Below are 54,771 nucleotides of genomic sequence, written 5' to 3'. Positions count from 1 at the left end.
ATCCGGGTCACTGAGGGCCCACAGTGGGCCCAGGCCATGAAAACACCCCTGACCTGCGCCGTATGCGCAGGTCAGGGGCATGATCACAAACCCTACTTCTTCTTGCCCTGGTTCTTGACCGCCTCGATCGCGGCCGCGGCCGCCTCCGGGTCGAGGTACGTGCCGCCGGGGTTGAGCGGCTTGAAGTCGGCGTCGAGCTCGTAGGCGAGCGGGATGCCGGTCGGGATGTTCAGGCCCGCGATGTCGGCGTCGGAGATGCCGTCGAGGTGCTTGACGAGGGCGCGCAGCGAGTTGCCGTGGGCAGCGACCAGGACCGTGCGGCCGGCGAGGAGGTCGGGGACGATGCCGTCGTACCAGTACGGCAGCATGCGGAAGACGACGTCCTTCAGGCACTCCGTGCGGGGGCGCAGCTCCGGCGGGATCGACGCGTAGCGCGGGTCGTTCGCCTGCGAGAACTCGCTGTCGTCGGCGAGGGGCGGCGGCGGGGTGTCGTACGAACGGCGCCACAGCATGAACTGCTCCTCACCGAACTCGGCGAGGGTCTGGGCCTTGTCCTTGCCCTGGAGCGCGCCGTAGTGCCGCTCGTTCAGGCGCCAGGAGCGGTGGACGGGGATCCAGTGGCGGTCCGCGGCCTCCAGCGCGAGCTGGGCGGTGCGGATCGCGCGCTTCTGGAGCGAGGTGTGCACGACGTCGGGCAGCAGGCCGGCGTCCTCCAGCAGCTCACCGCCGCGGACTGCCTCCTTCTCGCCCTTCTCGTTGAGATTGACGTCCACCCATCCGGTGAACAGGTTCTTCGCGTTCCATTCGCTCTCGCCGTGGCGGAGGAGGATCAGCTTGTACGGTGCGTCGGCCATACGTCCGAGCGTAATGGAAGCCTTCGTCCCCTCGCGCCCCTGCCCGGAAGCCGGACAGTTGACGGCATCTGTTAATTGAGTGGCTCCCGGAGACCTCCCGCTCGTAAGTTGCCATCAGGACATGAGCCGCTTACATCCGTGGGGGACGACCGATGCCACTCGCCGTCATGCGACGCGCCGCACGAGAGACCGTCTCGGGGCTCCCCCGCGAGTTCTGGTGGCTGTGGACCAGCACCCTGGTCAACCGACTTGGCGCTTTTGTCGCCACTTTCATGGCTTTGTACCTGACGCTCGACCGCGGCTACTCCGCCTCGTACGCGGGTCTCGTGGCGTCCCTGCACGGCCTCGGCGGTGTCGTGTCCTCACTCGGCGCGGGCGTGATGACCGACAGGCTCGGACGCCGGCCCACGCTCCTCGTCGCGCAGACCTCGACGGCCGCGTCCGTCGCGCTGCTCGGCTTCATGCACGACCCGGTGAGCATCGCCGCGGTCGCCTTCCTGGTCGGGATGGCCAGCAACGCCTCCAGGCCCGCCGTCCAGGCGATGATGGCCGACATCGTGCGGCCCGAGGACCGCGTCCGGGCGTTCTCCCTCAACTACTGGGCGATCAACCTCGGCTTCGCGGTCTCCTCCATGGCCGCCGGTTTCATCGCCGAGTTCAGCTACCTCGCGGGCTTCCTCATCGAGGCCGGCATGACCCTGGCCTGCGCGCTCCTCGTCTTCGCGAAGCTGCCGGAGTCCCGGCCGGTCCAGTCGGCCAAGGAGGCCACGGACGACGTCGGCCTCGGGACCGTGCTGCGCGACCGGCGCTTCATGAGCGTCGTCGGACTGTCCTTCCTCGTCGCCCTGGTCTTCCAGCAGGGCTCCGTGGGACTCCCCGTCGCGATGGGCGAAGCGGGCTTCACCCCGGCCGACTACGGCATGGCGATCGCCGTCAACGGAGTCCTCATCGTCGCGCTGCAGATCCCGGTCACCCGTTTCATCCAGCACCGGGATCCGCGCCGCCTGCTCGTGATCTCCTCGGTCCTCGCCGGGTACGGCTTCGGGCTCACCGCCTTCGCCGGGTCGGTCGGCGTCTTCGCGCTCACCGTGTGCGTGTGGACCCTGGCCGAGATCGTCAACGCGCCCACCCAGACGGGCCTGGTCGTCCAGCTCTCCCCGACCCACGGCCGGGGCCGCTACCAGGGCATGTACACCCTCTCCTGGTCACTCGCCGCGCTGATCGCTCCCCTGATGTCCGGCGTGGTCATCGACCGGTTCGGGGCCGAGTGGCTGTGGGGGCTGTGCGCGCTGGTGGGCACGGTGGCCGGGCTCGGGTACGGCCTGCTGATGCGGCGGCTGCCCACGGAGGAACCGGCGGTGGAGGCCGGCCCGGCAGTCGCCAAGCCCGAGGTCAGCGCGGCCTGACGCCGCCGGGTACGGGGCGAAGACCGTCCCGGCACGCCGAGTACGGCCCACGACCTCGCCGTCGCCCGACCTCACGGATGCATCCGCGCCCCCTTCACCACCTTGTCCACCGCGTTCCGAGGCCCGTACACAGCCAGCCCCACCACATCCAGCCCAGCCGTGGCGACAGCCCGCACCGCCGCCCGGTTGTCCCGGTCGTTGCCGGTGCCGAAGAGATCCGACGTGAAGACGGCCCGGGGCAGCGCACGGCTGAGCGCCCTGCCATGTGCCGCCACAAGGACCTCCTTCGTCCCCTCGAAGACCAGCACAGGCTGGCGGAACATCGGCAGATACGGCACCCCGTCCGCGTCCTCGTACGGCTCCCCGATCACCTCCGGGACCTGCGTACCCAGGCCGCTGACCAGGAAGGACGTGACGTTCAGACGCTGCCAGGGCTCAAGGTCGTCCCGCAGCAGGACGACGATCTTCGTGTCGAAGCGGATCGGTTCGCTGTTCATACGTCGAGACTGCCGACCGCCGTACGACGCCGTCTTGTACGTTCTTTGCATGGCCGCTCAGCCGGAGGTCTCCGCCTGGCGCCCGCGCGTTCCGGGTGTCACGGAGGTCTTCCACGCCCACTTCACCGAGTACGCCTATCCGATGCACGTGCACGAGGCCTGGACGCTGCTCATCGTCGACGACGGGGCCGTACGGTACGACCTCGACCGGCATGAGCACGGCACCCCGCACGACACGGTGTCCCTGCTGCCGCCGCACGTCCCGCACAACGGCTCCCCGGTCACCGCGCACGGCTTCCGCAAGCGCGTCGTCTATCTCGACGGCACGCATCTGGGCGAGGACCTCATCGGGTCCGCGGTGGACGGGCCCGACCTGCGTGACCCCGTGCTGCGGCTGCGCGTCGGGCAGTTGCACACCGCGCTCGCTCACCCCGGTGACGAACTGGAGGCCGAGAGCAGACTGACGCTCATCGCCGAGCGGCTGCGCACGCATCTGCGGCCCAGCACTCCCGCCGCCGCCCCGCGCAACTCCCCCACCGTCGCCCGCACCCTGCGCGAACTCCTCGACGGACACCTCACCCAGGGCATCGGCCTCGACGAGGCCGCCCGGCTCGTGCACGCCCATCCCGCCCATCTGGTACGGGCGTTCAGCGGCGCCTACGGCATCGCACCCCATCAGTACCTGATGTCCCGCCGTGTCGACCGGGCCCGCCGTCTCCTCCTCGACGGCCGCCCGCCGGGCGAGGTGGCGTCGGCGACCGGCTTCTACGACCAGTCCCATCTCACCCGGCACTTCAAGAAGTTGGTCGGGGTGACTCCGGGGCGCTACGCGCTCTCGGGGCCGGCGTGACCCCCGTGGGTACGCTCCGCACATGGACTGGCATACGTGGCACGACGCGTACGACACTCCCGACTCCTACCTCGGCCGGCGACTGGCCCTCGTCCAGGAACGCATCCGGCTCGCCCTCGACGAGGCTCCGCCGGGACCCCTCACGGCCGTCAGCGTCTGCGCCGGGCAGGGACGCGACCTGATCGGCGTGCTCGCCGAGCACCCCCGCCGGGGCGATGTCCGCGCGCGGCTCGTCGAGTTGGACGCGCGGAACGCGGAAGTGGCGGCGCGTGCCGCCGGGGCCGCGGGGCTGTCGGGGGTCGAGGTCGTCGTCGGGGACGCCGCGTCGACCGATCACTACCAGGACCTAGCCCCGGCCGGCCTCGTCCTGCTCTGTGGTGTCCTCGGCAATCTCACCGACGAGGACGTCGAGCGCACCGCCGGCTTCTGCGCACAGCTGTGCGGGCCGGGCGGCACGCTCGTGTGGACCCGGCACCGCAAGGCACCGGACCTCGTCCCGCGCGTCTGCGGCTGGCTGGAGGAGCGCGGGTTCGAGCGGCTGTGGGTCTCGGACCCCGCGCTCGGATTCGGCGTCGGGGCCCACCGGTACGCCGGTGAGCCCCGGCCGCTGCCGTCCGGGGAGCGGATGTTCACCTTCGTCGGGTACGACACGCTCGGCTGAATCAGAGGTCCCGCTGGGCCTCGTACAGATTGCGTGGGCGCACGACGTCCGTGGTCCCGTACAGCTCCAGACGGGAGTGCAGGTCGCCGGTGAAGTCGGGGACGTCGATCTGGTCGAACTCGGTCACCTCGTTGAGGCCGACGGTGGCGGAGTAGGGCGCCAGACCGTCGATCTTCATCAACCCCGCGCGGCCGTTCGTGACCCGTACGTTCCAGTGGGTGAAGCGGGCGCCGAAGAGCGGACCGGCGCTCGCGTCGCCGCCGTGGCGGCCGTTGTTGTCGACGGTGATGTCGGTGCGGACGTTGGCGAAGGGCAGGCCCCGGTGGGAGTCGAAGGTGCCCATCTGGAGGTCGCCGCGCGACCAGACGTTGTAGGAGGAGAGGCCTTCCACGTTGATGCCGTGGAGCTGGGTGTTCGGCGGGGCCGGGACCGTGCGCTGTTCGATAATGAAGTCCTCGACGAGGTTGTCGTGCGAGCCCTCGCGGCAGAAGTACGGGTGGTGCGAGCCGCGGCCCGCCACACGGGTGCGGCGCAGGGTGCAGGCGGAGGCCGCGACCAGGCCGAAGCCGTTGTCGACGTGGCGGACCGTCACGTCGTCGACCCAGCAGTCGTACGCGCACTGGAGGACGACCCCGTTGTAGCCCTTGTCGAGGAGATGCGGGGACTGGGGCGTCTCGACGGCCTCCAGGGTGAGGCCTTCGACGCCCGAGCCGGTCAGCGGCTCGACATGGGTGGTCAGACGCGGGTCCCACTCGGGGCGTACGTCGAGGGGCAGCGGGCGCTCCAGGGTGACCTTTCTGCCCCGCACACGCGCGATGCGTACGGGCCACTCGTAGGGGACGTAACTCGTGAGCTTGGTCTTGTCGTCCCAGTAGTACGCCTCGGGACCGGGGCCGCCGCCCGCCATGTGCTCCAGGAGGGTGTGACCGGTGTCGTCGGCGAGCCGCAGGAGGACGAGCCGGCCCGGCTTCAGGGGGCGGGGGTCGGCGACCGTCACCGACCAGGAGCCGCGGGGGGCGGGGGCGACGGTCGTCAGGGTCCCCCACTCGTCGCGCTTGTTGCCGGTCCAGCCCTCGAACGGCCAGGCCTTGTCCTTGATGGCGGCGACGAGGGAGTCCCAACGGGCCGTGGGAGCGAGCCAGATGAGGCCGCCCGCCCAGGACCAGGACGACTTGTCGCCGCCGTAGCGGGAGCCGTAGACGCCGATCAGCTCGGTGAGGTTCTTGGTCGCGTACAGCTTCGTACGGTCGCTGCCGGCGCCGCGCAGCACGACGTTCGAGTGGCCGATGCGAATCAGGCCGTCGATACGGAAGGTGCCGGGCGGGATGAGCACCGTGCCACCGCCGGCCCTTCCGGCAGCGGCGATGGCACGGTTGATCGCGGGCGCGCAGTCCGTGGTGCCGTCGTCCGCGACGGCGCCGTAGGCGCGGACGTCGGCCACGACGGGGCGGCGGGGGAAGCGCGCCGACCCGCCCCGGTAGCCGGCCCTGCCGACGTACGGGATCTGCGGGTGGGTGAAGGGGGTGCGGGTGAACTCCCGCCAGAGGGCGGGAACTTGGCCCGGGTCATGGGGGCGCGCGACGGCGGTCGCGGCCGTCGCCGGTCCGCCGGTCACCGTGGCGGCCGCCACGGCTACGGCACTGCCGAGCAGGCCCCGTCTGGTGATGCTCACGTGCTCCTTGTTCATACCCGCCCGCCTTCCATCGCATTCCATTGGATTCCATGGATGTGAATGACGTTCAGATCTGCGTCGGCGGTGAGCATGCCACTGAGACCCTCGGCCCGGAAGGGGTCATGCACTACTTAGTTGGACTGGACCTGGAATTCAGCCCACAGGACGCTGGGTCAGGTGGGTGAACGCATCCAGATTGCGGGTCGATTCGCCGCGGGACACCCGCCAGGCGTACTCCTTGCGGATCGCGGAGGCGAAACCGAGCTCAAGGAGAGTGTTGAAAGCGCCGTCGGCGGCCTCCAGGACCGAGCCGAGCAGCCGGTCGACCTCTTCCGGCGTGACCGCGACGAGCGGCAGTTTGCCGACCAGATACACGTCCCCCAGGGGGTCGACCGCGTAACTCACGCCATAGAGCTTGAGATTGCGCTCCAGGAGCCAGCGGTGGACGCCTTCCCGGTTCTCGTCGGGGTGGCGGATCACGAAGGCGTTCAGCGACAGGGAGTGCTTGCCGACGATCAGCGAGACGGTCGTCGAGAGCTTGCGGATGCCGGGCAGTTTCACGACGTACGAGCCCGCCTTGGGGCTCTCCCACTCCAGCTCGGCCTCGGTGAGGACCTGCTCGATGATCGACGCTGCGTCAGCCATGGAGGGAGCGTACGTCAGGCGTCCGGCGGACCGAACCTCGGGCGGTGCGCGCGTCAGCCCTGGTGGGCGCGCACCTTGCGGCGGTGGGCCTGTACGGCCGCCGTGTACACGTCCGCCGTGGCGGCGGCCGCGGTGTCCCAGCCGAAGCGCTGCGCGTGCCGGGCGGCGGCCTCGCCCATCCGGGCCGACAGCGCCTGGTCGTCGGCGAAATCGCGCAGCACGCGCGCGTAGGCGACGGGATCGTGCCCCGGGATCAGGAATCCGGTCTCCTGGTGGCGCACGGCGACGGGCAGCCCGCCGACCTCGGCCGCCAGCACCGGCGTGCCGGCCGCCTGCGCCTCGATGGCGACCAGCCCGAAGGACTCGCTGTAGGAGGGCATGACCAGCACCGACGCGGCCCGGAACCAGTCCGCGAGCTGCTCCTGGTCGACGGGCGGCCTGAAGCGCACGACATCGGCGATCCCGAGCCGGGCGGCGAGCTTCTGCAGCCCCTCGGGCTTGGCGAGACCGGTACCGCTGGGGCCGCCCACCACGGGCACGACGATGTTGCCACGCAGCTCGGGGCGCTCGTCCAGGAGGACGGCGACCGCGCGCAGCAGCACGTCGGGGGCCTTCAGTGGCTGTATGCGGCCCGCGAAGAGCGGGATCAACGCGTCCTGCGGGAGCCCTAGGCGGGCGCGAGCGGCGGCGCGGCCGTCGGCCGGGCGGAAGCGGTCGAGGTTGACGCCCGGGTGGACGACGGCGACCTTGCCCGGCTCCGCCTCGTAGTGACGGACGAGCTCGTCGGCCTCTTCGGAGGTGTTGGCGATGAGACGGTCGGCGGCGCGCACGATCTGGGTCTCGCCGATGACGCGGGCGGCGGGCTCAGGGGTGTCGCCCTCGGCGAGCGCGGCGTTCTTGACCTTGGCCATGGTGTGCATCGCGTGCACCAGGGGCGCGCCCCAGCGTTCGGCGGCGAGCCAGCCGACGTGGCCGGAGAGCCAGTAGTGCGAGTGCACGAGGTCGTAGTACCCGGGTCGGTGCCCGGCCCAGGCCTGCATGACGCCGTGCGTGAAGGCACAGAGCTGGGCGGGCAGGTCCTCCTTGGCGAGACCCTCGTACGGGCCCGCGTCGACGTGCCGGACGAGGACGCCGGGGGCCAGTTCGACGGCAGGCCGGAGGGCGGCCGTGGTGGCCCGGGTGAAGATCTCGACCTCGATGTTGATCGCGGCGAGGCGCTGGGCGAGCTCCACGATGTAGACGTTCATGCCGCCGGCGTCGCCGGTGCCGGGCTGGTGCAGCGGCGAGGTGTGGACGGAGAGCATCGCGACGCGACGGGGCCTGCGGTGCAGCCTGAGCCGTGAGGGCGCCGCCGGAGAGCGTCGCCCGAGCCTGCTGACGTACTGGCTCACGTGGCGTTCCTCCTTGCTGCGGGCATGCCGGTCGGAGGACGCACGGCACCCTCCAAAGAGGGGCAACGCCGGAGCGGTCCGCTCCATTTCCCTCCCGCACCCCTTTGCCGAATCATTACCGAGAGTCGCTCAACCGTTCGAGGGCGAGCTGCGTGTGCGGCTCTCTTCCCTTCTTTTCCACAGGTCGACGGAGGGCTGCCGGAGGTTATCCACAGGCCCGCACGGGCTTCCTCCCGGCCGCCTACTCTCGTACGCATGACAACCCGCGCCGCGTCCCGCCCCGTGGGTACGGTGACGCGCGGGACCACCAACCCCAACCGACTGCGCCGCATGGACCGCTGGATCGCGGCCATCCACGGCGCCGAGCTGCACAGAAGCCCCGACCCGGTGGCGGTCGACCTCGGATACGGGGCGGCTCCCTGGACCGCGGTCGAGCTGCTGACCCGCCTGCGCAGGGCCGCCCCCCGCACCCGCGTGGTGGGCGTGGAGATCGAACCGGCGAGGGTCGCGGCGGCCCGGCCGTACGAGCGCGAGGGACTCGTCTTCCGGCACGGCGGCTTCGAGGTTCCGGTACCGGGCAGCCCCTCGCTCATCCGCGCGGCGAACGTGCTGCGCCAGTACGACGAGGAGCAGGTCGCAGAGGTCTGGCAGCGCCTGTGCGGGCGCCTCGCACCGGCGGGCCCCGGCTCCCGGGGCGGGCTGCTCGTCGAGGGCACCTGCGACGAGATCGGCCGTCGGCACGTCTGGGTCGCCCTGGGTCCCGAGGGCCCGCGCACGGTCACCTTCGCCACCCGCCTGGGCTCCCTGGACCGCCCGTCCGACCTCGCCGAGCGCCTGCCCAAGGCCCTGATCCACCGCAACATCCCGGGCGAGCCCGTGCACGCGTTCCTTCGCGACTTCGACCGCGCCTGGGCCGCCGCCGCGCCCTACGCCTCGTACGGCGCGCGGCAGCGCTGGATACGCACGGTCCGCGACCTGACGGCGGACTGGCCGGTGACGGACGGAATACCCCGCTGGCGCCAGGGCGAAGTCACGGTGCGCTGGGAGGCATTGGCACCCCGCGGGCCCTTCGCGTAGACGCGGGGCGCGGGGGCGGGGGACAGGTGTGCGACGTCCGGATGACGCACGGGCGTCAAGCACCACACTTGCATCGGACACCCGGGCGAGGCACCGGCGTTGAAGGCTGGGGTGCGACGAACCGGGACACACGGGCGTGCGAGGCCGGAGTGTCGCGCGGGCGGTTGACGCCGGGGGTCGCGCGGGCGTGCTTCGTCGGTGGAGGGGCGGCCGCCGCACGTCCGTGAGCTGCACGGAACGAACTCCGTGACTGGCTCGTCACACAGGCGGGGAGATCGTTTCACGGAGGCGGGCCGGGGGGAGGGGAGTTCTTGCCCACCTCTGTCGCATTGCGCGCCGACATGGCACGATCCCCCAGGCGTCCGTAAGTTACTGACGGTAAATCAGTTTGGGGGCGGAGCAATGGGATCCGGCAAGCGGAGCCTGACCACGGCGGCCATGGTTGTGGCCTGCGCCTGCGCGGTGCTGTCAGCACCGGGTGCGGCGTACGCGAGCCCGGCACCAGCGCCGACGCGAACACCGACTCCGACACCGACTCCGACAACCTCTCCGGCCGGCAAGGACCTTGAGGCGATCCGGAAGAAACTGGACGATCTCTACCACGACGCGGCGGTCGCCACGGACGCGTACAACGCCGCCGAGGAGAAGGCCAAGCAGCAGTCGGCCGAGATCGTCGACCTGGCCCGCGAGATCGTCAAGGGTCAGGAGAAGCTGGACGAGTTGAAGGACCGCGCGGGTGCCGCGGCCCGCGCGCAGTACCGGGGAGGCGGCCTGCCGCCCGAGATGCGGCTGTGGCTGAGCGACAACCCCCAGCAGTACCTGGACGGCGCCGGGCGGGTGCTCCAGGGCGAGCACGCGACCAAGGGGCTGCTCGCCGAGATGGCCCGTACGCAGCAGGACTTGGAGCAGTACGCGAACGACGCCTCCGCGCAGTGGCAGAAGCTGGAGGCCAACCGCCAGGCCAAGGCCACGGCACAGAAGGAGATCAAGAAGCAGATCGCCGCCGCCGAGAAGCTGGAGTCCCAGCTCGAGAAGAAGGAGAAGGAGCGGCTGGCGAAGCTCGAGGAGGAGGCCGCGTACAAGGCGCAGACGGCCTGGCTGAGTTCCGGCGTCCTCGCCGAGATCAGCGGCAAGGCGTCCGAGCAGGGCAAGAAGGCGGTGAAGTTCGCCACCGACCAGATCGGCAAACCGTACGAGTGGGGCGCCGAGGGCCCGGGCTCGTACGACTGCTCGGGGCTGACCTCACAGGCCTGGGCCGCCGCCGGCCACGGCATTCCGCGCACCTCGCAGGAGCAGTGGAAGCAGCTCCCCCACGTCGACGTCAAGGACATGCGCCCCGGCGACCTGATCATCTACTTCGACGACGCCAGCCATGTCGCGATGTACATCGGCGACGGCGCGATCGTGCACGCACCCCGGCCGGGCCGGACGGTGACGATCGCGGGGGCCGGGTCCATGCCGATACTGGGGGTCGTACGGCCGGACGCGTGACCGGGCGGGGCGTACGGAGCCGGGGCGGATCGGGCCGACCGATCGACCTGGGCGGCCAAATCACCATCAACCCTGGAAAAGCGCCCTGCCCGTCGTGATGCACCGCACGTGACCCAGCCCACGGTTGTACATCGCCGCAACCTCGCGGACGTGACGTTCGTCATCCCGGGCACAACCGCATCCTGTCCAAGTGCGGTACAGGATGCGGCATATGACAGTGGCCGCCTGCCGGACACTGCGACGCACACCATTCCGTTGCGGCGTCCGCTACCGCTATGGTCCCCGTCGGTGGGTCGAGGACCTTCGCCCCACCACGCCCTCGGGGGGAGGGAAGGAACCCACACGATGCCCGTACCCATACCGCGGCAGAGAGCGATCCCGGCCGCGGAGAGCGGTCAGGCTCAAGGCGCGTTCTCACCCGGCGGCCCATCCGGAGAAGCGACCGGCGGCCCGGCCGGGGCAGTACCGGCGCCCCATGCCGCCACGACCCCGGTCGACAGCACCACCAACCTGACCCTGCTGGTCATCGAGGACGACCCGGCGGGTTCGCTCAGCGTGCCCGAGATGCTCGACGCGGCCGGCAAGCCGATCCGTATCCGTACCGCCCGCAACCTCACCGAGGCCGAGCGGCTGCTCACCGACGACGTCCACTGCATCCTGCTCGACCTCGCGCTGCCCGCCCCCGGCCGGGCGGCCGCCGAGAGCGACGGCGAGCTGACGACGCTCAAGCACGTGCTGCGGCTCGCGCCCCGGCACGCCGTCCTCGCGCTCACCGCCTCCGGTGACGCCGAGCGGGGCGCGGAGGCGGTGCGTGTCGGCGCCCAGGACTATCTGTTCCGCGACGAGCTGGACGGCCGGCTGCTGAGCCGCGCGATCCGGTACGCGGTGGAGCGGAAACGTTCCGACAAGGCCGAACGGCGACTCACCGAGTCCAGGCTGCGTGCCCAGGAGAACGCCCGCCTGGAGCGCGGCCTGCTGCCGACCCCTCTCCTGGAGGGCTCCTCGCTCCGTTTCGCCGCGCGCTACCGGCCAGGGCGCTCCCGCGCCCTGCTCGGCGGCGACTTCTACGACACCGTCCGTACGCCCGACGGCACGGTGCACGCCATGATCGGCGACGTCTGCGGGCACGGGCCCGACGAGGCCGCGCTCGGCGTGGAGCTGCGCATCGCCTGGCGGGCGCTGACGTTCGCGGGACTGTGCGGCGACGAACTCCTGTCCACCCTCCAGCAGGTCCTGGAGCACGAGCGCGAGAACGACGAGATCTTCGCGACGCTGTGCACGGTGGACATCGCACCGGACGGGCGCCGCGCCGGGCTCTGCCTGGCGGGCCACCCGTCCCCGCTGGTCTCCCGCCCCGGCCGGCCCGCCGAGCTGCTGCCGTACGAGAACGGCGGCCCGGCGCTCGGCCTGCTCCCCGGTGCCCGCTGGCCGCGCCAGCAGGTGGAGCTGGGCGGCGAATGGAGTCTGATGCTCTACACCGACGGCCTGATCGAGGGTCACATCGGCGAGGGCAAGGAGCGGCTGGGCCAGGACGGCATGGTGGACCTGGTCCGCCGCCGGCTCGCCCAGGGCCTGGCGGGCGAGGAACTGCTGCGGGCGACGGTGAACGAGGTCAGGGACCTCAACGGCGGAGAGCTGACGGACGACGTGGCGGTACTCCTGCTGGACCGGACGCCGTAACCGCCGTACGACCGCGTGGCGGTCGGGCCCGCCCGGCGGCCCGGCCTGCGTAACCGTCGGACCCGCAGGACTGATCGCCGGTGGCCGACTGTCCTGTCCGCCGGAGGGTCGGTCCTGCGGCCTCCGGTGGTCAGCGGCCGCCGTTGTAGGGGCCGTACGGGCCGTCGCTGCTGCTTCCGCCGCGGCCCCGGCCACCGCCGGAGACCTGACGGAGCGCGGGGCGTACGTCCACGAAGAAGACGATCGTGGCGACCAGCCCCGCGATCTGCAGGAAGATGATCGGGACCAGCAGGTTCACGGCCACCGTGATGCCCAGGATGATCAGCCAGAACATCTTGTTCTGCTTGTCGGCCGCGCGGTACGCGTCTTCGCGGGCCACCGCGGCCATCACCAGTGCCACCACGGCGAGCACCAGCATGGCAAGGAAGATCAGCGACAAGAAGCCGCCGAATGCCGTCAACAGCACTATGCCCACCGCCCGAGTCGATTCATCTCTACGGCCACCGTACCCGCAGAACGGGCCGGGAACTCTGAGAGTGCCCGGCCCGTCGTCCTACCCTTCGGCCCGACCGTTCGGCCCGACCGTTCGGCCTGATCGTTCGGCCTGATCCGTAGTCCTGAGACGAAGAGTCTCGTCGTCTCCTACTTCACGGGCGGCTACTGCACGGGCGGCGTCGGCTTCTTGGCGGTGACCTTGCGCGCCGGGGCCTTCTTCGCCACGGGCTTCTTGGCCGGAGCGGGCACGGAGGCTGCCGCGGCCGGCTTCTCCTCGGACTTGACCTCGACCGGCTCGGCCTTCGGCTCGACGGCGATGGCCAGTTCCTCGATCTCCTCGGCGGCCTCGCCACGCCAGGTCTTCACGGTCTGCTCGCCGTGCTCGGCGACCTTCTCGTACGTCTCCTTCGCCTTCACGGCGTACTCGGCGGCGACGCCGACACCGCGCAGGGCGAAGTCCTGAGCGGACTCACCGAGCTTCTTCAGGTCGGTGTCGAGGGTGCTGATGAACTCCGTCACCTTGGCCTGGATGGTCTCCTGCGCTTCCTTCGCGCGGGTGGCGGCCTTCTCCTGGACGGTGTTCGCGTCGATGTTCTTCACGGTCTCGATCCGCGCCGGGGCCTCGGTGCGGATCTGCTCCACGAGGCCGGGGACCTTCTTCGCCTGCTGGACGGCCAGGTCGGCGGTGCCGGCCAGGAAGTACAGCGGGGTGGGGTCCGTGGCGGCCTTGCGGATGTCGTCGGTGATGGCCATGGTGATGGTCCTCCGGTCGCTTTCAGCTGAGGGTTTTGGTGTTCCGCGGCGAGACCGGCAGGCCCGCGTGGGGGCCGACGGTGTTGCCCGTCGTTCTCGTCAACTGGCGGTCTGCTGCGGATCGGCATCGCTGCCGTCGGCCGCGCGGGGGCCCCGGACGGCGGTGTCCGGGGCTTGCTGGGTGCCCGATATGTTCTCTGCCATGCCCTGTGCCTCGTCCTGCGCCCTCTCCTGGGTCACGCTCTGGGCCATGCCCTGGGCCAGGTCCGGCGTGATCTCGAATCCGTTCTCCTTGCGGAAGGACTCGTAGATCTGGAGCAGCACCTGCTTCTGCCGCTCGTTCAGCGTGGGATCGGCGAGGATGACGGCACGTGTCTCCACCTCGTCCCGGTCCCGCTCGGCGTCGAGGATGCCGGCTCGCACGTACAGCGTCTCCGCGGAGATCCGCAGCGCCTTCGCGACCTGCTGCAACACCTCCGCGCTCGGCTTGCGCAGCCCGCGCTCGATCTGGCTCAGATACGGGTTGGACACCCCGGCGGCGTCGGCGAGCTGCCGCAGCGACAGCTGCGCGTTGCGCCGCTGCTCGCGCAGATACTCACCGAGATTGCCGACGTTGAGTGATGCCATGCCTCCACCTTGCCGCACTTCCGCTAACAATTGCAAGCACCTGCTTGCAAAAGTGCGCTGCGCCACGAAGGGGATGCCTGCGGGCCGCCCCACGGAGGTGTCCGTTCCCGGTCTATCTGCGGTTTCCCGCCGGGTCTGCAGTGTGAAGTGAACGGGTCCCGGACGACCTGCGCAGCGAGCTGCCCTATCGGCCCGCGAGGAGGATCGGACCGGATTTTGGCGGGTAGCGGGCCGAGGGCCGCGTTCGGTACAGGCGTCCGTGCGTTCGTCCAGCGGTGGTTTTGCCGGTTTGCCGGAAGGGACCGCGGCGGTGCCGTACTGTCCCGTGAAGCCGTGGCGAGCGGTTGGTGCTGGTGCTCTCACGCTTGGCGGTCAGGATGGCTGGACTTGGTCGAAGACGGCGAGGGCTTCGGCGGGGTCCGGGCTCACGAGGCGTTCCAGACCGGCCGTCGTGATCTTCGCCCACCTGCCGGCCCGTGCCCACATCTGTTTCTCGAAGGCGCGGACGGTCTCGTCCAGGTCTCCAGGGGCGGTGACGATGGACTCGGCGAGTTCGGCGCCTTCCAGCATCGCGAGGTTCGCGCCCGCCCCCAATGGGGGCATCAGATGGGCGGCGTCGCCCAGTAGCGTCACCCCGGGGACGTGAGTCCAGGTGTGGGACACGGGCAGGACGTAGAGGGGGCGGTGGACGAAAGCGGCGCCGTGGCGGAGGAGGTCGAGGACGGGAGCGGCCCAGCCGTCGAACAGGGCCAGCAGGCTCGATCGCACGGCCTCGACGTCGGCCAGGTCCAGGTCCCTGTGCCAGTCCAGCGGCGCGCGGAACCGGGCGTACACCTTGACGTGGCCGCCGCTGTTGCGCTGGGCGACGAGAGCTCGGTTCACGCCGTACACGGCCACGGAGCCGTCGCCGATCAACCGGGCGAGGTCGGGGTGGCGGGTGTCGACGTCGTCGAGGGAGGTCTCGAAGGAGGTGACGCCGGTGTAGTGCGGCGTCACAGGTGAGACCGCCGGGCGGGTCCGGGACCAGGCGCCGTCCGCGCCGACCACGAGGTCGAAGGTCTCCTGCCGCCCGTCCGCGAAACGAACCAGGACGCCGTCCCGGTCCTTCCCCGGCACCACCTGCGTCACGTCCCGGCCCCACTGGACGTCGAGAGGGCCGAGCAGCAGGTCACGCAGTTGCCCGCGGTCGATCTCGGGATTGGCCCGGTCGTCCGGTCGCGGTGGCCAGTCGCGCAGGACCGTCCCGTCCGTGTCCAGGATGCGCATGGCCTGTCCCTCGGGGCGAGACAGCGCCTGGAACTCCGTCAGCAGCCCCGCCTTGTCCAGCGCGAGCTGGCCCAGCCCTTCGTGGAGGTCCAGCGTGCCGCCCGGGGGGCGGGCGTCGGGGGCGGGATCGCGCTCGAGGACGGCGACGGGGTAGCCGTGGCGGTGCAGCACACGGGCGAAGGTGAGGCCGGCGGGGCCGCTCCCGACGACAGCGATATGATGTCTCATGTCGATACACTGTATTCCTTCAATGCGATGCATCGCAGCAGAACGGTGATGACCATGACTGTCTGGGACCGGCCGGAGCCGCCAGCTCGCCCCGTGCCGCTCGACCGGGAGCGGATCGTCGCCGCCGCCGTCGCGCTGGCCGACGAGGGCGGGCTTGAGGCGGTGTCGTTGCGCAAGGTCGCCGCCCACCTGAACGCCGGCCCGATGCGGCTGTACGGATACATCGCCACCAAGCAGGAGCTGTTCGACCTCATGGTGGACGAGGTCCACGCCGAGATCCTCCCCGAGGAGCAGCCCGGTGACTGGCGGGAGGGGCTGCGCGTCCTCGCCCACCGCACCAGGCAGGCCGCCCTCCGCCACGAATGGCTGGCCGACCTGCTCGGCGGCCGCCCGACCCTGGGCCCGAACGGCCTCGCCGTGACCGAGGCCAAGCTGGCCGCCCTCGACGGCCTCGCCGACATCGACACCGTCATGCGCGCCGTGGAGACCGTCAGCGCCTATTTCACCGGCGCGATCAGGCGCGAGATCGCGAACCTGCGGGCCGAGCGCGCCACAGGCCTGTCCAAGCGCGACTGGCAGCGAGCCTCCGGCCCGCATGTGACGAGAATGTTGGCCACGGGCCGCTTCCCAGCGCTGACCAAGGTCGTGCACGACGGCACGGACGTGGACGCCGAGACATCCTTCGCGACCGGCCTGGACTGGGTCCTCGACGCCGTGGCCGCCAAACTGACCCGGCCGCCGGCGTGACGCTGGGCTCTTGCCGAATGTGAGCGAGGTCGGGGTCGGTGTCCACGGGCCGTACGGGGCTTGCGCCGCCACCACTTCATGACACGGCCCAGCGACGGGGGATCGCGCCGGACTGTGCAATCACCCGGACGACCAGGGCGAACAGGCTGGGTGAGCGGGCACCCAGGGACACGGGCAGTGGTGAGGGTTGGGGATCGGGTGCGCATGGATGACCGGCTGCTCACGGTCGTGGGCCTGGCCGTGACACCAGGCTCGCCGACCCCGTTTCGTCGAGGAGCCGCACTGTCGTCCCCTACCCAGAATTCGTCACGCTGCTCGGCATGGTGGCCGATCCCGCTTGGCGAGCACGTCACCGATGCTCGTAATGACGCCGGAGGACCACGACGCCCTACGGGATGGGTCCCAGCAGAACTGGCAAAGCGCAGCTCAGAGATACCTCACCAGTTCAGATCTTCTGGGAACGGACACCCACGAAGGGGCCCCCTCGCGCTCAGCCGACGGCAGCGCCGAACCACTTGGGCAGCCGGCCGACCAGATCCTGCTGGTCTTCACCGACCCACGCCACATGGCCGTCCGGCCGCAGCAGCACCGCGGGCGCGTCCAGTTCCTCGCTGACGTCGACGACGTGGTCGACCCGGTCCGCCCAGCCCGCCACCGAGAGCCGGCCGGTCTGGTCGAGCAGCAGCCCGCGGCCACCGTGCATCAGCTCGTAGAGACGCCCCCGTTTCAGCCCCACGTCCCGCAGCCGTCGGCCGAGCAGTTCATGGCCCTCGCCGAAGTCGTAGCGAACCCCGACCGCGGTGATCATCCCGGTCACGTACCGGTTCACCTCCTCGAAGTCCATCAGCTTCGACAGCAGCTCCCGCAGCGCGGTCGCACCCGGATCGGTCCCCAGCAGCGTGATCTGCGCGCGGGTGTTGTCCAGCACACGGGCGCCCACCGGGTGCCGTTCGGCGTGGTAGCTGTCCAGCAGCCCCTCCGGTGCCCAGCCGTTGACCGCGGCGGCCAGCTTCCAGCCGAGGTTGAACGCGTCCTGCACACCGAGGTTGAGCCCCTGCCCGCCGGTCGGCGGGTGGATGTGCGCCGCGTCGCCGGCCAGCAGCACCCGGCCGACCCGGTAGCGCTCGGCCTGCCGGGTGGCATCGCCGAACCGGGACAGCCAGCGCGGCGAGTGCACGCCGAAGTCGGTGCCCGCGAGGGCCCGCAGCCGCTGCTTGAACTCCTCGAGCGTCGGCGCGGTCGTACGGTCCTCGGCCACGCCGTCGGCGGGCACGATGACGCGGTACGTCCCGTCCCCGTTGGGGATGGTTCCGAACCGCAGTTGGGTCTTGCGGACCTCCTCGACGACGGCGGCGACCGTCGCCTGATCCTCGGTCATCTCCATGTCGCCCAGCAGCGTCTCGACCTTGGCGGGCTCGCCGGGGAAACCGACGCCGAGCTCCTTGCGCACCACACTGCGGCCGCCGTCACAGCCGACGAGGTAGCGCGAGCGCAGGTGCGTGCCGTCCGCCAGCTCGACGGTCACCCCGGCCGCGGCCCCGTCATCGGACTGGCTCAGCCCGACCACTTCGCAGCCGCGCCGGATCTCGGCACCGAGTTCGAGGGCACGCTCGTTGAGCAGCCGCTCGGTGGCCGGCTGCAGGGTGGAGAGGCCGTACGGGTGAGCCGTGTCCAACCTGTCCGGCCACGGCTTGAGGATGCCGCCGAAGAAACCGCCGACCTGGAACTTCTCGCTGACCGCGAGGAACCGGTCGAGCAGACCGCGCTGATCCATCATCTCGACGCTGCGCGTGTGCAGGCCACGCCCGCGCGACTCCTTGGTCGGCTCGGTCAATTTCTCCAGCACGACCACGTGTACGCCGTGCAGCCGCAACTCGCCGGCCAGCATCAAGCCGGTCGGTCCGCCGCCGACCACGATCACGTCAATCATCAAACGCCCATTCAATGAGATTGGATTTCGGCCGGCCGCACCGCGGGTCCCACCGACGGTGCGGCATTCCCGCGCAACCCGTACGCCGACACCGACACACGCACTTCGCGAATCTGCCATTTCCGCAGGTACTGGCCTTGGCCGGCCATTCTGCGGCACCACCGGGGCCTTGCCGCAAGCCCCCCGGTGCGCTATACGTTGAGAGTGGAAAGGAGTGGGTAGCCCCCCTTTCCGTCATCGCCGGCGAACGCGGCCGGGCTTTCAGCAGCTCCCCCTCGATCAACCCACCCGCTCCGCGAGGAACCGCTCCCACGTGCGCTTGCCGGTGTCGGCGTCGGAGAGGTTGTCGCCGGCCCGGTAGGCGCGGCCGGCCTTTCCGGGCATCCGCAGCGGGAGCAGCGGGCGGCGCCTGCCGTGGGCATCGAGGTAGCCGCGAACGAGGTCGCCGAGGCCGTACACCGTCGGGCCGGCCAGGTCGGCGATGGCCCCGCGCGGCCGGCTTTCCGTGGTGCTCGTCTTCACGATCACGGACGGTCTGATCACCGAAATCGACGTGATCGCGGAACCGGACTGGGCCGACTCGAAATCGCCGTTCTCGACAACTGACAGCAAGGAAATCCGCCGAGGCAATCCCGTATTTCACTCGATACGGGATTGCCTCGACGCGTGTACGGCATTAACGTTGCGCCCATGACTGCCGGGTCGGCCTTGTGCCGTGAGCGAGTTGGTTGCCCGGCCTCCGAGTGAGGCCGAGGCGGGGTAGAGCCCCGCCCACCCCGACCACCCCCTCTTGACGTCACCTCTTGACGTCACCTCTTCACCTCACCGCGCGTCCGCTTCTTCCGGAATTCCGCGCGCTCTCCCGCATTCCCCTACCGCGCTGCTCCCCAAAACGCCACGCGGCAATTCACCCTGCCCGAAAACAAAAGAAAGTGACGCATGCCCAACCCCTTCAATCAGCAAATCATCGACGAGTTCCGCGCCCGCCACGGGAAAGTCGGCGGATATTTCGAGGGAGCCCGGCTCCTTCTGCTCACCACCACCGGCGCCCGCACCGGAACCCCGCACACCACCCCCGTCGGCTACTACCCCGACGGCGGCGACCGCGTCGTCGTGATCGCCTCCGCCGGGGGCGCGCACCGGCACCCGGACTGGTACCGCAACCTCGTCGCCCACCCGCGCGTGCGGATCGAGAGCGGCGTCTTCACCTACGACGCCGAGGCCGTCGTCCTCGAGGGCGCCGAGCGCGACCGGCTCTTCGCCCGCGCGGTGGAGGCCGATCAGGGATGGGCGCAGTACCAGGCGAAGACGGACCGGGTGATCCCCGTCGTCGCGCTCCGCGAGATCCCGCGGGACGGTCCGCCGCACGTCAACGCGGGCTCGACGGGCGAGGCACTGAGGATCATCCACGACGCCTTCCGGCGCGAACTGGCGCTCATCCGCGAGGAGTTCGCCGCCTCGGGCAGTTCCCTCGGCGCCCAGCTCCGGGTCAACTGCCTCTCCCTCTGCCAGGGCCTGCACCGGCACCACGCCGGCGAGGACCTCGGTCTCTTCCGTGTCCTCGCCGACCGCCGCCCCGGCCTCACCCCGGTCCTGGACCGGCTGCGCGTCGAACACGAACGGATCGCGGTGCTGGTCGAGGAGTTGCGCCGGGTGGTCGGCGAGCGATCCGCGGACCCGGCCCACGTACTCCCCCAGGTGGTGCGCCTGACGGAGGAGCTGGAAGCCCATCTCGCCTACGAGGAGGAGCAGTTGATCCCGCTCCTGGAGGCGGCGGCCGCCCCCTGACCCGTTCCTGAGGCCGGCCGGCGGCCCCCGCCGTGGTGGCCGCCGGGTCACACGGCCGGTCCTTGCCCCGGTGGCCGCCGGGTCACCAGGGCAGGGGCCGCGCGTGCACGACCTCCAGCCGTGACACGGCCCGGGTGAGCACCACGTACAGCCGGTGCAGGCCGCGCGCCTCCGCCTCGGCGACGGCCGCCGGTTCGACGGCCACCACATGGTCGTACTCGAGCCCCTTGGCGAGCGTGGCCGGCACCACCGCGACACGTGCGCCCAGTTCCTCGGGCCCCGCGGCCTCGATACCGGCGGCGCGCAGCGCCTCGCGCACCCCCCCGACGTCCGGGTCGGCCGCGATGACGCCGATGGACCCCTCGTGCGCGAGGGCGCCGCGCACCGCGTCGACGGTCGCGGGCAGTAGGTCCCCTGCGTCGGGAACCGCGCGGACCGTCAGCTCCCCGTCCCGGCGCAGTGACCGAGCCGGCGGTACGCGCACGTCGAGCCGAGCCAGCAGCCGGTTGGCGAGCCCGACAACGGCTTCCGGCACCCGGAACCCGATCGTCAGGGGCACCACGGCCGCATCCGGCTTTCCGAGATGCCCGAGCAGCTCACTCCACTCCCGGGTCGCCCACGGTGTCGTGCCCTGCGCGAGATCCCCGAGCACCGTGAGCGATCCGAACGGAGCCCGGCGCGCGATCGCCCGGCACTCCATCGGCGACAGGTCCTGCGCCTCGTCGACGACCACGTGGCCGTAGCCTTCCGGGTGTTCGACGAGCCCGCCGACCTCGTCGAGAAGGACGAGGTCGGCGGCCGACCACGGGGCCGACTTGTACGAGCGGGGCGGCTTGGCCCACAGGATCGCCTTCTGCTCGTCGGCGTCCAGCAGCCCGTCCGCGGCGCCGGCCAGCGCCTCGGCGTCGGTGAGGAGCCGGGCGAGGACCTCCTCGGGCCGCATCCGGGGCCAGACCGCGTCGACGTACGTGCCGACCGGCCGGGACCCGGAGACCTTCCGCGCCCAGGCGTTCGTCTGGGGTCCGGCGCGCCATTCGGCCTGTTCCCGCAGACGGCGCACGGCCCGCGTCCGTACCCGCTCGCGCCCGATGCCGTACGGGGGTTCTTCCGCCCGTACGCCGTCCACGATGCGGTTCAGTTCCTCGGCAGGCACCCGCCACCGGTACGAACCGTCGGGTACGACGAGGGCGTCGGCGTACGTGCCGATGTTCCCGTACAGGGCCCGGCGCAGGACCTCCGCCATCCGTACGTCGTGTTTGACGGCGGCGGCGCGCTCGTCGTCGCGCGTCGTGACGGGGTGGCGGGCGATCTCGTCCCCGAGCGTCGACTGCCGTACGCCGCTCTCGCCGAGGGCGGGCAGCACCTCGGCGATGTACGCGAGGAAGGTGGGGTTGGGGCCGAGGATCAGCAGTCCACCGCGGCGGATGCGCTGGGGGTGGGTGTAGAGGAGGTACGCGGCCCGGTGCAGGCCGACGGCCGTCTTGCCGGTGCCGGGGGCGCCCTGTACGCACACGGACGTGGCGAGGTTTCCGCGGACGAGGTGGTCCTGCTCGGGTTGGATGGTCGCGGCGATGTCCCGCATGGGGCCGACACGGGGGCGCTCGATCTCGCCCGTGAGAATGCGGCTCTCCGGAACCGCGGGGCCTTCATGGTCCCGATCCCGGCGGCCGTCCCCGTCCCGGCGGCCGTCCCCGTCCCGGCGGCCGTCCCCGTCCCGGTGGCCGTCCCGCTCCGGTCGGCCCCCTCCGATGTGTTCGTCCTCCAGACCGGTGAGGTCCGCCGAGTCCCCCTTGCTCCCCGGCGCCCAGCCGAAGCGCCGGCGCACGGCCACACCCTGCGGATCGCGGGCGCTCGCCTGGTAGAAGGCGCGTGAGACGGGGGCGCGCCAGTCGACGACGAGGGGTGGGGCGGTGGGGTGTTCGGTGATGCGCAGGCGGCCGATGTGGTAGCTCTGCCCGGCGTGTTCACCGCCCCCGGGGGCGAAGTCCAGCTTGCCGAAGAACAGCGGGCCTTCGGGGAGTTCGCGCAGATCCCTGGCCTGGCCGCGCAGCTGCCGGCCGAGGACTTCGGCGTCGGCACCGGAGGCGGAGACGTCCTCGCCGGTGACGACCTGCTCCTCGGCGCCGTCGACCATCGCGGCGAGGCCGGCACGGCAGGCGTCGTGGTGGGCGCGTTCATGGGTGAGGGAGCGGGCGAGGGCGGGGTCGGTAGACGTCACTCGACCAAGGATACCGAATAGCGTTACCGAGTAACATTCTTTACTCAGTAGCCCTCTCTGCCGGTCGCTCAACCCCAGGGGTTACGCATAGCGCGGAAGACCCACCCCCAGCTGTGCGAACGCCTCCTCGGCCGCGGCGACCGCGTCGGGGCGCACCTGCTCGACGGCCTCACCGTCGGCGATCCGCCGCCAGTTCTCCAGGGCGAGAACGCGCTGTACGGCGATGATCTGAGCGGCGGCGAGCCGGGCGCCGAGGTCGCCGCCGAGGGCCCCGGCGAGCGCGGCTTCGGACCGCTCCAGGTATCTGAACATCCCGGCGGCCAGGGAGGGCGTCCCGTAGAGGAGGCGGTGATAGGCCAGGACCTGCGGGGCGTCGTTGAGGCCGGTGACGGGATCGCGGCGCTCCAGCCCGTCGAGGAAGTGACGGCGCAGCGCCGTCAACGGGGACGGCCCGCGTGCGGCCACGCGCGCGGATTCGTCCTCGTGATCGGCGAACCGGTGCAGGACCAGATCCTCCTTGGTCGGGAAGTACCGGAAGAGGGTCGGCTTGGAGATCTCGGCGGCGGCGGCCACCTCCGCGACGGACACGGCGTCGAACCCCTTCTCCAGGAAGAGTCCGATCGCGATGTCGGAGACAGCCTGGTACATCCGCTGCTTCTTGCGCTCGCGCAGTCCGATCTCACCCATGCCCCGAGCCTACGCACGCCCCGGCACCTCCTTCGACCCTCCTTGACCCTCCTTGACCTCAACCAGGCTTCAGGTCGAAGACTGTCCGGCGTTCGGCCATACCTCTTTCCGACTTTGAGGAGCGTTCCGATGCGTGCAGTGCAGGTGAAGGAGTTCGGCGGCCCCGAGGTCCTGGTTCCCGTGGAGGTTCCCGATCCGGTTCCGGGGCCGGGGGAGGTCGTGATCGACGTGGCGTACGTGGACACGATCTTCATGGAGACGCAGGTGCGGACGGGGTGGGGCCGGGAATGGTTCCGGGTGACTCCGCCGTACGTCCCCGGGGGTGGCGTGTCCGGTGTTGTCGGCGCCCTGGGGGCCGGCGTTCCCGGTGAGTGGCTGGGGCGCCGGGTCACGTCCTATGTCACGGGCAGCTATGCGGAGCGGGCCGTGGCGGCGGTGGCGGCGCTGACGGTGGTGCCCGACGCCCTGGACCTGCGCAGCGCGGCGGCCCTGGTCCACGACGGCGTCACCGCCACCGGCCTGCTCGAACTGACCGCCGTGGGCCCCACCGACCGCGTACTGGTCCTCGGCGCCTCCGGCGGCATGGGCACGCTGCTGGTCCAACTGGCCCATGAGCGCCAGGCGCGGGTGATCGGTGTGGCCCGCGGAGACGCCAAACTCGACCTGGTACGGGACCTGGGGGCGGACGACGTGGTGGACGCCACCCGGGACGACTGGGTGTCCGCCGCCCGCAAGATGCTCGGCGGGGCCGTGGAGGGGGCGGACATCGTCCTGGACGGTGTGGGCGGCGACCTGGGGGCCGCCGCCCTGCCCTTGACGGCCGACGGCGGCCGGTTCTCCGCCCACGGGGCGGCGTCGGGCGGCTTCTCTTCCCTCGACACGGAGGAGGCCGCCCGCCGGGGGATCCAGCTCTTCGGCATCGCTGACGTCCAGTTCAGCCCCGCCGACCTGCGGCGCTTCACGTCCGACGTCTTTGCCGCGGCCGCGGCGGGGCGGCTGCGGCCGGTGATCGGTGAGGTGTTCCCCCTGGGACGGGCGGCGCAGGCGCACGCGGCTATTGAGGGGCGGGGGTTGGTGGGGAAGGTGGTGCTGGAGGTGTGAGGGGCGGCTCGGAGCGCCATCCCTCAGGCAGCGTCTCGCGGCGCCGTTCCTGTCCTTTCAGACACTCCCCAGGCCTCAGACACGGCTTTGCGTCCCCCTTCATGTCCTTCAGGCCGCCCTCCGCTGCCGCCAGTACGGCCGCGCCGCCAGATTCCACAGATCGTCGAGATGTTTGTTCCATGTGGCGACGACGGTCTTGGAGTCCTCGCTTCCCTCCCGGGACCAGACGTTGAGGTCGGTGCGGTAACCCTTGGGGTCGTAGAACTCCGGGTCCGAACTGCGCTGCACGGTCCGGGCGGCCACGTCGTAGAGGCCGTGCAGTACCTGTTCCCGGTTGAAGATGCAGATCTTGTCCCTCGGTATGCCGGGGTAGAGGCGGTACTCGCACTCCGCCGTGACCCGTCCCGCCGTAGTGAGGCGCTCCGCGATACCCGACAGGGTCTGGTCGTACTCTTGGCACTTCAGTTCGAGGCGCTTTCGGTAGTCCGGATCGTCCACCGGCGTCACACCGTCCTCCGCGACTCTCGAGGGGACGATCATCGGCTGCCCGAAATCCGGGATCAGCACCCTCACGGAAACGTGCCTGGTCGGTCCGGGATCGTCGAGGAGTTCCTCCAAGCGGTGATAGAGCTCGTTGTAGAGCGTCTCTCCGGTGTAGCCCAGAAACCTGATCTCCACCGTTCGGGCGCGGAACGCCTCGCTGACGAAGCTTCCCAACTCACGCGAGGCGACCTGCGCGCGCGCAGGAAGCCGAAGGGACGCGGCCAAGTCCTTCACCGTGTCGTACAGCACGTACCCCACCAGGCTGAGCAGCGCGCCACCGAGATACGCCTTGTCCTGCAGGGCGTCTCCGACCGGCTTCACGAACTGGGCGGTCACTTCGGTGACGAAGATGGTCATCAGCAAGATACGTGTGAACATCGGCTCGTACCGCGTCTGAAAACGCTTCAGCCGCTCGCCCATGCCGTTTTCGGGCGCCCTGCTCGACCCACCGGACATCCGCAGTCCCCTCCCCCATGCCGAAGCCCGGCGGCAGGTCAGAAATCCGCGGAGACCCCAGCTGTCCGTTGGCCTCCATGGTCTCCGTGCGGCAGCGCACGGGCAAGATAAGGGTTCGCCGTCATTTTGCCCGGAAGTCCCAGCGCCGCCGTGGCTTCGGCCAGGGTCATGGCATAGGTGTCCACGGCGCGACGGACGTTGGGGGCGTCCAGACTGTCGCCGGTCACGAGGCGGTCGAGGTCCACGTAGGCCGAGCGGACGACTTCCATCCACCGGTAGACACGCCAGTCCTCACGCCAGCCCTTCGTGCAGTCCTCGGGCAACAGACGGGCCCAGCGGGAGAAGAGGCGCTCACGGATCTCTGGACGCGTGGGCGTGAGATGCATGTGACGGACCAGGTCGTACAGCGGGTCACCGACGATCGCCATCTCCCAGTCGATGAGGACCAGACCGCCCTCCTCCCGACGCACGAGGTTCCACGGGTTCAGATCGCCGTGCAGAAGCACGGGCCGGCGCGGGACCAGGGTGTGACGGTCGAGGATCTCGCCGAGACGGTAGCCGATGGGTAGGCCGAGTTCTCGTGTCAGGTCTCTGGTCGACTTGGGAAGACCGTTCACCATGCGGACCAGCTCGTCGCGGAGTTCCCGGTAGAAATTCAAGCCCTTCATCTCGGGATCCAGCACTTCGCAGTCGACGTAGGTCAGCTCCCGAAGCTGATCCACGAGATCGTCTGCCTCGTACGGGCGGAGGCCGTCCGCGGGGTGATCCGGTGGCCTGTACCCGTCCGCCGGTCCTTCGTAGGAGTGGATGGTGAACTGCTCCTTCAGGCCGCTGATACCCAGGGCCAACACCCGCGGAGCACGTACGGAAACGTTTGACCGCTCGATGGCTGCCAGCACGGCGTGCTCATTGAGGAAGCGGCGCTCCCGGGTATTCGCCGAGCCGACCTTTCTGCGAACCATGACGGGAAACGGCACTTCCGGTACGCGTACCGCCGTATTGAGATGGGCCGTTCCCTTGAACACGCGGTCGGCGGAGGCAGTCCCTTCCTCGAACAGCGCCCTGCTCACCGCTGTCGAGGGGAACTGCGGATGTGGGGGGACCCGAAGGTCACGTGTCCATAGGACATCGGAGACCGGCCTGCCCCCTTTGTGTCGACCCCCGTGGGACTCGTGCCACCGGAAGAGGATGCGCTCGATCTCGGCTTCGTCCGGCACGCTCATCAGCCGCAAAGGCTCTTCGGCAGCCACCAGGGCCCGGCGTACCGCCCGGGTCGCGGCCTGCAGCTCCTGCTGGTCGGTGGAATCACCGAGCGACGTGGCGGCCCTTATCACATCGGGGTAGACCGATTGGGCACGCTCGAAGGCGACGTAGCGCTTGAGGTCGCGGTCGAGACCCTGCACGGCCTTGGGCCGCCGTCGCCCCATGACCTCGCGCCAAGACTCGATCACCTCGGGCCACTGGCGCGCGGGGTACTGCATCCGCACCAGGTGCGTGGCGAGGTCGTGCAGCGGATCGCCGTAGGTCGCCAGTTCCCAGTCGACACAGATCAGGGGCGGGTCGCCGTCGTAGGAGACGATCACGTTGTCCCGGTGCAGATCGGTGTGGAGCAGGCTGAAGGGGCGGCTGATGAGCGCCGGAACCCGTTCCGCGAACCGCACCATCGCGTCTTCGGGGATGCCCAGCATCGCGAACAGTCCGCCGAAATCCGCCCAGTTGCGTCGGCGGATCTGTTCCTCCGCCGCCCATGCCAACGCCTGCAGAAAGGCCCTGCTGTCCCGGCTGGAGTGCGGCCAGGACGCCGGCAGCGGAGGAAGGTGCTGCCGGCGCACATGCGTCAGATTGGCGAGGAGATCCGCAAGGGCGACGATCAGCCCGGAGTCCACCGGCTTGCCGTTGGGGCAGACGCGCGACAGCGGGACGCCCTCGACGTAGCTGAGGATGGTCACGTCACCACGCTTGACCAGGCACCGTGGAACGTGCGGCAGCACGTCCCAGATCGTGTTGAGGATTTCGGCCTCGTCCTGCCAGGTCCTGATGACCACGGGCAGCGCCGAGGGAATCCGTTCCCGCACCGTCACCGCTGCCCCGTCGTCGCACCCGACCAACCGGGTGTCGTCCCCCGCAAGCGGCCTCACCATGTAATTCAGGTTGTGGTGCCCACGGCCGAACTCTCCGAACGCCTTGGCATAACGGACGAAGCCTCGGTACGCCGTGTCCGCCGCCTCCTCCAAGGCCGGCCGGCCGGGCGGGCGGGGCATCGGCGGACCGCCCATGCCGGGCATCGATGAAACGCCCACGGGTCACTCCTGAATAACTGTGCGTCGTCGCCGATTTTCATGCATCGCGACTGGGTCAGCACACCTTAGTGCCCACCCGTTGGCACGGCTGAGCCGTCTGCGAAATCGGCGCCTACTTGAGAAAGAGTTGTACCTCTCAGGAACGTCACGCCGTTGGAAACTCGGTCGACTCCGCGTCGCCTCAGTCCTCCACCGCGAGGAATTCCCAGCAGGAGTCGAACCAGCCCTGCATGCTCTCCATGAACACAGACCCGGAGGAGTCCGGATCGCCCTCGTCGTTGACGTGACGGGTCAGGGTCGATCCCAGACCGAGCACGTCAAGGGCATCGACCTCGGTCTCGTCCTCCAAGAGGATCGAGCGCTCGATCACCTCGTACGGCCCGAACAGTGCCTCCGCCTCGGGGCGCAAGTACAGCTTGAACGCCGGAGCCAGCGGCACATGGCGGACCTCCATGCGCACGAAGGGCACCAGCCCCTCCGTCTTGAGGTCCCGCAGCGCCGAGCGCAACGAGATGGTGTGCCGTCGGGCAATGGCGCGCAGTCGCTCTTGCAGCTGCTCGTTCAACCAGGCCAGTTGCCCTGGCTCCCTCTCTTCCTCACTCGCGCGGGTCTTCGCTCGGGGATACGGCAGTTCGAGTGATGCATCGGGCAGCAGCATCCGCAGCTCGATGCGCTCAGGGCTGAGCTCCCTGAGGCGGATGCGCTCCGACTGCAGTCGGATGTGGGCGTCCAGGGACTCTGACGTGAGGGTGAACACGTCCAGCCGTACGGTCGGCTGGGCGAAGGCCCGTGCGATGAAGGTACCCAGAGTCGCGCGCACCCGGGGCGCTTCCTGCTTCGGGTTCTCCAGATGGGTTGGACTCTTCACCACCCGCGATCCGCTGCCCTGACGGGACTTGATCCAGCCTTCGTTGTTCAGCTCCCGCAGTACACGCTGCACGGTGTCGCGGGAGACCCCGAGCTCCTCGGCGAGCTCACGCTGCGCGGGCAGGTGGGACTCGATCGCGTACGTGCCGTCGGCGATACGGGTTCGCAACGTCTCCAGGATGCGCTGGAACTCCGTGCCGCCTCCCTCGCCGCGTTCTCCGCTCACATCGCGACCGTACCTCGCCCGCCCCGTGGGCAAACCCGCTTCCCCTCACCCGAGTGACCGGATTGGAAGGTTGGCAGGGCTGGAAGTTGACTGGCCGTTAAGGGATCAACCAGACCGGGCACATCCAATTCGAGACAACCAGTCCAATTGGACGACTAGTTGACGGATTTATTGAAGTGGACGGGGTGGGACACGTGATCTTCTTTCAGCTGGTGTGCATGGGAGTCGAGCTCGGGGTGACACAGCTGGTGCGGATGGAGATCGGGCTCGTGGGTGTGGTTCTGCTGGCCCTCCTTCTGGTGGGCGTCCGAGCAGGGCACCCGCGCCTGGCCTGGTGGTCAGCAGCCCTCTTCTTCCTGCTGACCCTTCAGATCCAGGCCTGACGCCTCCAGGCCCGCCGGCGCTTCAGGCCTACCCCCGAAGCACCCTCAGCACCGGTTCCAGTGAGCTCACCACGTCCTCGGCGCCCGCTTCGCGCAGGAGCTTCTCCTTGTAGGCGGTGCGGGCGTAGCCGAGGAAGGGGACGCCGGCCTGGCGGGCGGCCTCGTAGTCCGAGGGGGCGTCACCGATCATCAGGGCAGCGGCGGGGGCGGCGCCCAGGGCGTTCAGGGCGCGGTTGAGGCAGTGCGGGTCCGGTTTGAGGTGGTGCAGATCCTGGCCCCGGCCGTAGATGTTGGGGGCGAAGCAGCTGGTGAGATCCCGGCTCGCGAGGTAACTCGTGGCCGTGCGGGCCGAGTTGTTGGTCGCTATGGCCAGCCGTGCGCCGACCGCGCTCCAGGTCCGGATCAGCGGGTCCGCGTACGCGGTGGGCCAGGCGGACGGCACCGCCTTGAGTTCCTGCTGGGTGAGGCGTTCCTCCAGCTCGCTCACCAGATCGCTGTGCGGATGGCGGCGGTGGACGGCGTAGAGGACGACCATCGGGTCCGGGTGGACCTGTTCCTCCTCGGTGAGCAGTCCCCGCAGCCCCTGTCGCTCCAGCCACTCCACCAGGTCCTTCGCCACGTCCTCCGCGGAGTGCCCCGCGAACAGCCGACAGATCGGCCCGTCGAAGTCGAAGAGCACAAAGCGAGCGCGTTCGATCACTTCCCGCAAGTTATCGGTCTCTGCTGCCACAGGTTCAGTCTGCGCCGTATCAGAAGTCACTAGGAGAGTGTCAGGTCCGTGGTGATGGTTTCCCAGAGGGCGTCGAACCACTTCTGGGATTGGTCCACGAACGCGGCGTCCCGCTGACCGGTCCGCTTCTCGAAGGAGAAGAGGAGGGACTCCGAGCCCACGGCGTCGTACATGTCCAGCATTCCGTCGGCCACCTCCTCCTCGCGCCGCATGACCATGTAGTAGGCGATTAAGGCCTCGACGCCGTTGAGCAGGTACAGCTTCACGGGCGGGGTGAAGGGCAGGGCCCTGAACGCCACGCGTACGTCGATGCCGTGCGAGGAGCGCAGGGCGCGCAGGTTGTGCTGGAGGACGTGGACCTGGGCGTTGCGCTGGGCGAGCCAGCGCTCGTGGACCGGGTCGTCGTCACCGCGGCCGTCGACGGGGACCGGGAAGGCGAGATTGATGTCCCGGGACGGCAGCAGGATACGGACGTCGATCGACTCCGGGAGGATGCGGCCCTCGTGGATCTGGCGGACGGGTTCGCCGAGCGCCAGCATCAGAGTCTCGGCGGTCAGGCAGGCGGCGTCGACCCGGACGTGCGGCGCGGAGAACGCGTCCGCCAGCCGGGGAGCCAGTCCGACCATCGTCGTCTGCGGCTCGTTCCGGGCCGAGGCCGGCGGCTCCGCGATCCGTGGGGGGCTGCCCTTGCTGACGTTGCTCAGCAGTCCGTCGTCCTGGAGCGCGCGCAGGGCCTGGCGGACGGTGCCCCGCTCGACACCGAACTCCTCTGCCAACTCGGCCTGAGTTGGCAGACGGTCGCCCGCCTTGAGCTCACCGGCCCGGATCCGATCCCGCAGGGCGTCGGCGATCTCCTGGGGCGAGAGCCTTCTGCTGCCGTTCACTGCAACGTTCTCCTGGGTCACGACCAAACGCTACAACTCTCGCCCATCTACGGGGAGTTGTTTGAAAGTTGTTTATGGCTAGCAGCCAAGTGGGGACAACTTAATCAGAGTTGGTCACCAACTTGGCCAAGTTGGCGGAAGTTTTGCCTCCCCCACCCGAGTCCGTCACCGACTCACCCGGCCTCACCATCGCACACCCCAGAGGAACCACCACGCCACAGTAGAAGCAGGAGAACCGCCCATGCCCGCCATCGCCCTTCTCTCCGCCCTCTTCGTCGTCGGCTTCGACCAGTTCGTGCAGTGGCAGTACGGCACGACAGGCGTCATCGGCCTGCTGCTCCTCACCGTCGGCATCAAGGCGAAGAGCCCCACCTGCAGCTCCATCGGCGCGGTCGTCCTCGCCCTGATGGTCGCGGGTCCTGCCCTGTGACGTGCAGGGGAGAGTCGGTCAGCTCGAGAGCAGCAGCTTCGAGCTGATGGTCTCCCACAGCGCGTTGAACCAGAGGTGGGACTGCTCCACGAACGTGGTGTCCCGCAGCCCGGTCCCCTGCGCGAAGGGGAACAGCATGGACTGGGTGCCCTGGACGTCGTACATCTCCAGGTACTCGTGGTCCACTTCCTCCTCGCGCCTGGTCAGCGTGTAGTACGCGAAGAGTGCCTCGACCCCGTTGAGCAGGTACAACTTCACCGGCGGGGTGAAGGGGAGCGCGCGGAAGGTGACGTTGACGTCGATGCCGTGCGTGGCGCGCAGGGCGAGCAGGTTGTGGCGCAGCACCTGGCCCTGGGCGTTTCGGTTGGTCAGCCAGCTGCGCTGGAGCCGGCCGGCCGCCGAGGCGTCCACCGGCGCGGGAAAGGCGAGGTCGATGTCACTGCTGGGAAGCAGCACGCGGACGTCCACCCTGGCCGGTTTTATTCGGCCCGCGTGAATTTGCCGGAGGGGTTCGCCCATGGCAAGGGTGAGCGATATCGACGTCAGGCACAGCGCGTCGATCTCCACGTGCGGGGCTTCGAAGGCGGCCGTGATCCGGCCACCGAGTGCCACCGTGGTGGGCTGCGGCGAGGCTTCCGGGCCGGTCAGAGCCCGTTCCAGGGTGTCGGCGACAGTCGCCGGGCTCCCTTTGGACACATTGACGAGCAGATGTTCCGACTGCAGGATGCGCAGCGCCTGCCGGACCGCCCCGCGCTCGACACCGAACTCGTCGGCCAGCTTGGCCTGCGTGGGCATGCGCTGCCCCGGCCGCAGACGGCCGGACCTGATCCGGCTGCGCAGCTCGTCGGCCACCTCGCGGTGTGACCTCTGTGGCCGTGGTGACCTGTTCCGTCCATTGACGGAGGCGTGTTCCGGTTCCACGACCAAACACTACAACTTCGCGCCATCTTTGGGCAGTTGCGGGATAGGTGGTTATGAGTCGACCCAACGCGGAGATAACTACCAGTGAGTTGGTTGCCAACTTACACAACATGGTCACACTTCCCGAGGGTTGGCCGCCACAGTCGTCCTCCCCAGGACCCCAAGGAGGGAACGTCATGCCGCTCATCGCCCTCGCCGTCGCCGCCCTCGCCATCGGATTCGAGCAACTCATCCAGTGGAAGTACGGGCCGCTGGGCATCATCGCGTTCGTCGCGCTGTCCGTCGGCCTCAAGGCCAAGAACACCACCATCAGCGGCATCGGAGCCGTCCTGCTCGTGATGCTGCTCGCCCAGTCCGGCTGATCGGACGCCGTCCGGCAGTCCGGCTGACCGGGCTCCCCTCCGGAGGGGAGCCGGGAGCTCGGTCAGTCCGTACCGCACCACCGCACCACCGCACGGCTACGGATGCAGTGCACCACCACGCACCGACGGAACCGGAAGGAGCACCCGCAGCACACCGCGCACCACCACACCAGCCGTACAGGCCACACCATTCGGAAATCGGAATCGGAATCAGAAGATGTCCGGGCACCACGGTCGCCTGGACGTGCGGAGCAGGGCGTCGGCGAAGACGGCGGCGCCCTCTCGTTCTTCCCGCACCCGCCCGAGCGCTGCGAGCCGCACCGCCGACTCGTCGCCCAACCACAGGGCCGCCAACTCACCCACGTTCAGGGTGAGATCGGCGGTCGTCGTGGTCGGTGCGCAGGTCGCCCCGTCGGGCCCGGCCTCCAGGCGGTAGCGCCCGGCGGAGAGTCCGTCCCCGTCGGTGACGTCCAGGACCAAGGTCCCGGCCCCCGCGTACGTACGCGCCTCCAGAGCCCGTACGACGTCCAGGATCCGCACCCACAGCCAGTCCGCCTGGGTCGTGATACGGGCGGCGCGCGGATCGGGGAGGAAGTGCGGGAGCAGGTCGTCGGGAGCACGCCAGCCTGTCTTGACGTGGGCGATCCAGTCGATCGAGCAGAGGTACTGCCACAGGGCGCGTTCGGCCGCCGGGGTCACCGTGATCAGCCAGTTCACTTCCGCCGTGTTCAGCGGTTGCTTGACGTCGCCCCAGTTGTCGTCCGACTCGTACGAGACCAGGCCTTCGACCTCGCCGGTCGCCGAGCGGTACACGGCGTAGAAGGGTTCCTTCCAGGAGTCGTCGCTCAGGCTCAGTACGCCGGTGTTGATCTGCCACCAGCGCTCGTCGCGGTCGACCGTGCCCGGCTGGGTGCGACGGAGGCGGTCGTGCAGGTCCGGGCCGAGCCTGCGTACGTCCTCGCCGTCCACCAGGTGGATTCGGGCGCCGTCGGGCGGGCCCGACCAGCGGGGGTCCAGGCCCGACCTGGAGACGTCGATGGTCCACTCGGTGGCGGTGGTGGCCTGGCCGAAGCCGTACCGCCCGTAGATCGGGTACTCCGCGGCGATGAGGGTGGCGACCACGTCGCCGCGGTCCTTCGCCGCGGTGAGGTCGGTGGCCATCATGCGAGTGAGGAGGCCTCGGCGGCGGTGGGTGGGGGTGACGGAGACGTTGGTGATGGCGTCGGCGGGGACGGGGGTGCCGCCGACGGTGGTGAGCTGCTGCGGGAACGATCGGAAGGTGGCGACGATGGGGGTCCCCCCGCTCGAGCGAAGTCGAGAGTGGGGGAGGTTGGTGTCGAATGCGCCGAGGGTTCGCTGCGGGAGGATGATCGAACCGCGGTTGGTGATCTCCTGGTCCGATACGACCGGGGAGCGTAGGAACCCCGTGTTCAGCGCACGGATCCAGGCCGGGATCTCGGTCTCTGTGATCGTTCGTACGTCGATTTCTTCGCGACGGCTCATGGGTTCACGCTAGGGCGCCGCGCACGCCCCCGTCGCACCGTTTTCGCCCCCGCCGCCCCTACCCGTCCCATCCCCGGGGCTCCGCCCCGGACCCCGTAAGCCGTCCTTTCGACTGCGGGTGAGTGGGGCTGATCGCGTCGACTGCGGGTGAGTGGGGCTGATCGCGCAGTTCCCCGCGCCCCTAAGGGGCGCTGCGCGCATCTTCAGCCCGTCCGGCGTTTGAGGACGAGCCCTTCGGGCGATGCGGGGTCCGGGGCGCAGCGATGCGGGGCCAGGGGGCGGCAGCCCCCGGTGGGGTGCAGGGGCAAAGCCCCGCGGGGGGCGGGGGCGAAGCCCCCGGCTGGGTCGAAGGGGCGAAGCCCCTGGGATGGGTCGGGTAGGGGCGGCGGGGGCGAGGAACGTTTGGGGGCCGGGCCTAGAACACCGCTCGGATCTCGCCCACCTCAACGCCTCCGCCCGTCAGGGGAGCGTGGCCGATTTTGGAGAGGATCGGGGATTGCGTGCCCAGGAGGGACAGGGCGCGGGCGAGGACGGGGCCGAGCGCTCGGGTGGCACCGTCGTCGATCTTGAAGGCGAGGGCCCTGCCGTCGGGGAGGGCCACCGCCTGGACGGCCTCCGCGCCCATCTTGGAGAGGGCACCGGGTATCTCGCGCATGAGCCAGGTGTCGGGACGGCGCGTCCCGGCGACGTACTCGGGGTGGGCACGCATGGCGTCGGCGACACGACGTTCGGCGGAGCCGGGGACGGCGAGGACGAAGGAACGGAAGGCTCGGGCAAGGCCTGTGAGGCTGATCGCCATCAGCGGCGCACCGCAGCCGTCCGTACCGACCGCCGCCACCGACTCCCCCGCCGCCTCCTCGACCACCGTGTGGATGAGCTGCTGGAGTGGATGCCCGGGGTCCAGGTAGGAGTCCAGGGGCCAGCCTCGCAGCGCGCACACCGCGAGCATCGCCGCGTGCTTGCCGGAGCAGTTCATGGTGACCCGATCACGGACCGCGCCTCCGGCGAGATACGTCTCCGCCTCCGCCGGGTCCAGCGGCAGATCCGGCGGGCACTGCAACTGCCCGGCGTCCAGCCCGTGCTCGGTCAGCATCTTCTGGACGAGATCACGGTGGAAGGCCTCCCCGGAGTGGCTGGCGGCGGCGAGAGCCAGCCGTTCGCCGGCCAGATCCAGCCCCGCCCGCAGCACACCCGCCGCCTGCATCGGCTTGTTCGACGAGCGCGGGAAGACCGGCGCGGTCACCTCGCCCAACGCCAGCTCGACCGACCCGTCCGCGCCCAGCAGCACCAGGCTGCCCCGATGACGCCCCTCGACGAATCCCGAACGGACGACCTCGGCGAGAACAGGCGGTATGAAGGGGTCTGCGGGGACGGCAGGAGCGGCGGCGGACATCGGCGGTGGCCTTCCATGACAGGGACCCGCCCGGTGATCGAACCGAGGCGCCGTACGGGAGGTCCCCCGATGGCGTATCCCCGGCCGAGCCCCACGACCGCGGCCCGGGCCGTTCCCGGGCGCGGCCGCCGCGACCGCGGAACCGGGCGGAGCCGTGGGGCCCGGCCCCGGATGTCCCGGACCGCCGGCGCCGCCGCAGCCGTCGCACGTGCCCCCGGGATCGCCGGGGGCCACCGCGTCACATGAGCAGGTCGTCTACTTGTGCTTCCCCATCACGGTACCTGCGGGCGATCTCGGCGCTGCAATCGTCGGCGGTCCGCTGCAGATGCTGACGCCGCCGGGAGACCTGCTGCTCGTAGCGCACGAGCCGTCCCATCCCCGCGCCGAGCTCGTCGTCCGTACGTGCTTCCAGGTCCGACAGCTGCACCTCGGCGAGCATGTCCGCGGCCAGCCGCCGGTACTCCTCGCCGTACGGTGTGCCCACTGTCACATGGCGGGCCGACGAACGGTGCCGGGCGGGCGCGTCCGTCAGGATCTCCGCGAGCCGGTCGACGACCGACGCCCCGCCGGAACCGGAACCCGCCCCCCTCCCTACGGCCGGGCGCAGACCCGGACTCGTTCCCAGGCCCGAGACCAGCGGCGAGCCCGACGTCGCGGAGGGCGCCCGCAGTCCCCCGCGGCGCGCCAGCTCGGCCCGCAGGATGTCGATGCGTCCCTGGAGCAGCCGCCGCACATAGCTGAGGTCGGCCTCGTCGCGCTGCGCGTCGCGCCGCAGGGTCCGCAGTTCGGGCAGCCGCAGCAGGGGCAGTTCGGGCGCGGGCGGGTCCGGGTGCAGCGGACTGTCGGTGCGCTGCACGGGAGGACGATGAACCCCCGTACGACCGCCCCCCGCCCGCGGACTCGTACGGGTCAACGACACAGTCCCGGGCGGCTGCTGCCCGGTACTCGGTGTGCTCATGTGCCTCTACCGTCCCCTCGACCGGCGCGGTCCACCCCACGGTTGCACCGCAACACACGCATCGTGCCACCCCAAGTGGCCGCTATGTGACCGAGTGCCCCCGATCGGCCCCAGATGGGGGGGTAAGGAGCAAAAAGAAACCCCCAAAGGACCCCTCGAAAGAGGTCCGGGGATCACGCGCGAAGGCATTCAGCCCCGTGAGGGGGGGCTCCTCCCCGCACGGCATGATGGTTCCCATGCGTGCGGTGGTGCAGAGGGTGGACGGCGCGAGCGTCGTCGTGAACGGGGAACACGGTCCGGAGACGGTCGGAGCGATCGACGGCGAAGGGCTGTGCGTCCTCGTCGGTGTCACGCACGACGACACCAAGGAGAAGGCGGCCCAACTCGCCCGCAAACTCTGGTCCATCCGGATGCTGGCGGACGAGAAGTCGTGCTCCGACATCGATGCGCCGCTGCTCGTCATCAGCCAGTTCACCCTGTACGGCGACGCCCGCAAGGGCCGCCGCCCCACCTGGAACGCGGCCGCCCCCGGCGATGTCGCCGAACCCCTCGTCGACGAGGTCGTGGCCCAGCTCCGCGCGCTGGGCGCCACGGTGGCGACGGGCCGGTTCGGCGCGCACATGCGCGTCTCGCTGACGAACGACGGCCCGTTCACCGTGCTCCTGGAGATGTGACCGGTCAAAGGCCCTACGGCTCGACCACGACCTCCTGCGCCGCCGCCGTCGTGTCCGCCAGCAGCCGCGCGTCCAGCGGCACGTTCCGCTTCACCAGGCCGAGCGCGATCGGGCCGAGCTCGTGGTGGCGTACGGAGGTGGTGATGAAGCCGATCTTCCGGCCGTCGGGGCCGTCGTCCGCGAGGCGGAGCTCGGCGCCGTGCGGCGGCAGATGGACCTCGCTGCCGTCCAGGTGCAGGAAGACGAGCCGGCGCGGGGGCTTGCCCAGGTTCTGTACGCGGGCGACGGTCTCCTGGCCCCGGTAGCAGCCCTTCTGGAGGTGCACCGCGGTGCCGATCCAGCCCAGCTCGTGCGGGATCGTGCGGTGGTCGGTCTCGAAACCGAGCCGCGGGCGGTGGTGTTCGACGCGCAGCGCCTCGTAGGCCAGCAGCCCGGCCGGCGGACCGGCCTTCTCGGCGTAGGACTCCAGGTCCGTACGCGGCAGGAAGAGATCACGCCCGTACGGCGTCTCGCGTACGACCGCGCCCTCGGGGACCTCGGCGATCGAACCGGCCGGCAGGTACACGACCGCGAAGTCGTCCGTGCGGTCGGCGGTCTCGACGCGGTAGAAGAACTTCATCGACTCCAGGTACGCCAGCAGCGCGTCCTGGGTGCCGGGTTCCACGTGGGCCCAGGTGGTGGTGCCGTCGTCGACGAGGTACAGCGCGTGCTCGATGTGGCCGTGCGCGGAGAGGATCAGCGCCTCGGTGGCGCGGCCCGCCGGGAGGTCCGTGACGTGCTGGGTGAGCAGCAGGTGCAGCCAGCTCAGCCGGTCCTCACCGGTGACGGCGACGACACCGCGGTGCGAGAGGTCCACGAAGCCGGTGCCGTCGGCGAGGGCGCGCTGCTCGCGGAACAGGTCACCGTAATGGGCTGCGACCTGTTCATCCACGCCTTCGGCGGGGACGGCGCCGGGCAGGGACAGGAGAGGGCTCTTCATACACCCAGCCTACGACTTGGTAGTTGAACTCTTGAGAGAACAGTCCTTGCACCGGCCGAAGATCGCGAAGTGCTTCATGTCCGTCTCGAAGCCGAACGTGTCCCGGAGCTTCGCGGTGAACTCCGCGGCGACCGAGACATCGGCCTCGATGACGTTCGTGCAGTCCCGGCAGACCAGATGGATGTGGTGATGCCGGTCGGCGAGATGGTAGGTCGGCGCGCCGTGCCCGAGGTGCGCGTGGCTGACCAGACCGAGCTCCTCCAGGAGCTCCAGGGTTCGGTACACGGTGGAAATGTTGACCCCCGACGCGGTCTTCCTCACCTCGATGAGGATGTCGTCGGGGGTCGCGTGCTCCAGGGTGTCCACGGCTTCGAGGACAAGCTGGCGCTGCGGCGTCAGCCGGTAGCCGCGCTGCCTCAGGTCGCTCTTCCAGTCGGTGCTCACCACACAGGAAGTCTAGGACCATTCCGGGATTTGCCGACCTGAGGAGAGCCGCCGAACCGGCCGGACCACTTCCGAACTGCTTCCTGACTACTTGAAGAACGCGATTCCGTCGTCCGGCATGTCGTCCGGGAGGGCCTTGGCCCAGCGCTCGACGTCCTCCGGAGTGACGACCTTCTTCAGGTGCGCGGACATGTAGGGGCGCAGCTCGACCTCGGGGGTCTGCTTCTCACCGACCCACATGAGGTCGCTCTTCACATAGCCGTAGAGGCGCTTGCCGCCGGTGTAGGGACCCGAGGCCGCCGTCCGTGCCACGGCGTCGGTGACCAGGTCGATCTGCGGGGTCTTGGCGGCCAGGTCGCCGTACCAGATCTCGACGATGCCGTCGTCGCGGGTCATGACGACCTCGACCTTGCGGTCGGGGTGGACCCGCCAGAAGCCGGACTCGGTCTCCAGCGGCCGGACCTTGTTCCCGTCGGCGTCGAGCACCCAGGTGTGCGAGTGGTACTCCAGGAAGTCGCGCCCGTCGTGGGTGAAAGTGACCTCCTGCCCGAAGTTGCACTTCTCGGAGCCGGGGAAGTCGTGAACGCCCGCACCGGCCCAGTTGCCAAGCAGGAAGGCAACGGGAAGCAGGTCCTTGTGCAGGTCGGACGGGATCTCGATCATGAGCTCGGCAGTTCCTCGATGGGGGGTCAGCGCTGGCCCTGGTACAGCTTCTTCACGGTCAGCCCGGCGAAGGCGATCACGCCGACGCAGACCAGGACCAGCAGGGTTTCGAAGAAGATCTCCACGGGGTGCTCCTCGGATGAGCGGGGTGGGCGGTACAAGAGCCGAGCCCCAGCTTAGTGGGCCGGGGCTCGGGGATCTCTGCGAGGTACTCCTGGGCGGTTCTCCGCGCGGTACGCCCAGGCGTGGTCAGCCGAGCAGCTGGCTCTGGAGGACCACCGTCTGCTGGAACGGGACCGCCTTCGCGGCGCCCTTGCGGGACTGCACGATCAGGGCGAGGGTGTCCCCGGCCGAGAGGTACGCCTGGCGGACCTGCTCGGCGCCGTACGGCTTGATCTCGTCGTACGCGTGACGGACCACGTCGTCGACCGCGGCACGGTCCGGGAACCGGTTGTCGGCCATCGTCCGCTCGGCGCCGCGCACCGCGTAGTTCGGCATGTTGTAGCTGGTCAGCCCTGGCGAGTTCACCTCGTCCGCGACGACGGCCGAGTCGAACTGCAACAGGTAGATCCGGGTGTGCGTGCCGTCCGGCGTCGTCCAGCCGCGGGCCGCGATGTGCCGCAGACCGTTGTCGGTCAGCTGCTGCCCGACCGTCTCCCGGTCGTCCCGCGTGGCGTACTCCGACAGGAACGTCTTCGTCGCCAGCCAGCCGTCCGTCCCGCGCAGCGCCGTGTCGACGTGTGCGCCCTTCGGGGCGGGCAGCACGAGCCTGCGCAGGTCGGCGTAGTGGGTGCCGGTCTTGTTCGACTCGGCGAGCGGGCGCGGGCTGCCGGAGGGCAGCGGCGGCCGGGTGATGGTCGGGTAGTCCCAGCGCCCGTCCGACTCCGTCGCCAGACCGGGTACGTCGGTGCGGTCCATGCGGGTGATGCCGTACGCGACCGACGTGCCGACCGCAGCGAAGACCACGGTGGCGGCGGTCCAGCGCAGCACGGCCCGCAGCACCCGACGGTCCTTGCGCACCCGGGCCGGGGGCACCTCGGCCGCGACGGGCGTGGACGGCACCTCCGGGTCGACGACCGCGGCCGGCGCCTCGGGCGCGGATGGCAGCGCGGCCTGCGCCTCGACCGGCGCCGTGGTCCCCTTCTCGACGGGCGTCGCCGCCGCGTCCTCGACGGAGCTCGTCTGCTCGGTCATACCGCCTCCCCCGGCTCGGCGATGCGGTCGAGCTGCTCGCGCAGCAGCATCGCGACACCCTTGGTGTCCAACGGCTTGGCCCCGGAGGCGGTCGCGCTGACCAGCACGTCGCCCTGGTAGGCGGAGCAGACCATCATGTCGAGCTTCTCGTCCTTGTCCTTGGGCGGCAGGAAGCACTTCGCGTTCTTGTGGCCCTTGATCTCCGGACCCTTACGGAAGATCTTGAGGGCGTCGAAAAACTCGTTCTGGAACGTCGACATGCCCTTCACCGCCGCCTTGTCCTCGATCTGGGCCAGCTCGACGCTCATGGTGAAGGCGCTGTCGGCGTACAGCGTGGAGGCATACCCGTTGGACGCGCTGAGGTAGCTGCGCATCGCGATGCCCTTGGTGTGCTGCTTGTCGATCCGCTTCTCCAGCTCCCGCCGCTGGGAACGCGGCAGATCCCGCAGCGCCTCCTTGCGCAGAGCGGTGGCCTCGGGCCCGCTGAGCGAGGCGTCGGAGCCGAACTCCCCGATGTCCGGGCCCCGGCTCCAGCCCTCGGTGCCGTACGGCACGAGCATCGCGGCGAGTCCCGCGGGGGCCTTCGCCGACGTGGCGTCGTCGTGGGCGGCGTTCGGGAAGGTCCAGGAGGGCGCGCCCGGGTCCCGGTCGGCGTCCTGGACGGTCACGACGGTGTAGCCGGCACCGCCGACGACGGCCGCGACGAGGAGCACCGAACCGGCGACGGCGGCGATGCGACCCCGGCGGAGGGGTTTCTTGACGGGGGCGATGGATTCGGGCGCGGCGGGCTCGGGCGCGGACTCCGCGGCGGGCTCGGTCGCGGACCCCTGGACAAGCTCCTCCACGCGCTCCTGAACGGGCTGCTCGCTCATCGGTTGCTCGTCGGTCACAGCCGCTCCATCTGCCGCTCGGCCAGGTCCATGATCTTGGCCTTGGAAATCGGCTTGGTGTCGTAGATCCAGACCTCCATGGCGATGTCACCGCGCCAGGCGTGTGCCTGTGCGCTGTACACCGGTAGGTAGCCGGGCTTGGTGTCGGGCTTGGTCGTCACATACGCCATGCCGTCGCCCGTGCCGGGGACGGGCCAGCTGCGGGTGCCGTCCACGTTCCAGTTGCCGGCCTGTTCGGAGGCGGAGAGGTTCTCCTCCTGGCGGTACTGCACGAGCCTGATCCCGACGCTGTACGTGCTGCCGACCCGCCAGTCGACGCCGGCCGCACGCCGGAACTCCGCGCCGACCAGCTGCCCGAACGCCTGGTCCGGGTCCTTGAGCTGGTCCGCGTACTCGGCCATGGTCAGCCAGCCGTCGCGGCCCGGTGCGTACTCGGTGTCCTGGGCCCCCTTCGGCCGCTTGATCAGCAGCTTGCGCAGGTCGCCGTCGGTTTTCACGCGGCGGTCCTGCGCGGCGGACAGCGGTTCGGGACCGGCTCCCTTGGCCTGGGCCACCACGGGCTGCGAGAGCGACGGCAGCCTGGTCGGCTCCCGGTCGGCCTGGATCAGATAGCCGGCGCAGGTGCCCCCGACGAGCCCCAGCACGGCGGCCGTGGCGATCAGCAGGGCCGTACGCCCCCGCCGGCGTACGCGAGGCGCCTCCTCAGATGTCTCCTTGCCCGTCGCCTCAGGACCTGGCACGGGTACTTCCTCGACTTCCACGACATCCCCCCACGGAACGCGACGCACGGATTCCATATCCGCGCGCACAGGAGACCCATGGGAATCTCATGGAGTTGTAAGGGGCATGATCACGATTCGGATTCTCCCCGACTCCCCCGGACTACCATGCGGCCATGGCGAAGAAGCTCGTGATCAAGGTGACGGCGGGGGCCGATGCCCCCGAGCGCTGTTCGCAGGCGTTCACGGTCGCGGCGGTGGCCGTGGCCAGCGGGGTCGAGGTCTCCCTGTGGTTGACCGGCGAGTCCTCGTGGTTCGCACTGCCGGGCCGGGCCGCCGAGTTCGAGCTGCCGCACGCGGCGCCGCTGCCCGATCTGATCGACTCGGTCCTGGCCGCGGGCCGGCTCACCCTGTGCACCCAGTGCGCGGCGCGCCGGGACATCACGGAGAAGGACGTCATCGACGGCGTACGCATCGCGGGCGCCCAGGTGTTCGTCCAGGAGGCGATGGCGGACGATACGCAGGCGCTCGTCTACTGAAGGTGCCGCGCGTATGAAGGTGCCGCGCGTACTGAAGATGCCGCGCGTACTGAAGATGCTGCGCGTACTGAAGATGCTGCGCGCGCCCTCCTACGGGCGGCGCTTCTTGCCGTCGAGCTCGTCCCACCACTCGTCGGACTTCTGATCCCCGGACGGGTCGTCCCACCAGCGGTCCTCGGGCCCCCGCCGGTTGGCGACCATCGCGGCGAACGGCGGAATCACCATCGCCACCACACACATCCCCACGGCCACGGGAATCGACCAGATCCTTACGACTCCCCAGGCCAGGACGAAAAGACCGATGCACGTCCCCATCATGGCGAAGTAGACGTGTCGCCGTCGTGCGTACATACCTCAAGCCTAGGCCCGTACATACCGAAGGGCCGCACCCCGAGCGTCCAACCCTGGGGTGCGGCCCTTCGGCCACTCAGAGGTGCCGTCAGACGGCGATCGCGACCTCGGCGAGGCCGCCCGTCTGGGCGACGACCGTGCGGTCCGCGGTGCCACCGGGGACCAGGGCGCGTACGGTCCAGGTGCCCTCGGCCGCGTAGAAGCGGAACTGGCCCGTCGCGGAGGTGGGGACCTCCGCCGTGAACTCGCCGGTCGAGTCCAGCAGGCGCACGTAACCGGTGACGGGCTCGCCGTCGCGGGTCACCTGGCCCTGGATGGTGGTCTCACCGGGCTTGATCGTCGAGGCGTCGGGGCCGCCGGCCTTCGCTCCACACATATTTCGATTCCGTCCTTCAGGCCTTGAGGGTTACTTGTTGGCGCCGAGCTCGATCGGGACGCCGACCAGGGAGCCGTACTCGGTCCAGGAGCCGTCGTAGTTCTTGACGTTCTCCACGCCGAGCAGCTCGTGCAGCACGAACCAGGTCAGCGCGGAACGCTCACCGATACGGCAGTACGCGATGGTGTCCTTGGCGAGGTCGACCTGCTCCTCGGCGTAGAGCTCCTTGAGCTCGTCGTCCGACTTGAAGGTGCCGTCGTCGTTGGCGTTCTTCGACCACGGGATGTTGCGGGCGCTCGGGACGTGGCCCGGACGCTGCGACTGCTCCTGCGGCAGGTGGGCCGGGGCGAGCAGCTTGCCGCTGAACTCGTCGGGCGAGCGGACGTCGACCAGGTTCTGCGAACCGATGGCCGCCACGACGTCGTCGCGGAAGGCGCGGATCGCGGTGTTCTGGACCTTGGCCTTGTAGTCGGTCGCGGCACGGTTCGGGACCTCGACGACCAGGTCGCGGGAGTCGAGCTCCCACTTCTTGCGGCCGCCGTCGAGGAGCTTGACGTTCTCGTGGCCGTACAGCTTGAAGTACCAGTAGGCGTAGGACGCGAACCAGTTGTTGTTGCCGCCGTAGAGGACCACCAGCGTGTCGTTGGCGATGCCCTTCTCCGACAGGAGCTTCTCGAAGCCCTCCTGGTCGATGAAGTCACGGCGGACCGGGTCCTGGAGGTCCTTGGTCCAGTCGATCCGGATCGCGTTCTTGATGTGGTTCTTCTCGTACGCGGACGTGTCCTCGTCGACCTCGACGATGGCCACGCTCGGGTCGTCCAGGTGGTCCTGGACCCAGTCGGCGTCGACCAGGACGTCGCTGCGGCTCATGCTGTTTCTCCTCCGGGGCAGTTGCGGCGGGGCGGTGCGTTAGACAGAGGGTGCGCGGTCATGCCTGTCGAGGCTGCGCGGCGCGCACGGGGACCCTGGCGAAGAGGGGCCAGGGGAGGGCGGACGGACGAATGTCCCGCTCAGAAGGTGCGACAGAGCATGGCGGCGACGCGGCACAGGTCTACTGCCCGCCGCTTCGTGAGATCCGCCTGTCGCTTCATGGGTCCGATCGTAGGGACGGACAGGCGGGCATGTCACCGGTGTGTCGGATGCTGAGATGCGATCGTCCGCGATGTGGGACGCCTTCACCGCCGGTGCGGCCCCCGCAGGGATTCCGGGCGCCGGCATCCGTCATCACACCGACCGCACATCTGCGGTACGGACGGGCCCGTCTCGCCCTTCGGACAGCTCTCCGGCCGCGGTCTCCCCGGCCTCCGGCCTCTGGCCTGCGACCTGCGGCCGCTGACCCTTCTACCCGACCAGCTTGACGTTCGAACCCTTCACGGAGACGTCCACGCCGTTCGCGGCCGCCTGGACCGTGTCGAGCTGGATGCCGCCCGGCAGCTGGCCGATCTTCTGCTCGAAGTCGGTGATCGCGCGCACCCGGTTCTCGGCGAGGTCGACGGCCAGCTTGGGGAGGGAGTCCGCGTGCACCTTGACCGTGTTGCCGCCGACGACCGTGACCGAGCTGAGCACGGAGACCGGCTGGGGCACCTTCGTGCCGCCGATGCTGACCTCGACCGCCACCTTGATCTTGCCGTTGCCGCCGTCGGAGAGGCCGACGACCCGGGCGGTGACCCCGGGGCCGACCTGAGTGGGCTGGGACTTGGCGGTCTTGAGCAGCTCGGCGTACCCGATGGACGCGGAGCCGGTGGCGCTGTTGGCGGTGGCGGAGCTGTAGTCGCCGTTGAAGCTGACGCCGTGCATCTCGGCGTTCAGGTCGTCGATACGGATGGTGCCGGTGCCGCCGGCACTGCCCGCGCCGCTCGTCGACGCCTCGTAGTCCTTGATGCCGATCTTCACGTCGTCGAGTTCGCCGCCGACGACCTGGGTGAGGAAGGGGAAGCCCTCGATGGACACGTCCGGCGTGCCGGCCAGGCCCTCGGTGGTCTTGATCCGGTCCGCCGCCTTGTTCTCCGCGAAGCCGACCGCCACCCGGTCCGCGATCACGAACAGGCCGCCCAGGATGACGGTGACGATCAGGATTATTCGCAGTGCACGCATGCGCGGTGTTCCCCCACCTCGAACGGATCCGGGCGACCGAGTGGTCCTCCCTCGCGAAGCTAACCCCGAAGGGCCCCGCGACGGGGACCCTCCGAAGTAGTTGTAGATCACCTGTGACGAACATCCACTGGACCAGGCCCCAGGACCTGTCCGGTGGATCACGCCGGACAGGCCCTAACCGAGGGCGCGGCCCAGCAGGTAGACCGCCGGGGCCGCGGCGGCCAGCGGCAGGGCCACGCCCGCGGTGAAGTGGACGAAGCGGGACGGGTAGTCGTAGCTGGCGACCCGGTGGCCGATCAGCGCGCAGACCCCGGCGCCGAGGCCGAGGAAGGCCCCCTTGCTGCCCAGGTCCGTGGTGCCGCCGACCGCGATACCGGCACCCGCGGCGGCCAGCAGCGCCACCACCACGGAGGCCGCGGTGGGCAGCGGCAGGGCGCGGGCGAGGATCGCGACGGCGACCGCGGCGGCGCCCACCGTGACGGCGTCCGGCTCGGCCGCGAGGTGCCCGGTGGCGATGATGGCGAGCGCCGCCGAGGCGACGGTCGCCATCAGGCCGTACATCCGGGTGTCCGGGTCGGCATGACTGCGCAGCTGCAGGACGAGGGTGAGCAGGACCCACACGCCGAGGGTGCCGAGGATCGCGGCGGGCGCGTTCTCCCGGCCCGCCGCGAGGAGCGCGACGTCCGCGGTGACCGCGCCGAGGAACGCCAGCGCGATGCCCTGGCGGGCCGGCCACATCCCGTTCAGCCGGAACCAGCCCGCCGCGGTGACGGCCTGGAGGAGGACGAGGGGGACGACGAGGGCGTACTGCCCGATCGCCGCCGTCCCGGAGAGCAGCAGCCCGAGCACCGCGGTGAGCACGGCGGGCTGGATGCCGGGTTCGATGATCGGGGAGCGGCCCTCGGCACGGGCGCGCTGGGCGTCGGTGACGCGGGCGTTGCCGGTGACGGTCGGGGGGCCGTAGCCGGAGACGGTCTCCGGGGTGACCGCACTGCCGGTGCCGGTGCCGGGCACCTGCTGGGCGGGGGGCTGGTACGCGGTCGTCCACTCCGGTGCCGGAGTCGGTGCCTCCTGCGGCAGCGGCTGCCCGACCGTGCCGTACGTCTGCGGCTCGGGGTACGCCTGGTAGCCCCGCGGCGGCAGGTACGTCGTGTCCGCCGCCGGCATCGGGGGCTGCGCCTGGGTCTCCCAGGTCTGCCCCTCCCACTGCTGCGTGTGCTGCCGCCACTCGGGCTGCTGCGGCGGCTGTTGCTGCTGCTGAGGCCGTTGCTGCGGCTGTTGCTGCTGAGGCCGTTGCTGCGGCTGTTGCTGCTGAGGCTGCGGATACGGGTCGTACCCCTCGTACTGACCCTCGTACCGGCCCTCGTACGGCTGGTCGCTCATCGTCTCGCTCACCCTCCTGCGAACGGCGGGAGCACCTCGACCGTGCCGCCCTCGGCCAGCCGTACCGTCTCATGTTCGCGAGTGCCCACGGGGTCACCGTCGATGAGGAAGGAGCAGCGCCGCAGGACGCGGACGAGTTCGCCGGGATGTCGCGCGCGGGCCGCGTCGAGCGCCTCGGCGAGCGTGCCCGCGTCGTACGGCTCCTCCGCGACACCCGCCGCGGCCTTGGCGGCGGCCCAGTAACGCACCGTGCCCTGTGCCATCTCGTTCCTCAATCGGTGTTTTCCGTGAACACGGATCAGTCATCAGTGGTTTCTGTGAACACGGTCAGGCTAGCCCGCCGCCGCGACGGCCCATGCCCCGATACGGCCGAGCAGCCCGTCGTCCGCCGCGTGCTCGGCGTGGCCCATGCCGTGCTCGATCCACAGTTCGGCGTGGCCGCCGGAGGCGGCGGCGAGCATCCGCGGGTGGTCGACCGGGAAGTAGCCGTCCTGGTCGCCGTGGACGATCAGCAGCGGAGTGGGCGCGATGAGCGGAACCGACTCGACCGGGGAGGCCGGCACCGGGTCCCAGTCACGGTGGTGGATCCGGGTGCGCAGGCCGTAACGGCCGACCGCGCGGCCCACCGGCCGGGTTACCAGCCAGTGCAGGCGCCGCATAGGGGCCGTACCCCGGTAGTACCAACGGGCGGGTGCGCTCACCGAAACCACGGCGTCCGTGCGCGCCTCGGTGCGCCCCTCGTGCTCCTTCTCCGCGCCCCGGTCCGAGCCCCCGTCCGAGCCACGGTGCAGCGCCGCGTGCCGCAGCACCACCGAACCGCCCATCGAGAAGCCGACGGTGGCCACACGCGTGTGCCCGAGTTCGCGGGCCCAGGCCACCGCGGCGGCGAGATCGTGGACCTCGCGGTCACCGACCGTGGAACTGCCGCCGGAGGCGCCGTGACCACGGAAGGAGAAGGTGACCACTGCCGCGTGCCGGGCGAGGACGGCCGCCGCGTGGCGCACGTGCGGACGTTCCAGATCGCCTGTGAAGCCGTGCGCGACGACAATGACCACGTCGTTCAAGCCAGTGGCCGAGTCACCAGAAGGCCGCGTTCCAGCGTCGTACGCCGCATCGATCGTCACCCCGTCGACCGTGTGCAGAAACCTCCGCAAAGGGGCCTGCGGTGGCGTCTCAAGGGGTGGACGATCGGAAGATCCCGTCGCTTGACCTGCCGGACCTGAGCTCATGTGGGCTATTCTGCTGGGCAGAGGACTCGGGCAGCGTAGCCCCCGGGTCCTTTTGTGCTTTCTGAAGCGTTGTATACGAAGCGGGAAACCGCAGGTGTACGAAGCCTACGAACGCATAGAACGTGTGGCGGCCCCCAGTGGGCCGTCCGGCGACTCCCAGGGGCGCGGGAGCCGCACCGTAGGAAGCAGTGCCGCAAACGTCCTCGCAGGGACCGAGGAGGAACCAGACGTTATGGGCGAGCGAACCTTGCATGACCGTAGGACGACCCAGGCAGGTGGGGCGCGATGAGTTCTCTGCTGCTCCTGACCAATGCTCTTCAGCCGTCGACGGAGGTGCTTCCCGCTCTCGGCCTGCTCCTGCACAACGTGCGAGTGGCTCCGGCGGAAGGCCCCGCTCTCGTCGACACCCCCGGTGCCGACGTCATCCTGATCGACGGCAGGCGCGATCTCCCGCAGGTGCGCAGCCTGTGCCAGCTGCTGCGCTCGACCGGGCCCGGCTGTCCGCTGATCCTCGTCGTGACGGAGGGCGGTCTCGCGGCCGTCACCGCCGACTGGGGCATCGACGACGTGCTCCTGGACACCGCGGGACCGGCGGAGGTCGAGGCGAGGCTGCGGCTGGCCATGGGCCGCCAGCAGATCGTCAACGACGACTCCCCGATGGAGATCCGCAACGGCGACCTCTCGGTCGACGAGGCGACCTACAGCGCCAAGCTCAAGGGCCGGGTCCTCGACCTGACCTTCAAGGAGTTCGAGCTCCTCAAGTACCTCGCGCAGCACCCGGGCCGTGTCTTCACGCGCGCCCAGTTGCTCCAGGAAGTCTGGGGCTACGACTACTTCGGCGGTACGCGGACGGTCGACGTCCACGTACGACGGCTGCGCGCGAAGCTCGGACCCGAGCACGAGTCGCTGATCGGTACCGTCCGGAACGTCGGTTATCGATTCGTTACACCTGAGAAGGCGGACCGCGCCTCGGACGAGGCGAGGGCCAAGGCGGCCCAGCCAAAGCCGGAGGATGCGGACGAGACGGCGCACCTGGACGCCGTCGAGACGGTCGAGGCGGCGGCGGAGGCGCAGTAGGCGCTGACGGAGGCGCAGCAAGCCTCCGTACGCCCTGCCCAGCGGCGGGTCCATCCGCGTAGACTCCGCGCGTGGCCAAGGTGACGAGGGACGATGTAGCGCGACTGGCGGGTACGTCCACCGCCGTTGTCAGCTATGTCATCAACAACGGACCGAGGCCGGTTGCCCCGGCCACGCGCGAGCGTGTTCTCGCCGCGATCAAGGAACTGGGGTACCGGCCCGACCGGGTCGCCCAGGCCATGGCGTCGCGGCGGACCGAGCTCATAGGCCTGATCGTGCCGGACGCGCGCCAGCCCTTCTTCGGGGAGATGGCGCACGCAGTCGAGCAGGCCGCCGCCGAGCGCGGGAAAATGGTGCTCGTCGGCAACTCCGACTACATCGCCGAGCGCGAGGTCCACTACCTGCGCGCCTTCCTCGGTATGCGGGTCTCCGGGCTGATCCTCGTCAGTCACGCGCTCAATGACAACGCTGCCGCGGAGATCGACGCGTGGGACGCCCGCGTGGTGCTGCTGCACGAGCGCCCCGAGGCCATCGACGACGTCGCCGTCGTCACGGACGACATCGGCGGCGCCCAGCTCGCCACCCGCCACCTCCTCGAACACGGCTACGAATACGTGGCCTGTCTCGGCGGCCTCGCGGAGACCCCGACCGTCGGCGACCCGGTCTCCGACCATGTCGAGGGCTGGCGGCGCGCGATGCAGGAGGCCGGGATTTCCACCGAGGGCCGCCTCTTCGAAGCGCCGTACAACCGCTACGACGCCTATCAGGTCGGCCTCCAGCTGCTCGGCGGTCCCGACCGCCCGCCCGCCATCTTCTGCTCCACCGACGACCAGGCGATCGGCGTGCTGCGCGCCGCGCGTGAGCTGCGCATCGACGTTCCGGGGGAGCTGGCCGTGGCCGGTTTCGACGACGTCAAGGAAGCCGCGCTGACGGATCCGCCGATGACGACGATCGCCTCCGACCGGTCGGCGATGGCGCGGGCCGCGGTGGATCTCGTACTGGATGACGGGTTGCGGGTCGCGGGGTCGCGGCGCGAGCGGTTGAAGGTGTTTCCGTCCAGGTTGGTCGTCCGGCGTTCTTGCGGGTGCGAGTAGCTCGAAGACAAGACGCGCCGGCCCCGCGGGTTGCGGGGCCGGCGCGCGTTTTTGTGATCGCTCAGAACAGCAGGTTGTACTGGTTGAAGCCGCTGCCCAGGCCGATCCGGGAGCCGAAGAGGCTGCTGGAGGCCTTGTTGGTGCCGGGGTAGAGCCAGAGCTTGCCGGCGGAGTCGCGGGTGATGACGTCCGCGATGCCGTCGCCCGTGACGTCGCCGTTGGCGACGTACGAGGTGAAGGTGAAGCCCGTACGCGCCTGGATCCGCGCCGCGAACGGGGCCTTCTCGACCTGCGTGCCCCGGTAGAGGTACAGGACGCCGGAGCTGTTGCGGACCAGCAGGTCGGCCCTGCCGTCGCCGGACAGGTCGCCGTGGCCGAAGATCTTCACGTTCTTCCAGGCCCTGTCGACGACCTTGACCTTGCCGTAGAACTGGCCGTTGCCCTTGCCCGGGTAGAGGTAGACCGAGCCGTCGGCGTCCACCGCGACCAGGTCGGGGCGGGCGTCGCCCGTCATGTCGCCGGGGATGGCGTACGACTTGTAGCCGCCCCACACCGTGCTGATCTGCATCCAGTCGTACTCACCGGAGGTGTGGTTCAGGTAGCTGCGGTACAGCTTGCCGTCGCCCTTGTCGCGGATGATCAGGTCCTGGTAGAAGTCCCGGTCCAGGTCGGCCTGGAGGACCCAGCTGGCGTTCTGCCAGCCATTGCCCTGGTAGGCGCGGGTGGCGAGCGAGGTGCCCTTGCTGTCCTGCTGGAAGAGGCCGCCGGACGGCGTGCGCTCCAGCAGGTCGGCCTTGCCGTCGAAGGTCAGGTCCGCGTCGTCGATGCGCGGCTGGGCGGCCCAGGTGTACGAGGACACCTTGGTGAACACCGGGTAGGCGCCCTTCGCGGTGCAGCCCGCGACGCCCCACGAGACGATGCCGACGACCTTGCCGCCGACGATGACGGGACCGCCGGAGTCACCGTTGCAGGGGCTCTTGGTTCCCTCGTCGGTGCCGGTCGCCGGGGTGCCCGCGCAGAACATCGCGCCCTCGACGAAGTCGTCCTCGCCGAGGACCGACTGCATCGCGGAGTTGCAGGTGGAGTCGGCGACCAGCGGCAGGGTCACCTTCCGCAGGTTCGCCGACAGGTCGGCGCCGTCGGCGCCGGAGGTCAGGCCCCAGCCGTAGACGGTGGCGGAGTTGCCGGCCTTGTAGGAGGCGCTGTCACCGGCGGCCACCAGCCGCTGCCACTGCTGGTCCAGCGGGCGGTCGAGCGTGAGAACCGCGATGTCGTTCTGGACGGTCGTGGAGTTGTAGTGCGGGTGGTTCCACTGACGGTAGACGCCCGCGACCGTGCCGCTGGTGTCGTCCAGCAGTCCGGTGGCGCCGGCCAGCACCGCGCCGTTCTTCACCCAGTTCAGGCCCGCGACGCAGTGGGCCGCCGTCAGGACCTTGTTCGGGGCGACGAGGGTGCCGCCGCAGAAGTAGCCGACGCCGGCCGTGCTGTCGTAGTAGGAGAGCTGGACCATCCACGGCGCGGAGGAGATCGTCGTCTCGGTGCCGCCGATGATGAAGGGTGTCTTCTTGGGGGTCGTGTCCGGGGTCGCCCGGTCCTTGACGGCCGCGGCGACCCGGCCGCGCAGCTCCTTGTCGGAGACGGCCGGCTTCGCGGGCTGGGACTGGTTCACCTCCGGCAGCGAGGGTCCGTCCGCCGCGGTGGCGGGGTGCGCCGCGAAGGCGCCGGCGCAGGTCAGCGCCAGCGCGAGAGCGGCCGTGGGCAACGCCGTGGCGGGGCGTCTCCAGCGGTCGCGCAGGGCACGTATCACTCAGGGCTCCTGGTGTGGGTGCGTGTGGTGTCCATGACGTAGGAGGCCCGAGAAGGGCGTACGACGCACCGGCCCGATCGACGGCAGCGGTCGCCGGCCATGGCCGACAACCGCCTGCATCGATTCAGGCACACCGCGGAGCCCCCCTCCGGCGCGGAGATCGTAGGCCTCATCCGCCCCAGAACACATGTACTACACAGCAGACAGACAAGTATTCGTCCGTCGCCTTCCGTGACATCACCCCCACGCAACCCGCTGTTTCCCGGTTTTCAGCGGGCTCGGGCGCCTTTATATCGGGCATACGAGGTTCTGTCGGGCTTCTCAGCGGCCACTCAGGGAGCTCTCATGATCGGGGGACAAGCTTTTTCCATGACCGAGAGCTTCCGCCGCAGCGGCGAGTACCCCCAGGGCGACGACCACCAGGCGACCGACCCCATGCGGGCGGCGTACCCCCAGCAGCAGCCCGTCTCTTCCTCTCCCGTGAACCCCGAGTGGCCCCCGCCGCCGGCGTACGAGCCGGTCGCTCCGGTCGCCGTCGAGCCGGGTACCACCGTGTGGCCGGGCTCCGGTCAGGGTGGCGACGGCGGTCACGGCGGAGGCGGCGCCTACGCCGGCTACCCCGAGCCGGACGCCGTCTCCTCCACTGCGGTCCTCCAGGCGCAGCCGGTCCCGGCCGGCCCGGCCCCCGCTCCGAAGAAGCGCGCGAAGGGCACGATCGCCCTGCTCGCCGCCGTGGCGATAGTCGCGGCCGCCATCGGAGGCGGCACCGCGTACGGCATACAGGAGCTGACCGGCAAGGACACCGCGTCGAGCAGCACCAGCACCACCGTGGTGCCCGCCGCCAAGAAGGGCACCGTCGCCGGTGTCGCCCAGGCGGTCAGCCCGAGTATCGTCGAGATCAGCGCGACCTCGAACGCGGGTTCGTCCACCGGCTCGGGCGTGATCATCTCGTCCAGCGGCGAGATCGTCACCAACAACCACGTCATATCGGGCGCCTCCGAGATCAAGGTGCACCTGAGCAGCGGCAAGTCCTACACCGCGAAGCTGGTCGGCACCGACAGCAAGAAGGACCTCGCGCTCATCAAGCTCGAGAACGCGCCCTCCGGCCTGAAGGTCGCCACGCTCGGCAACTCCGACGGCGTCCAGGTCGGCGACGATGTCGTCGCGATCGGCTCCCCCGAGGGGCTGACCGGCACCGTCACCAGCGGCATCGTCTCGGCGCTCAACCGTGACGTCACCGTCTCCACGGACGAGAGCCAGGGCCAGCAACAGCAGCAGGGCGGCGGCAGCGGCCAGTGGCCGTTCTCCTTCGGCGGCCAGCAGTTCAACGGCGACACCGGTTCCTCGACGACCACGTACAAGGCCATCCAGACCGACGCGTCCTTGAACCCCGGCAACTCCGGCGGCGCCCTCATCGACATGAACGGCAACATCGTCGGCATCAACTCCGCGATGTACTCGGCCGCCGACTCCTCGTCCAGCTCGTCGAGCGCGGGCAGCGTCGGCCTCGGTTTCGCCATCCCGATCAACACCGTCAAGTCGGACCTCGCCAGCCTGCGGGCCGGCGGTTCCGACAGCTGAGTCCTTCTCGGCCAAGTCCTTCTCGGAGGTTGAAATGATCACTCGCGTCTCCCACGGCATCGAAGGCACCGACCCCGCCGGCCTCGACCTGGCCCTCTCCGTCGCCCGTGAACTGCACCGGCCGGCGCCCCGGGCTCCGGAAGTGAAGGTCCCGCAGCCGCAGATGACGGTCCCGCAGCCGCAGATGATGGGTCTGCACACCTCCGCCGATCACCCGCACCGCCGCAAGGTCCCGCTGAGCCGCCTGAGCCGCCTGAGCCAGCTGAGCGTGCTGCAGGCCTGAGCCGGTCGAGCAGGCCGAGCAGGCTGCGGGCCTGAACCGACGAACTGATCCCCGCCGATCCCCGCCGATCCCCGTCGGTCCCCGCCGATCCCCGCCGATCCCCGCCGATCCCCGTCGATCTCCGTCGGTCCCCGCTGAACGCCGCTGAACGCCGCTGATCCTTTCTGCCCCGGCCGGAACGTGCGAGGCTGAAAGCGTCCAGCCCCGTCCCACCGCACCCCTAGGAACCCACGCCCATGAGCCCCGCCGAAGGCGACCGTGAAACCCAGCGCATCCTGATCGTCGACGACGAGCCGGCCGTGCGCGAAGCACTTCAGCGCAGCCTCGCCTTCGAGGGATACGACACCCAGGTCGCGGTCGACGGAGCGGACGCGCTGGAGAAGGCGACCGCGTACCAGCCCGACCTGGTCGTCCTGGACATCCAGATGCCCCGGATGGACGGCCTGACGGCCGCCCGCCGGATGCGCGGGGCGGGCACGACGACCCCCATCCTCATGCTGACGGCCCGCGACACCGTGGGCGACCGCGTGACCGGCCTCGACGCGGGCGCGGACGACTACCTGGTCAAGCCGTTCGAACTGGACGAGCTGTTCGCCCGGGTCCGGGCACTGCTGCGGCGCAGTTCCTACGCGGCCGCGACGGTCGGCACCCCGGACGACGACGCGCTGACCTTCGGCGACCTGCGGATGGACCTCGCGACGCGCGAGGTCACGCGCGCGGGCCGGGCGGTCGAACTGACCCGCACCGAGTTCACCCTGCTGGAGATGTTCCTGGCCCACCCGCGCCAGGTCCTCACCCGCGAGCAGATCCTCAAGGCGGTCTGGGGCTTCGACTTCGAGCCCTCCTCCAACTCCCTCGACGTCTACGTCATGTACCTGCGCCGCAAGACCGAGGCGGGCGGCGAGCCGCGCCTCGTGCACACGGTGCGGGGCGTGGGATACGTCCTGCGGTCGGGCGGCGCGGAGTGATGAGGATCCTGCGCCGGTTCAAATCCCTGCCGATCCGCTCCCGGCTGGCCATGCTGGTCGCGGCGGCGGTGGCGTTCGGGGTGGCGGCGGTTTCGGTGACCTGTTGGTTCATAGTGCGGGGGAAGTTGTACGACGAGATCGACAACAACCTCAATGCACAGAAGGCACCCGTTACCTACGGATCGTTCCAGCGCGCCATAAAGAACTGCGGCCAGGACCCGAAGAGCGGCAGCGACGGCCCCCGCGGGCGGTCCGAGTACTACTCCCAGGTGGTCCAGGCAAGCGGAACCGTCTGTACGTTCGACGGCTCCGCAGGCACGGTGAAGATCACCGACAGCGACAAGGACGAGGCCAAGAACCCTAACTGGGACTACACCAGAATCCGCACCGGAACCGACAGCGAAGG

Annotated in this window: 57 protein-coding genes and 1 pseudogene (2 of these 58 running past the window's edge); 21 read left to right on the top strand and 37 right to left on the bottom strand. The window is 70.0% G+C overall.

Annotated features, from left to right (window positions below; all coding sequences use genetic code 11):
• Window positions 1-14 (top strand): annotated as a pseudogene (locus SMIR_RS20295) (site-specific integrase); its annotated part reaches 583 nt to the left of the window's first position; the annotation flags it as partial.
• A 78-nt stretch (window positions 15-92) separates the two neighbouring features.
• Here SMIR_RS20295 and SMIR_RS20290 read toward each other — a convergent pair.
• Complete coding sequence (locus SMIR_RS20290) at window positions 93-854, bottom strand: phosphoglyceromutase (RefSeq protein WP_168492988.1); 762 nt, start codon at window positions 852-854, stop codon at window positions 93-95.
• A gap of 152 nt (window positions 855-1,006) precedes the next feature.
• On the opposite strand from SMIR_RS20290, the gene SMIR_RS20285 reads away from it, so the two are divergent.
• The gene (locus SMIR_RS20285; protein WP_211118743.1) at window positions 1,007-2,260 is read left to right on the top strand and encodes an MDR family MFS transporter; all 1,254 of its coding nucleotides are present in this window, start codon (window positions 1,007-1,009) and stop codon (window positions 2,258-2,260) included.
• Between the two features lie 71 nt (window positions 2,261-2,331).
• Here SMIR_RS20285 and SMIR_RS20280 read toward each other — a convergent pair whose 3' ends face one another.
• Window positions 2,332-2,808 (bottom strand): PTH2-like family protein, encoded by a 477-nt coding sequence (locus SMIR_RS20280; protein ID WP_211118744.1) that lies wholly within the window; start codon window positions 2,806-2,808, stop codon window positions 2,332-2,334.
• Between SMIR_RS20280 and SMIR_RS20275 the strand changes: the two genes are divergently transcribed.
• Both SMIR_RS20275 and SMIR_RS20270 read left to right on the top strand, forming a co-directional pair.
• Window positions 2,807-3,607 (top strand): helix-turn-helix transcriptional regulator, encoded by an 801-nt coding sequence (locus SMIR_RS20275; RefSeq protein WP_168492992.1) that lies wholly within the window; start codon window positions 2,807-2,809, stop codon window positions 3,605-3,607. The genes SMIR_RS20280 and SMIR_RS20275 overlap by 2 nt on opposite strands.
• Window positions 3,608-3,629: 22 nt before the next feature.
• The gene (locus SMIR_RS20270) at window positions 3,630-4,268 is read left to right on the top strand and encodes a class I SAM-dependent methyltransferase (protein ID WP_168492994.1); all 639 of its coding nucleotides are present in this window, start codon (window positions 3,630-3,632) and stop codon (window positions 4,266-4,268) included.
• A 1-nt stretch (window position 4,269) separates the two neighbouring features.
• Here the strand turns inward: SMIR_RS20270 and SMIR_RS20265 are convergent, their stop codons facing one another.
• The 3 genes from SMIR_RS20265 to mshA form a co-directional block, all read right to left on the bottom strand.
• The gene (locus SMIR_RS20265; protein ID WP_212727206.1) at window positions 4,270-5,955 is read right to left on the bottom strand and encodes a glycosyl hydrolase family 28-related protein; all 1,686 of its coding nucleotides are present in this window, start codon (window positions 5,953-5,955) and stop codon (window positions 4,270-4,272) included.
• Window positions 5,956-6,093: 138 nt separating this feature from the next.
• Entirely contained in the window at window positions 6,094-6,585 is a 492-nt protein-coding gene (locus SMIR_RS20260; RefSeq protein WP_168492998.1) for a type III secretion system chaperone family protein, read from the bottom strand.
• Between the two features lie 53 nt (window positions 6,586-6,638).
• Window positions 6,639-7,976: a D-inositol-3-phosphate glycosyltransferase gene (gene mshA / locus SMIR_RS20255; protein ID WP_168493000.1), complete on the bottom strand. Its 1,338-nt coding sequence runs from the start codon at window positions 7,974-7,976 to the stop codon at window positions 6,639-6,641.
• Between the two features lie 255 nt (window positions 7,977-8,231).
• On the opposite strand from mshA, the gene SMIR_RS20250 reads away from it, so the two are divergent.
• From SMIR_RS20250 to SMIR_RS20240, 3 genes are all read left to right on the top strand, one after another.
• Window positions 8,232-9,053, top strand: coding sequence for a class I SAM-dependent methyltransferase (locus SMIR_RS20250; protein ID WP_211118745.1), 822 nt, complete (start codon window positions 8,232-8,234; stop codon window positions 9,051-9,053).
• 402 nt (window positions 9,054-9,455) lie between these two features.
• Entirely contained in the window at window positions 9,456-10,544 is a 1,089-nt protein-coding gene (locus SMIR_RS20245) for a C40 family peptidase (RefSeq protein ID WP_168493002.1), read from the top strand.
• A gap of 345 nt (window positions 10,545-10,889) precedes the next feature.
• The gene (locus SMIR_RS20240; protein WP_168493004.1) at window positions 10,890-12,224 is read left to right on the top strand and encodes a PP2C family protein-serine/threonine phosphatase; all 1,335 of its coding nucleotides are present in this window, start codon (window positions 10,890-10,892) and stop codon (window positions 12,222-12,224) included.
• Window positions 12,225-12,354: 130 nt separating this feature from the next.
• On the opposite strand, the gene SMIR_RS20235 is transcribed toward SMIR_RS20240, so the two are convergent.
• From SMIR_RS20235 to SMIR_RS20220, 4 genes are all read right to left on the bottom strand, one after another.
• Window positions 12,355-12,690 (bottom strand): DUF2516 family protein, encoded by a 336-nt coding sequence (locus SMIR_RS20235; protein ID WP_075026970.1) that lies wholly within the window; start codon window positions 12,688-12,690, stop codon window positions 12,355-12,357.
• 191 nt (window positions 12,691-12,881) lie between these two features.
• Window positions 12,882-13,472 carry a hypothetical protein gene (locus tag SMIR_RS20230; protein WP_168493006.1) on the bottom strand — a complete coding sequence of 197 codons (591 nt, stop codon included), beginning with the start codon at window positions 13,470-13,472 and terminating at the stop codon, window positions 12,882-12,884.
• A gap of 99 nt (window positions 13,473-13,571) precedes the next feature.
• Window positions 13,572-14,099 (bottom strand): helix-turn-helix domain-containing protein, encoded by a 528-nt coding sequence (locus SMIR_RS20225; RefSeq protein WP_168493008.1) that lies wholly within the window; start codon window positions 14,097-14,099, stop codon window positions 13,572-13,574.
• A gap of 372 nt (window positions 14,100-14,471) precedes the next feature.
• Window positions 14,472-15,593 (bottom strand): FAD-dependent oxidoreductase, encoded by a 1,122-nt coding sequence (locus SMIR_RS20220; protein ID WP_168493010.1) that lies wholly within the window; start codon window positions 15,591-15,593, stop codon window positions 14,472-14,474.
• A gap of 54 nt (window positions 15,594-15,647) precedes the next feature.
• Here SMIR_RS20220 and SMIR_RS20215 point away from each other — a divergent pair, with 54 nt between their 5' ends.
• Window positions 15,648-16,340 carry a TetR/AcrR family transcriptional regulator gene (locus tag SMIR_RS20215; RefSeq protein ID WP_168493012.1) on the top strand — a complete coding sequence of 231 codons (693 nt, stop codon included), beginning with the start codon at window positions 15,648-15,650 and terminating at the stop codon, window positions 16,338-16,340.
• Window positions 16,341-16,830: 490 nt separating this feature from the next.
• Here SMIR_RS20215 and rox read toward each other — a convergent pair whose 3' ends face one another.
• Window positions 16,831-18,270, bottom strand: a complete 1,440-nt coding sequence (gene rox / locus SMIR_RS20210; RefSeq protein WP_168493014.1) for a rifampin monooxygenase — start codon at window positions 18,268-18,270, stop codon at window positions 16,831-16,833.
• 279 nt (window positions 18,271-18,549) lie between these two features.
• On the bottom strand, window positions 18,550-18,792 hold the full coding sequence (locus SMIR_RS20205) for a hypothetical protein (RefSeq protein WP_211118746.1): 243 nt from the start codon (window positions 18,790-18,792) through the stop codon (window positions 18,550-18,552).
• 417 nt (window positions 18,793-19,209) lie between these two features.
• Between SMIR_RS20205 and SMIR_RS20200 the strand changes: the two genes are divergently transcribed.
• Entirely contained in the window at window positions 19,210-20,058 is an 849-nt protein-coding gene (locus SMIR_RS20200) for a nitroreductase/quinone reductase family protein (RefSeq protein ID WP_168493016.1), read from the top strand.
• A gap of 82 nt (window positions 20,059-20,140) precedes the next feature.
• On the opposite strand, the gene SMIR_RS20195 is transcribed toward SMIR_RS20200, so the two are convergent.
• A complete protein-coding gene (locus tag SMIR_RS20195; RefSeq protein ID WP_168493018.1) occupies window positions 20,141-22,276 on the bottom strand; it encodes a HelD family protein in 2,136 nt (711 codons plus the stop codon).
• Between the two features lie 81 nt (window positions 22,277-22,357).
• The gene (locus SMIR_RS20190) at window positions 22,358-22,963 is read right to left on the bottom strand and encodes a TetR family transcriptional regulator (protein WP_168493020.1); all 606 of its coding nucleotides are present in this window, start codon (window positions 22,961-22,963) and stop codon (window positions 22,358-22,360) included.
• Between the two features lie 129 nt (window positions 22,964-23,092).
• Here SMIR_RS20190 and SMIR_RS20185 point away from each other — a divergent pair, with 129 nt between their 5' ends.
• Window positions 23,093-24,064, top strand: coding sequence for a zinc-binding dehydrogenase (locus tag SMIR_RS20185; protein WP_212727205.1), 972 nt, complete (start codon window positions 23,093-23,095; stop codon window positions 24,062-24,064).
• A 108-nt stretch (window positions 24,065-24,172) separates the two neighbouring features.
• Here SMIR_RS20185 and SMIR_RS20180 read toward each other — a convergent pair whose 3' ends face one another.
• From SMIR_RS20180 to SMIR_RS20170, 3 genes are all read right to left on the bottom strand, one after another.
• Window positions 24,173-24,985, bottom strand: coding sequence for a hypothetical protein (locus SMIR_RS20180; protein ID WP_248002988.1), 813 nt, complete (start codon window positions 24,983-24,985; stop codon window positions 24,173-24,175).
• Window positions 24,986-25,101: 116 nt separating this feature from the next.
• Window positions 25,102-27,339 carry a phosphotransferase family protein gene (locus SMIR_RS20175; protein ID WP_168501130.1) on the bottom strand — a complete coding sequence of 746 codons (2,238 nt, stop codon included), beginning with the start codon at window positions 27,337-27,339 and terminating at the stop codon, window positions 25,102-25,104.
• 205 nt (window positions 27,340-27,544) lie between these two features.
• The gene (locus SMIR_RS20170) at window positions 27,545-28,456 is read right to left on the bottom strand and encodes a winged helix-turn-helix domain-containing protein (protein ID WP_168493026.1); all 912 of its coding nucleotides are present in this window, start codon (window positions 28,454-28,456) and stop codon (window positions 27,545-27,547) included.
• Window positions 28,457-28,650: 194 nt separating this feature from the next.
• Between SMIR_RS20170 and SMIR_RS20165 the strand changes: the two genes are divergently transcribed.
• Window positions 28,651-28,839 carry a hypothetical protein gene (locus SMIR_RS20165; RefSeq protein WP_168493028.1) on the top strand — a complete coding sequence of 63 codons (189 nt, stop codon included), beginning with the start codon at window positions 28,651-28,653 and terminating at the stop codon, window positions 28,837-28,839.
• Window positions 28,840-28,867: 28 nt separating this feature from the next.
• Here the strand turns inward: SMIR_RS20165 and SMIR_RS20160 are convergent, their stop codons facing one another.
• Window positions 28,868-29,599 (bottom strand): HAD family hydrolase, encoded by a 732-nt coding sequence (locus SMIR_RS20160; protein ID WP_422664451.1) that lies wholly within the window; start codon window positions 29,597-29,599, stop codon window positions 28,868-28,870.
• Entirely contained in the window at window positions 29,599-30,480 is an 882-nt protein-coding gene (locus SMIR_RS20155) for a GntR family transcriptional regulator (protein ID WP_248002989.1), read from the bottom strand. The genes SMIR_RS20160 and SMIR_RS20155 overlap by 1 nt, the downstream gene beginning before the upstream one ends.
• A 214-nt stretch (window positions 30,481-30,694) precedes the next feature.
• Here SMIR_RS20155 and SMIR_RS20150 point away from each other — a divergent pair, with 214 nt between their 5' ends.
• Window positions 30,695-30,883: a hypothetical protein gene (locus SMIR_RS20150; protein WP_101404278.1), complete on the top strand. Its 189-nt coding sequence runs from the start codon at window positions 30,695-30,697 to the stop codon at window positions 30,881-30,883.
• Window positions 30,884-30,901: 18 nt separating this feature from the next.
• Here the strand turns inward: SMIR_RS20150 and SMIR_RS20145 are convergent, their stop codons facing one another.
• Window positions 30,902-31,810 (bottom strand): FadR/GntR family transcriptional regulator, encoded by a 909-nt coding sequence (locus SMIR_RS20145; RefSeq protein WP_168493032.1) that lies wholly within the window; start codon window positions 31,808-31,810, stop codon window positions 30,902-30,904.
• A gap of 170 nt (window positions 31,811-31,980) precedes the next feature.
• On the opposite strand from SMIR_RS20145, the gene SMIR_RS20140 reads away from it, so the two are divergent.
• Window positions 31,981-32,166 (top strand): hypothetical protein, encoded by a 186-nt coding sequence (locus tag SMIR_RS20140; RefSeq protein WP_054232402.1) that lies wholly within the window; start codon window positions 31,981-31,983, stop codon window positions 32,164-32,166.
• Window positions 32,167-32,376: 210 nt separating this feature from the next.
• Here the strand turns inward: SMIR_RS20140 and SMIR_RS20135 are convergent, their stop codons facing one another.
• The 3 genes from SMIR_RS20135 to SMIR_RS20125 all read right to left on the bottom strand — a co-directional run bounded on the left by SMIR_RS20135 (window position 32,377) and on the right by SMIR_RS20125 (window position 36,020).
• Window positions 32,377-33,669: a GNAT family N-acetyltransferase gene (locus SMIR_RS20135; protein ID WP_168493035.1), complete on the bottom strand. Its 1,293-nt coding sequence runs from the start codon at window positions 33,667-33,669 to the stop codon at window positions 32,377-32,379.
• A gap of 415 nt (window positions 33,670-34,084) precedes the next feature.
• Window positions 34,085-35,062 carry an asparaginase gene (locus SMIR_RS20130; protein WP_168493037.1) on the bottom strand — a complete coding sequence of 326 codons (978 nt, stop codon included), beginning with the start codon at window positions 35,060-35,062 and terminating at the stop codon, window positions 34,085-34,087.
• A 238-nt stretch (window positions 35,063-35,300) separates the two neighbouring features.
• On the bottom strand, window positions 35,301-36,020 hold the full coding sequence (locus SMIR_RS20125) for an RsiG family protein (protein WP_168493039.1): 720 nt from the start codon (window positions 36,018-36,020) through the stop codon (window positions 35,301-35,303).
• A gap of 236 nt (window positions 36,021-36,256) precedes the next feature.
• Between SMIR_RS20125 and dtd the strand changes: the two genes are divergently transcribed.
• Window positions 36,257-36,694 (top strand): D-aminoacyl-tRNA deacylase, encoded by a 438-nt coding sequence (dtd, locus tag SMIR_RS20120; protein WP_168493041.1) that lies wholly within the window; start codon window positions 36,257-36,259, stop codon window positions 36,692-36,694.
• 13 nt (window positions 36,695-36,707) lie between these two features.
• On the opposite strand, the gene ygfZ is transcribed toward dtd, so the two are convergent.
• The 6 genes from ygfZ to SMIR_RS20090 form a co-directional block, all read right to left on the bottom strand.
• Entirely contained in the window at window positions 36,708-37,673 is a 966-nt protein-coding gene (gene ygfZ, locus SMIR_RS20115) for a CAF17-like 4Fe-4S cluster assembly/insertion protein YgfZ (protein ID WP_168493043.1), read from the bottom strand.
• 9 nt (window positions 37,674-37,682) lie between these two features.
• A complete protein-coding gene (locus SMIR_RS20110) occupies window positions 37,683-38,120 on the bottom strand; it encodes a Fur family transcriptional regulator (protein WP_099921901.1) in 438 nt (145 codons plus the stop codon).
• An 84-nt stretch (window positions 38,121-38,204) separates the two neighbouring features.
• Window positions 38,205-38,780: a heme-binding beta-barrel domain-containing protein gene (locus SMIR_RS20105; RefSeq protein ID WP_168493045.1), complete on the bottom strand. Its 576-nt coding sequence runs from the start codon at window positions 38,778-38,780 to the stop codon at window positions 38,205-38,207.
• Between the two features lie 249 nt (window positions 38,781-39,029).
• Complete coding sequence (locus SMIR_RS20100) at window positions 39,030-39,974, bottom strand: hypothetical protein (RefSeq protein WP_168493047.1); 945 nt, start codon at window positions 39,972-39,974, stop codon at window positions 39,030-39,032.
• Entirely contained in the window at window positions 39,971-40,864 is an 894-nt protein-coding gene (locus SMIR_RS20095) for a hypothetical protein (protein WP_249938444.1), read from the bottom strand. Before SMIR_RS20095 ends, SMIR_RS20100 begins: the two co-directional genes overlap by 4 nt.
• Window positions 40,861-41,661: a hypothetical protein gene (locus SMIR_RS20090; RefSeq protein WP_422664450.1), complete on the bottom strand. Its 801-nt coding sequence runs from the start codon at window positions 41,659-41,661 to the stop codon at window positions 40,861-40,863. The genes SMIR_RS20095 and SMIR_RS20090 overlap by 4 nt, the downstream gene beginning before the upstream one ends.
• A 98-nt stretch (window positions 41,662-41,759) precedes the next feature.
• Between SMIR_RS20090 and SMIR_RS20085 the strand changes: the two genes are divergently transcribed.
• The gene (locus SMIR_RS20085; RefSeq protein ID WP_168493049.1) at window positions 41,760-42,122 is read left to right on the top strand and encodes a DsrE family protein; all 363 of its coding nucleotides are present in this window, start codon (window positions 41,760-41,762) and stop codon (window positions 42,120-42,122) included.
• 90 nt (window positions 42,123-42,212) lie between these two features.
• Here SMIR_RS20085 and SMIR_RS20080 read toward each other — a convergent pair whose 3' ends face one another.
• The 8 genes from SMIR_RS20080 to SMIR_RS20050 form a co-directional block, all read right to left on the bottom strand.
• Window positions 42,213-42,473 carry a DUF3099 domain-containing protein gene (locus SMIR_RS20080; RefSeq protein ID WP_067371511.1) on the bottom strand — a complete coding sequence of 87 codons (261 nt, stop codon included), beginning with the start codon at window positions 42,471-42,473 and terminating at the stop codon, window positions 42,213-42,215.
• An 88-nt stretch (window positions 42,474-42,561) separates the two neighbouring features.
• A complete protein-coding gene (locus SMIR_RS20075) occupies window positions 42,562-42,849 on the bottom strand; it encodes a DUF1416 domain-containing protein (RefSeq protein ID WP_054232391.1) in 288 nt (95 codons plus the stop codon).
• A gap of 30 nt (window positions 42,850-42,879) precedes the next feature.
• Window positions 42,880-43,719, bottom strand: a complete 840-nt coding sequence (locus SMIR_RS20070; protein ID WP_168493051.1) for a sulfurtransferase — start codon at window positions 43,717-43,719, stop codon at window positions 42,880-42,882.
• Window positions 43,720-43,859: 140 nt separating this feature from the next.
• Entirely contained in the window at window positions 43,860-43,940 is an 81-nt protein-coding gene (locus SMIR_RS44935) for a putative leader peptide (RefSeq protein ID WP_350310325.1), read from the bottom strand.
• A 250-nt stretch (window positions 43,941-44,190) separates the two neighbouring features.
• The gene (locus SMIR_RS20065) at window positions 44,191-44,943 is read right to left on the bottom strand and encodes an LmeA family phospholipid-binding protein (protein ID WP_168493053.1); all 753 of its coding nucleotides are present in this window, start codon (window positions 44,941-44,943) and stop codon (window positions 44,191-44,193) included.
• Window positions 44,944-45,117: 174 nt separating this feature from the next.
• Entirely contained in the window at window positions 45,118-46,326 is a 1,209-nt protein-coding gene (locus tag SMIR_RS20060; RefSeq protein WP_168493055.1) for a hypothetical protein, read from the bottom strand.
• An 8-nt stretch (window positions 46,327-46,334) separates the two neighbouring features.
• Window positions 46,335-46,589, bottom strand: a complete 255-nt coding sequence (locus SMIR_RS20055) for a MoaD/ThiS family protein (RefSeq protein WP_101404270.1) — start codon at window positions 46,587-46,589, stop codon at window positions 46,335-46,337.
• 69 nt (window positions 46,590-46,658) lie between these two features.
• Window positions 46,659-47,555, bottom strand: coding sequence for an alpha/beta hydrolase (locus tag SMIR_RS20050; protein ID WP_212727204.1), 897 nt, complete (start codon window positions 47,553-47,555; stop codon window positions 46,659-46,661).
• A gap of 285 nt (window positions 47,556-47,840) precedes the next feature.
• Between SMIR_RS20050 and SMIR_RS20045 the strand changes: the two genes are divergently transcribed.
• Window positions 47,841-48,632, top strand: a complete 792-nt coding sequence (locus SMIR_RS20045; RefSeq protein WP_168493059.1) for a winged helix-turn-helix transcriptional regulator — start codon at window positions 47,841-47,843, stop codon at window positions 48,630-48,632.
• Window positions 48,633-48,703: 71 nt separating this feature from the next.
• Window positions 48,704-49,726, top strand: a complete 1,023-nt coding sequence (locus tag SMIR_RS20040) for a LacI family DNA-binding transcriptional regulator (RefSeq protein WP_101404267.1) — start codon at window positions 48,704-48,706, stop codon at window positions 49,724-49,726.
• Window positions 49,727-49,787: 61 nt separating this feature from the next.
• On the opposite strand, the gene SMIR_RS20035 is transcribed toward SMIR_RS20040, so the two are convergent.
• Window positions 49,788-51,533, bottom strand: coding sequence for a trypsin-like serine protease (locus SMIR_RS20035; RefSeq protein ID WP_212727203.1), 1,746 nt, complete (start codon window positions 51,531-51,533; stop codon window positions 49,788-49,790).
• Window positions 51,534-51,902: 369 nt separating this feature from the next.
• Between SMIR_RS20035 and SMIR_RS20030 the strand changes: the two genes are divergently transcribed.
• The 4 genes from SMIR_RS20030 to SMIR_RS20015 all read left to right on the top strand — a co-directional run.
• On the top strand, window positions 51,903-53,114 hold the full coding sequence (locus SMIR_RS20030; protein ID WP_168493063.1) for a S1C family serine protease: 1,212 nt from the start codon (window positions 51,903-51,905) through the stop codon (window positions 53,112-53,114).
• Window positions 53,115-53,148: 34 nt separating this feature from the next.
• On the top strand, window positions 53,149-53,397 hold the full coding sequence (locus SMIR_RS20025) for a hypothetical protein (RefSeq protein WP_168493065.1): 249 nt from the start codon (window positions 53,149-53,151) through the stop codon (window positions 53,395-53,397).
• A 236-nt stretch (window positions 53,398-53,633) separates the two neighbouring features.
• Window positions 53,634-54,365: a response regulator transcription factor gene (locus tag SMIR_RS20020; RefSeq protein WP_168493067.1), complete on the top strand. Its 732-nt coding sequence runs from the start codon at window positions 53,634-53,636 to the stop codon at window positions 54,363-54,365.
• On the top strand, window positions 54,362-54,771 hold the 5' end (the start) of the coding sequence (locus SMIR_RS20015; protein ID WP_168493069.1) for a HAMP domain-containing sensor histidine kinase. The gene runs 1,057 nt beyond the window's last position; the window shows 410 of its 1,467 coding nt (coding positions 1-410); the start codon lies at window positions 54,362-54,364; the stop codon falls past the right edge of the window. The genes SMIR_RS20020 and SMIR_RS20015 overlap by 4 nt, the downstream gene beginning before the upstream one ends.

This window comes from Streptomyces mirabilis (assembly GCF_018310535.1).
Lineage (GTDB): Bacteria > Actinomycetota > Actinomycetes > Streptomycetales > Streptomycetaceae > Streptomyces.
Note: the sequence above shows the minus strand (reverse complement) of the source record. Positions and strands in the feature narration are given on the sequence as shown.

Coding starts and splice junctions, on each gene's coding strand:
- SMIR_RS20065 (WP_168493053.1), bottom strand. CDS start 44,943: ATGCGTGCACTGCGAATAATCCTGATCGTCACCGTCATCCTGGGCGGC.
- SMIR_RS20060 (WP_168493055.1), bottom strand. CDS start 46,326: ATGAGCGACCAGCCGTACGAGGGCCGGTACGAGGGTCAGTACGAGGGG.
- SMIR_RS20290 (WP_168492988.1), bottom strand. CDS start 854: ATGGCCGACGCACCGTACAAGCTGATCCTCCTCCGCCACGGCGAGAGC.
- SMIR_RS20215 (WP_168493012.1), top strand. CDS start 15,648: ATGACTGTCTGGGACCGGCCGGAGCCGCCAGCTCGCCCCGTGCCGCTC.
- dtd (WP_168493041.1), top strand. CDS start 36,257: ATGCGTGCGGTGGTGCAGAGGGTGGACGGCGCGAGCGTCGTCGTGAAC.
- SMIR_RS20180 (WP_248002988.1), bottom strand. CDS start 24,985: ATGTTCACACGTATCTTGCTGATGACCATCTTCGTCACCGAAGTGACC.
- SMIR_RS20285 (WP_211118743.1), top strand. CDS start 1,007: ATGCCACTCGCCGTCATGCGACGCGCCGCACGAGAGACCGTCTCGGGG.
- SMIR_RS20045 (WP_168493059.1), top strand. CDS start 47,841: ATGAGTTCTCTGCTGCTCCTGACCAATGCTCTTCAGCCGTCGACGGAG.
- SMIR_RS20055 (WP_101404270.1), bottom strand. CDS start 46,589: ATGGCACAGGGCACGGTGCGTTACTGGGCCGCCGCCAAGGCCGCGGCG.
- SMIR_RS20085 (WP_168493049.1), top strand. CDS start 41,760: ATGGCGAAGAAGCTCGTGATCAAGGTGACGGCGGGGGCCGATGCCCCC.
- SMIR_RS20280 (WP_211118744.1), bottom strand. CDS start 2,808: ATGCAAAGAACGTACAAGACGGCGTCGTACGGCGGTCGGCAGTCTCGA.
- ygfZ (WP_168493043.1), bottom strand. CDS start 37,673: ATGAAGAGCCCTCTCCTGTCCCTGCCCGGCGCCGTCCCCGCCGAAGGC.
- SMIR_RS20190 (WP_168493020.1), bottom strand. CDS start 22,963: ATGGGTGAGATCGGACTGCGCGAGCGCAAGAAGCAGCGGATGTACCAG.
- SMIR_RS20270 (WP_168492994.1), top strand. CDS start 3,630: ATGGACTGGCATACGTGGCACGACGCGTACGACACTCCCGACTCCTAC.
- SMIR_RS20225 (WP_168493008.1), bottom strand. CDS start 14,099: ATGGCATCACTCAACGTCGGCAATCTCGGTGAGTATCTGCGCGAGCAG.
- SMIR_RS20175 (WP_168501130.1), bottom strand. CDS start 27,339: ATGGGCGGTCCGCCGATGCCCCGCCCGCCCGGCCGGCCGGCCTTGGAG.
- SMIR_RS20080 (WP_067371511.1), bottom strand. CDS start 42,473: ATGTACGCACGACGGCGACACGTCTACTTCGCCATGATGGGGACGTGC.
- SMIR_RS20265 (WP_212727206.1), bottom strand. CDS start 5,955: ATGAACAAGGAGCACGTGAGCATCACCAGACGGGGCCTGCTCGGCAGT.
- SMIR_RS20185 (WP_212727205.1), top strand. CDS start 23,093: ATGCGTGCAGTGCAGGTGAAGGAGTTCGGCGGCCCCGAGGTCCTGGTT.
- SMIR_RS44935 (WP_350310325.1), bottom strand. CDS start 43,940: ATGAAGCGACAGGCGGATCTCACGAAGCGGCGGGCAGTAGACCTGTGC.
- SMIR_RS20220 (WP_168493010.1), bottom strand. CDS start 15,593: ATGAGACATCATATCGCTGTCGTCGGGAGCGGCCCCGCCGGCCTCACC.
- SMIR_RS20140 (WP_054232402.1), top strand. CDS start 31,981: ATGCCGCTCATCGCCCTCGCCGTCGCCGCCCTCGCCATCGGATTCGAG.
- SMIR_RS20050 (WP_212727204.1), bottom strand. CDS start 47,555: ATGAGCTCAGGTCCGGCAGGTCAAGCGACGGGATCTTCCGATCGTCCA.
- SMIR_RS20245 (WP_168493002.1), top strand. CDS start 9,456: ATGGGATCCGGCAAGCGGAGCCTGACCACGGCGGCCATGGTTGTGGCC.
- SMIR_RS20240 (WP_168493004.1), top strand. CDS start 10,890: ATGCCCGTACCCATACCGCGGCAGAGAGCGATCCCGGCCGCGGAGAGC.
- SMIR_RS20135 (WP_168493035.1), bottom strand. CDS start 33,669: ATGAGCCGTCGCGAAGAAATCGACGTACGAACGATCACAGAGACCGAG.
- SMIR_RS20025 (WP_168493065.1), top strand. CDS start 53,149: ATGATCACTCGCGTCTCCCACGGCATCGAAGGCACCGACCCCGCCGGC.
- SMIR_RS20130 (WP_168493037.1), bottom strand. CDS start 35,062: ATGTCCGCCGCCGCTCCTGCCGTCCCCGCAGACCCCTTCATACCGCCT.
- SMIR_RS20230 (WP_168493006.1), bottom strand. CDS start 13,472: ATGGCCATCACCGACGACATCCGCAAGGCCGCCACGGACCCCACCCCG.
- SMIR_RS20125 (WP_168493039.1), bottom strand. CDS start 36,020: ATGAGCACACCGAGTACCGGGCAGCAGCCGCCCGGGACTGTGTCGTTG.
- SMIR_RS20150 (WP_101404278.1), top strand. CDS start 30,695: ATGCCCGCCATCGCCCTTCTCTCCGCCCTCTTCGTCGTCGGCTTCGAC.
- SMIR_RS20020 (WP_168493067.1), top strand. CDS start 53,634: ATGAGCCCCGCCGAAGGCGACCGTGAAACCCAGCGCATCCTGATCGTC.
- SMIR_RS20105 (WP_168493045.1), bottom strand. CDS start 38,780: ATGATCGAGATCCCGTCCGACCTGCACAAGGACCTGCTTCCCGTTGCC.
- SMIR_RS20100 (WP_168493047.1), bottom strand. CDS start 39,974: ATGACCGAGCAGACGAGCTCCGTCGAGGACGCGGCGGCGACGCCCGTC.
- SMIR_RS20200 (WP_168493016.1), top strand. CDS start 19,210: ATGCCCAACCCCTTCAATCAGCAAATCATCGACGAGTTCCGCGCCCGC.
- SMIR_RS20250 (WP_211118745.1), top strand. CDS start 8,232: ATGACAACCCGCGCCGCGTCCCGCCCCGTGGGTACGGTGACGCGCGGG.
- SMIR_RS20275 (WP_168492992.1), top strand. CDS start 2,807: ATGGCCGCTCAGCCGGAGGTCTCCGCCTGGCGCCCGCGCGTTCCGGGT.
- rox (WP_168493014.1), bottom strand. CDS start 18,270: ATGATTGACGTGATCGTGGTCGGCGGCGGACCGACCGGCTTGATGCTG.
- SMIR_RS20075 (WP_054232391.1), bottom strand. CDS start 42,849: ATGTGTGGAGCGAAGGCCGGCGGCCCCGACGCCTCGACGATCAAGCCC.
- SMIR_RS20030 (WP_168493063.1), top strand. CDS start 51,903: ATGACCGAGAGCTTCCGCCGCAGCGGCGAGTACCCCCAGGGCGACGAC.
- SMIR_RS20260 (WP_168492998.1), bottom strand. CDS start 6,585: ATGGCTGACGCAGCGTCGATCATCGAGCAGGTCCTCACCGAGGCCGAG.
- SMIR_RS20090 (WP_422664450.1), bottom strand. CDS start 41,661: ATGGAATCCGTGCGTCGCGTTCCGTGGGGGGATGTCGTGGAAGTCGAG.
- SMIR_RS20070 (WP_168493051.1), bottom strand. CDS start 43,719: ATGAGCCGCAGCGACGTCCTGGTCGACGCCGACTGGGTCCAGGACCAC.